Raw genomic sequence first — 55,175 nt, forward strand, 5'->3', positions numbered from 1 at the left:
CTGGCCGGCGCGGGCGATCAGCTCGCCATAGCTGATGCGCGTGCCATCGAGCATCTCGATCGCAAGCCGGTTCGGATCGTCGAGCGTGTCGAACAGGCGGGAAAACAGGTTGGCGTTGGCGGTCGTGTTCATGCAAACTTCCCCTGGAGGGCGCTGGCCTGCGAATTTCGCAGGCTGGAATAGCAAGAACGCCCTTCAAAAAGCAACGGAGACAGTTTGCATGACAAATGGCGGGAAACGCGTGGCCTGGGTGACGGGCGGTGGCAGCGGGATTGGCGAGGCCGGCGCCGACGCGCTGGCAGCCGATGGCTGGACGGTGGTGGTCTCGGGGCGGCGGAAAGATGCCCTCGACAAGGTCGTGGCCAATATCACCCAAAAGGGCGGCAAAGCCGAGGCGATCGCGCTCGATGTCAGCAACAAGGCGGATGTAGACAAGGCGGCCGACCAGATCCTCAGCCGACACGGCCGGATCGACCTCTTGGTCAACAGCGCCGGCATCAACGTGCCCAAACGAAGCTGGGCCGACATGGAACTGGAGGGCTGGGACAAGGTCGTCGATATCAACCTCAACGGCGTGCTCTACTGCATGCGCGCGGTGCTGCCGGCGATGCGCAAACAGAAGGACGGCTGCATCATCAACGTCGCGTCCTGGGCCGGCCGTCACGTGTCAAAGATGCCGGGCCCGGCCTACACCACGACCAAGCATGCGGTATTGGCGCTGACCCACTCCTTCAACATGGACGAGTGCGTCAATGGGCTGCGCGCCTGCTGCCTGTCGCCGGGCGAGGTCGCGACCCCGATCCTGAAGCTGCGTCCGGTGGTACCCTCGGACGAAGAGCAAGCCAAAATGCTGCAGCCGGAGGATTGCGGCCGCACCATCGCCTTCGTCGCCAGCCTGCCGCCGCGGGTCTGCGTCAACGAGATCCTGATCAGCCCGACGCATAATCGCGGCTTCATCCAGACGCCGGCGAATAGGGATTGAATTCGGCGCCGCTGCTGCCCCGTCATTGCGAGCGCAGCGAAGCAATCCAGCGCGCCGCAAGGGGAGATATGGATTGCTTCGTCGCTAACGCTCCTCGCAATGACGGGCGGCAAGGATTGCGCGCCGCTCCATCCAGCCCGCGCCCGACCGCCACACGGATCACGCCCGCAAAAGTTTCAGAGATCACGATAAATTATTCCCCGAAACTGGCCGCAAAACCTCCCGTAGCTCGGCCCAACGACGACGAAATCAACCGGTCCATCGACCAGCGTCGTTGTTTTCATCACCGGCGATACCCGCCGGCCACAGCAATCCTCGGGAGAAGATTCCATGTCGAAGCGTATTGCACTTCTGTCCGCCGCCGTGTTCAGCGCGCTGGCTTTCACCGCCACCATCACCGCGCCAGTTAGCGCAGAAGAAAAGACCGTGATGGTCGGAGGTGCGGCGATGTTCCCATCCAAGAACATCATCCAGAACGCCGTCAATTCGAAGGACCACACCACGCTGGTTGCCGCGGTGAAGGCCGCCGGCCTGGTCGCGACCCTCGAAGGCAAGGGCCCGTTCACGGTGTTCGCGCCGACCAACACGGCCTTCGGCAAGCTGCCGGCCGGCACGGTCGAGACGCTGGTGAAGCCGGAGAACAAGGCGACGCTGACCAAGATCCTCACCTACCATGTCGTGCCGGGCAAGCTCGCCGCGTCCGACCTGAAGGATGGCATGAAGCTCAAGACCGCCGAAGGCGAACAGCTCTCGGTTAAGCTCCAGGAGGGCAAGGTCTGGATCGTCGACGCGAAGGGTGGAACCTCCATGGTCACGATCTCGAACGTCAATCAGTCGAACGGCGTGATCCATGTGGTCGACACCGTGCTGATGCCGGCGTCCTGAGCTCCCCGCGCGCCCCTGACTGGTCCCAACAGGGGCGTGTGGATTGGCGGGCCGGGGCAACCCGGCTCGCTTTTTCGTGAAGGTCGATACACGCCATGCATCGTTCTGATAGAATCATGGCAGTAACGAAACCCGGTTCCGGGCGTATATTCGATACGAATTGCAAGCGGGGATGAGCCATGTCGGCCGTAACAGTCAGCGACCAACACGCCGCGTCAACCAAGGCAAAAGTCATTCAGCCGGCCTGGGTGCGGGCGCTGCATTGGACCAACGCGTTTGCGATGGTCCTGATGATCATGTCGGGATGGCAGATCTATAACGCCTCGCCGCTATTCGGCTTTACGTTTCCCCGTTCGGTCACGCTGGGTGGCTGGCTCGCCGGAGGGCTGCTCTGGCATTTCGCCGCGATGTGGCTGTTGATGGTCAACGGGCTGATCTACCTGGTGATGGGCTTTGTTACCGGCCGCTTCCGCAAGAAGCTGCTGCCAATCACGCCGGAGGGCGTGATTTCAGATACGAAAGCTGCGCTGACCGGCAAGCTGTCGCACGACGACCTCAGCCGATACAATTATGTGCAGAAGCTGCTCTACGCCGGCATCATCGTCGTCGGCATCCTCATCGTGCTGTCAGGTCTGGCGCTCTGGAAGCCGGTGCAACTGCAATACCTGGCGGCGTTGTTCGGCGGCTACGAGGGCGCCCGTTATGTCCATTTCTTCTGCATGGCGGCGATCGTCGCCTTCATGGTGGTTCATGTCGCGCTCGCCCTCCTGGTGCCGAAGAGCCTGCGCGCCATGATCATCGGCCGCTAGTTCAAGGGAGTACGACCATGGGCCGCATGCGCAAGCTTCTGATCCCCGGCGTCGACAAGACGCTTCTCGTCAGAGACGCCGTCAAGTCCATGCCGGATCTCACCCGCCGGCGCTTCATCTCGGGCGGTGCCAGCCTCGGCGCGCTGACGCTTCTGACCGGCTGCGACGTGACGGACAGTTTCTCGGCCGAGGAGATGCTGAAGCAGGTCTCAAAGTTCAATGACGGCGTGCAGGCATTGATGTTCAATCCCAATGCGATGGCGCCGACTTTCCCGGAAAGCGCAATCACAAAGCCGTTCCCGTTCAACGCCTATTACGACCTCGACGAGGCGCCGGAAGTCGACGGCAAGACGTGGAAGCTCGAGGTGCGCGGCCTCGTCGAGAACAAGAAGTCCTGGACGCTGGACGAGCTCTATCAACTGCCGCAGGTCAAGCAGGTGACGCGCCACATCTGCGTCGAAGGCTGGAGCGCGATCGGAAGCTGGACCGGTACGCCGTTGCGCGATTTCCTCAAACTGGTCGGCGCGGATACACGGGCGAAATATGTCTGGTTCCAGTGCGCCGACAAGGACGGCTACAATTCGCCGCTCGACATGCCGAGCGCGCTGCATGCGCAGACCCAGATGACGTTCAAATTCGGCGACGAAATCCTGCCGCGCGCCTATGGTTTCCCGATGAAGATCAGGGTGCCGACCAAGCTCGGCTTCAAGAACCCGAAATACGTGATCTCGATGGAAGTCACCAACGACTACAAGGGCGGCTTCTGGGAAGATCAGGGGTATAATTCTTTCAGCGGAAGTTAGTCGCCCTCAGGACGATCCAGCCTCTTGATGCAGCTCGCCACCCCGCATCAAGCGGCGAGCTATGTCGGCTGTCTGCAGTGAGGCGCGTTCTGTCGGTGAATGGGCGGCCAGATAGCGGGCAACCGCGATCAGGATGTGCCGGCCCTCGTTCGTATCGCCCCGCGTGCCGAACTGCCGGACTCCGGCCTCCAGCATCTGATAGGCATGGAAGCCTGCATCTTCTCGCAGGACCGCATGCGCGAGCGTGGCGATCAGCGCCTGCGGCGAATGGCCGAGCGTGAGATGCCGTGCCACCAGGCTTGCGGCGAGATCGACCTGCCGCTGCCGGTCGAAGGCATCGAGCAAGGCGGCTCTGATCGTCTCTGGATCCGCGGGCAGATCATCGAGCTGCTCGCCGCCGTCGCCCGGGATGCGCGCCGGCGGCACATTGAGATAGCGAGCAAGGTAGAGCGCCATCGCTCCGTGCAACACGCCGCGCACCGCCGTGACGTGAGTGTCGATGTTGGCAATCCCGATGCGGATCAGCATCTGGTGGACTGCGTTGGCGTAGGTGAAAACGTGATGCGCCGTCTCCCAGTCGGCGTGCTCATTGGCATTGCCGAAGCGCGCCACCCTGAGCGCTGCCGCGTAGGCGAGGGATTGGCCAAGGTCGGCAGGAGCGGCACCGGCGCGGATCGCCCCCTTGAGCGCGTCGACGATCCTGGTCGGATCGTCACCGAGCAGCTCGTGAGCAAGTGCGGCGTGGCCCGACCAGTCACGCGAGCCGCGTCCGGCAGCGAACAGGTCCGCGAGCTCGCCGGTTGATTCTTCACACAATGCAACAAGGTCAATGGGCTGGCGCCAGGCAGTCGATTCCTCGGCGCCACGGGCCGCTACCATCTGACCGACGACAGTCGGCAGCAGAGCCGCCGCGTGTTGCCAGCCGATCAGGTCGAGGCACTCGAACGCCTTGTTGATGAAGTCGAGCGAGTGCCCAGTGTCGGCGAACGCTCGCTCGGTCTCGGCAGCGAACAGCGCATCGGCGAGTTCAGCCGGGGAGAAGTCGGCAGCAATCGCCGTGAGCAGGGTGCGCTCGGCCGCCTCGCGATGGCGCACGTTTGTCCAGCGCCGCAGCCAGCGTTTGAGCGCGGCCGGATCCGGCCGGCTTCCAAGCGGCGCGCGTTCCCGCCGCGGCGCCTCGCCGTCGCAGTCCGCCGCCACGCGGCGTGCGCCGTGGAATAGAGCGAGATAGGCTTCCTGCTCCGGCAGCAAAGGCAGGATATTGGCGAGTGCCGTAAGGATCGTAAGGCCGACGCCCCAGCCGTCGCGATTTTGCGCCCCGAACAGCGCCACCTCCCGTACGATTTCGGTTTGCGGTACGCCGGCCGCGAGCTGACCATGTATGGCCTTGGCAATGACGAGGCCAAGATTGTGGGCAAGGCCGTTCGCAAGCCGCTGATGCCAGTGCGCGGCGAGATCGGCATGTGTGAACGTGGTCTTCACCCAGACGTCACCATTGCGCACCTCGACCGGGCAGATCGGCACGTCGTCCGCCCACAGGTCGAAGGTGCAGCCGCTTTCGAGATCGAAGCGCGCGTGGTGCCAGTGACAGGTTAGGATGCCGTCCTCGACGCTGCCGCGCTCGAGCGGGAAGCCCATATGCGGGCACCGATTGTCGAGGGCGAAGGCACGTCCGCGGTCGTAGATGACAAGGATCGGACGATGGTCACCGCGCACAACGAGCCGCCCCTTGAGCTTCAGCTCCTCAAGGCTGCCCGCCAGCGCAAATTCCTTGCTCGGCGCGTCCATGAGCATACCTCCCATTGTCGCTTTGGGGGCGCTGCAGGTACTCCGCAACATAGACGTCCTCTCGCGCAAAGGCGAGAGGATGCGGTGGTGTTGGGGCTGCGCGAAAGGAACCGCACTGGATCACGCGTTACCTCAACGCGCGCTGAAGGTGAGGCCGGCGCGCTCCGCCAGACGCTTGCGCAACGCCGGACCCATCAGCGCGCCCGGCGTCCAGATGCCGCCCTCGCCCTGCACGTCGCGCACGACGCAGAGAGCGCTCTCGACGATCATCTTGCTGGTCGAGCCGTAGCCCGGATCGCGGTCGCCCCTGACGACCGTCTCGACCCGTCCGCCATCCGGCAGCTCGCCCAGGAAAAGGATGTCGTAGAAGCCCTTCTCGCGCGCTTCCCGGGTCGGGCCCGCGCCGGGTTTGAGACCGCCGGTTCTGACCAAGGAAAACACCGTGGCGAACGTCTCCGTCGTCACGCCGGCGATTTCCCCCAATCCCGGCGCGACCATCATCTCGTCGTAGACGAAATCCCTGCCGTAGAGATGACCCAACAGGAAATTCGTGCGGTGCACGTTCTTGGTGTTGACCGGCGCCATGGGGAACGGCACGAGCCACGCGTTCATGTGCGGATCGTATTCGGGGATGAGGCCCGACGGCTGAGACGGCCCGGTGAACCCCGGCGTCAATGCGAAGGGGTCGGTCAGCAGCCCGATCAGGGCCGGGTCGCGCGCGGCGGCGGCCAATGTCGCCTGGGCGCTCGCCGCGGTGCCGCCAGACATGCCGCCTTTCACCTTGCGCAGGCGGGCTTTGACCCGCCGCGCCGGGCGTCCGAATTTCTCGCGCGCCTTCTCCTGCACCGTGAGCACGCCGAGGTCGAACGGGATGGAATCGAAGCCGCAGGAGAAGACGATGCGCGCGCCGGTCCGTTTCGCCTCTTCGTGATAGGCGTCGATCATGCGCCGCATCCAAACCGGTTCGCCGCAGAGATCAACATAGGCCGTTCCCGTGGCCGCGCAGGCCGCCACCAGCCCGGGACCGTGCAGCTGATAGGGCCCGACAGTCGTGATGATCACGGCCGCACGCTCGCACATCGAACGCAGGCTGGCCGGCTCGTCGGCATCCGCCTTGACCAACGGCAAATCATCCGGTGCGCCGATGTCGACACGCACCTTCCGGAGCTTGTCGATCGAGCGTCCCGCGATCGCCCAGGACGGAGCATCGTCGCTGCGATAGGACGTCGCCAGATATTCGGCGATGAGGCGCCCGGTGTAACCCGTCGCGCCATAGACGATGACGTCGAACTCCCGCTTCACGACGTTGGTCCTCCTCGAGTTCCCGCTGCCGAGCTGACACCTTACCATCAGGCGACGTCATTTCACGCCGCAAACTGCTACAATCCCGTCGTCCCTCGCAGGACGACCCGCCGATGGAGAACGCATCACGTCGAGGGTTTCCGCACTACCTTCCTCTGAAATGCCGACAGCACCGCACCCAGCGCCAGCATCGCCGCGGAAACGTTCAGCGCGAACGACAGGCTGCCCAGCGCATCCGTGATCGCGCCGACCACGATCGGGCCCAGCGTCTGGCCGATGCCGAATGAAATCGTCATCGCCGCAATTGCGGTGGGCCAGGCTTGCGGCGGGTAGTTGAAGCGGACGAAGGCGGTGGTGGATCCGACCACCGCGAAGAATGCTACGCCGAACACCAGCGCCGATGTGGCGAGCAGCCACACCGAATGCCCAAAGATCGGCATCCCCGCACCGATGGCGTTGACGCCGAGAATGATCGTGGTGGCGAGGCCGCCGCGGTCGAGCGCCAGCACGCGCCGCCATACCCAGGGCGTGATGAAAGCGCTGACACCGATCAGGCTCCAGAACGCGCTCTGCGCCGCGGCACCGCCACCGGCGTCGCGGATATAGGCGATCATGAAGGTCATGTAGGCGATGTAGCCGGCGCCAAACAGAAAGTAGCCGGTGAGATAGATCACGACCGGCGCGACGGCGAATTTGACTGCCGTCGTTTCGGTCAGGGCTGCACCGGCATGAAACGGTGCGAGCAGGACCGGGATCGTCATGACGACCGCCAGCGCGGTCATCGCCCACCAGACCATCCACCACGAGCCCGGCCCGAAGCCCTGCAGCACGAACGGCGCCGCCAGTCCCGACGCCAGGATGCCGATCCCGGGGCCGGCATAGAACAGGCTGAGCAGAAAATTCGCCCGCTCGGGGCGCGACTGCGCAATCGTCGCCGCCAGCGCGCCGCCGCCGACGAATCCGGCCGCGGCGCCGACGCCCGCCAGAAGCCGCGCAAAACTCAGGACGTAGAAATTGCCTGTGGTGGCGCAGAGCGCCAGCGATAGCACGCAGGCCAGCGTGCCCCATCGAACCGAAGCGGCCAATCCAAAACGCCGGATCATGCGCGAGGCGAGCAGGGCGCCCGCGAGATAGCCGGCGGCATTGACGGTGTTCATGAAACCGGCCGCGGAATAGCTCCAGGCCAGGGTGTCGCGCATGTCAGGCAGCACCAGCGCATAGGCAAAGCGGCCAATGCCGAGACCGACGGTCGGCGCCAGCGACAGAATGAGGATCAGCCGTGCGGGATGCGCGTAACTCGCGGGACGGTCGGGGGCGTGCAAGGATTTGCTCCGGCGGGACGGCATTGTGGCAGGCCGCCAGGGGCATGCACAGGCCCTGCGGCCGCAATGGTGTCTTGCCAATCGCGCAATGCCGCTCTAGCACTCCCGCCGACCCGTCATTCCGGGCGCGGCAAAGCCGCGAACCTCAGATGCGCAATTGCGCATCGGGGAATCGCGCTGCATCCAATCTCGGGATTCCGGGTCCGGCGCGTTGCGCCGTCCCGGAATGACGAACATAGCAAGGATCTTCCATGGCGACCCATAAACTGCTGCTTCTCCCCGGCGACGGTATCGGCCCCGAAGTGATGGGGGAGGTGCAGCGCCTGATCGACTGGCTGAACGCGGCAGGCATCGCGTCATTCGAGACCGAGCAGGGACTGGTCGGCGGCTCCGCCTATGACGCGCACAAGGTGTCGATCTCGGAAGGCGACATGGCCAAGGCAACGGCCGCGGACGCCATTATCTTCGGCGCGGTCGGCGGTCCCAAATGGGACAGCGTTCCCTACGAGGTGCGCCCCGAGGCAGGTCTCCTGCGGCTGCGCAAGGATCTCGGCCTGTTCGCCAATCTCCGTCCCGCCGTCTGCTACCCGGCGCTCGCGGATGCCTCCAGCCTGAAGCGCGAGGCCGTCGAAGGCCTTGACATCATGATCGTGCGCGAACTGACCGGCGGCGTCTATTTCGGCGAGCCGAAAACCATCACCGATCTCGGCAACGGCCAAAAGCGCGCCATCGATACCCAGGTCTACGACACCTATGAGATCGAGCGCATCGGTCGCGTCGCCTTCGATTTGGCGCGCAAGCGCCGCAACAAGGTGACGTCGATGGAAAAGCGCAACGTCATGAAGTCGGGCGTGCTCTGGAACGAGGTCATGACGGCCGTCCACGCGCGCGAATACACCGACGTGACGCTGGAGCATCAGCTCGCCGATTCCGGCGGCATGATGCTGGTGAAGGCGCCAAAGCAATTCGACGTCATCGTGACCGACAATCTGTTCGGCGACATGCTGTCCGATATCGCGGCGATGCTCACGGGATCGCTCGGCATGCTGCCCTCGGCCTCGCTCGGCGAGATCGACGCCAAGACCAAAAAGCGCCGCTCGCTGTTCGAGCCGGTGCACGGCTCGGCGCCCGATATTGCCGGCAAGGGCCTCGCTAATCCGATCGCAATGATTTCGTCGTTCGGGATGGCGCTGCGCTATTCCTTCGATATGGGCGCGCTGGCCGACAAGGTCGACGCGGCGATCGCGGCGGTGCTGGCGAGTGGATTGCGTACGGCGGATATCAAGTCCGAGGGCACGACGGCAGCCTCAACCACGCAGATGGGCGAAGCGATTTTGAAGGAATTGCAGAAGCTGCACGCGTAAGCGCTGTTCGTCATGCCCGGGCTTGTCCCGGGCATCCACGTCTTTCTATCGTGCGGCCCAAAAAACGTGGATGGCCGGGACGAGCCCGGCCATGACGACGTCAATTGATCGATGCCGCTATCAATACAGCGGGAAGCGCTGCGGATAGCCACCCATATCCGACGGCGGGTTGAGCGGCTGGCGGTCGATCGGCCGGTTGAGGTTCTCGCGCGCGAACGACGGATACCCCAGATCCGGCGGGAAGGCGTAGTCCTGGAACTTGCGGTCGCCCGGCAGCACTTCGGTGCCGGCATCGAGCCAGGAGCGGGTGGTGACGTAAACGCGGGTGCGCGGGCCCTGCTGGTAGGAACGGTTGGGACCGCTCGGGCCGTAATAGGGGCGGCCGTCGCGGTCGTATTGCGGCCTGGACTGGGCGTCGGCCGAGGTCGTGCCAATAGCGACGAGGGCAGCCGCGGCAAGCAACATCGCGAGCTTGCTCGCAGCAGGGAATTTTCGGGTCATTGCATCCTCGTCATTAGCTGCCCCCGCGGGGCCTGGCGGATCGCCAAATCTGTCTGGTTGCATTGTAGCCTCGGCGGGACCATCGTCACTAGGTCAATTGCGCCACACCGCGGCGGAATAATGCGGTGTGAAGCGAGAAAGTTTCATGAAAACCAGTGTCTTGGTCGCTTGTTGCCACAATTGTAAGGGGCAGCCGAAAACCAGCGGCGCGAACGATGGATTAAAGAGCGCCGCGCAGCCGCGGGTTATCGGCGCGCGTCACCCAATCGGCCGATAGCGGCGGCGCGCCTGATACGCAATCGCTGCGCCGAAGCTCGGCCCGGGCGAACAATTCGGCGAGTTTGGTATCATTGCCGGCTGTCAGCAGGATCAGCCGGTTCAGCATGCAGCCGATCTCGGCGCGGCGGGCCGGCACATCCTCGCCCAGGCATGACCAGCCGGAGAGACGGAATTTCGGCTCGTCAACGTGCTTGAAAAACCGGAGGCAGGCGTGGGTGGCCTCCGAGCCACCGATCCGGCGAAACAGGGTCACGGCGCCGAATTTGCTGTCGATGATTCCGGCCGCCTCCAATTCACGGACCCCAGCCGGGTCCAGCCTGGCGGCAAGGTAGCCAGCGGCCGAGCCGACCTGATCGATCTCTTCGCCCGGACGATAGATTTCGAGTTCGGCGACCGGCGTGCCGCCGAGCCCGCTCCAGCGGAACACGTCCTTGCGACCACCCTCGGGATGCCGAAAGGCCTCGTAAGTCTCTATCTTGCCTGGAAAAATGAACTGGCCTACGGCGAACGCCGGTGCCATGCGCCCGGCCTCGCTCCAGGCCTTCGGCGCCGTTTCCATCGCCGTGATATCGGGCAAATGCTGCCATAGCGCGATACCGCCCATGGCCATCAGCGCCAGCGTCATCAGATAGGCGCAGAGCCGTGCCAGCGTGCCGCAGACCTCGTCCACGAAGCTTACCAGCGCCGGGTGAATTGTCGTCCTATAATGGGAATCGGCCGAACCGGCCGGAAACGAATGCATCAAACGCCCAAACGCAACCGCCACACGTTGTCATATCGGCGTTTCTCGCATAGAAGCGCTGCCTTCTCCCTTTCCGCTTGACGCGGCAGGGCGGCATTTTTCCTCGGAGAGTGAACGATGGGTTACAAAGTCGCTGTCGTCGGTGCGACCGGCAATGTCGGGCGCGAAATGCTCAATATTCTCGACGAGCGCAAGTTCCCCGCCGACGAGGTCGTGGTGCTGGCCTCGCGCCGCAGCGTCGGCGTCGAAGTGTCCTATGGCGACCGCACCCTGAAGGTCAAAGCGCTCGAGCACTACGACTTCTCCGACGTCGATATCTGCCTGATGTCGGCAGGCGGCTCGGTGTCGAAGGAATGGTCGCCCAGGATCGGCGCGGCGGGTGCGGTCGTGATCGACAATTCGTCGGCCTGGCGGATGGACCCGGATGTGCCGCTGATTGTGCCGGAAGTGAACGCCGATGCGGCCGCGGGCTTTGCCAAGAAGAACATCATCGCCAACCCGAACTGCTCGACCGCGCAGCTCGTGGTGGCGCTGAAGCCGCTGCATGACAAGGCCACCATCAAGCGGGTCGTGGTCGCGACCTATCAATCGGTCTCCGGCGCCGGCAAGGACGCGATGGACGAACTGTTCTCGCAGACCAAGGCCGTCTACACCAATGACGAGCTGATCAACAAGAAATTCCCCAAGCGTATCGCCTTCAACGTCATCCCCGAGATCGACGTGTTCATGGAGGACGGCTACACCAAGGAAGAATGGAAGATGATGGCGGAGACCAAGAAGATTCTTGATCCCAAGATCAAGCTTTCCGCCACCTGCGTGCGGGTGCCCGTGTTCGTCGGCCATTCGGAGGCCGTCAACATCGAATTCGAGAATCCGATCACGGCCGATGAAGCGCGCAACATCCTGCGCAACGCGCCGGGTTGCCTCGTGATCGACAAGCACGAGCCCGGCGGCTACGTCACGCCCTACGAGGCGGCCGGCGAGGACGCCACCTATATCAGCCGCATCCGCGAGGACGCGACGGTGGAGAACGGCCTCGCATTGTGGTGCGTCTCCGACAATCTGCGCAAGGGCGCAGCCCTGAACGCGGTGCAGATCGCCGAATCCTTGATCAACCGCAAGCTGATCACCGCGAAGAAGAAGGCGGCGTAGGATTTGTAGGGTGGGCAAAGGCGCCTTGGCGCCGTGCCCACCGATCCTGTTCATTGCGTTGAGGGATGGTGGGCACGCTTCCGCCTTCGCTCGTTGAGCTACGGCGGACAAGTCGCTTTGCCCACCCTACGACTACGCCGCGTCCTGCACGCTGCGAAACTCCTTCGCCTTCTGATCGAGCACGAACAGCGAACCCTCGGCGACGCCGAAATAGGCGCCGTGCAATTCCATCTCGCCGCGCTCGACGCGGGCGCGCACGAACGGGAACGTCATCAGATTTTCCAGTGAGCGGAAGATCGCGGCTTTCTCGATCCTGATCGTGAACTCCTGCATCGTCTCGCGCTCGCGCTGTTCGACGACCTCGCCCGGCTTGATGAACATCGCCATCCAGCGGCCGATGAAGTCGCCCGGGGACAGCGGGTCGATCTTGTCGATGAAGGCGCGAATGCCGCCGCACTGGGCATGGCCGAGCACGACGATATGCTTGATGCGCAGCACATTGATCGCATATTCCAGCGCCGCGGAGACGCCATGGGCGCCGCCGTCCGGCTGATACACCGGCACCAGGTTGGCGACGTTGCGCACCACGAAGAGCTCGCCGGGGCCGGCATCGAAAATCACTTCCGGTGAGACGCGGGAATCGCAGCAGCCGATCACCATCACGGCGGGCGACTGGCCGCGCTCGGAGAGTTCCCGGTAGCGCGTCTGTTCGGTCGGCAGCCGTTGCGAGGTGAAGGACCTATAACCGTCGAGCAGATGTTGCGGGAAAGAGGTCATGGTGCCATGCCTAACCATAAGCCGATGACGGGAACAAGGCTTTCAGGCGAACGCGCGAGATGATATCGCGGAGGCCTCAAGATCACCCAAGGAAACCAGCCCATGATCCGTCCGCGCCGCAGCCTGTTGTTCATGCCCGGATCTAACGCGCGGGCGCTGGAAAAGGCGCGCAACCTGCCGGCCGACGGAATCATCCTCGACCTCGAGGATTCGGTGGCGCCGGACGCCAAGGCAATGGCCCGCGACCAGATCGCCAAAGCGATTGCTGCGGGCGGGTTCGGCAAGCGCGAGGTGCTGATCCGGGTCAACAGCCTCGATACGCCGTGGTGGGTCGAGGACGTCACCATGGCCGGCAAGGCGCGGCCCGACGGCATTCTGGTTCCCAAGATCTCCACCGTCGACGATCTCAACGCGATCGCCAATCGCCTCAGCGATATCAATGCGCCCACCTCGATCCGGGTCTGGGCCATGATCGAAACCGCGCGCGCGGTGCTGGACGCCGACAAGCTCGCCGCGGCATCGCGGGATTCTGAAACCAGGCTTACCGGATTCGTGTTCGGGCCGAACGATATTTCGCGGGAAACGCGGATCCGCATGCAGCCGGGCCGCGCCACGATGATTCCGATGATCACGCACTGCATCCTGGCGACGCGCGCGCACGGGCTGGAAATTCTCGACGGTCCCTATAGCGACATCAGCAATATCGACGGCTTTGCGACCGAATGCGCGCAAGGCCGCGATCTCGGCTTCGACGGCAAAACGCTGATCCATCCGAGCCACATCGAGGCCTGCAACGCCATCTTCACGCCGCCGGCCGAGGAGGTCGAGCAGGCGCGCAAGATCATTGCTGCTTTCGAAAAACCGGAAAACGCCTCGCGCGGGGCGATCCAGCTCGACGGGCGGATGGTGGAACGACTGCACGCCGACATGGCGCGGCGCACGATTGCGATTGCCGACGCAATCGCGGCCATGGGGCATTGATCTTCCCTTCTCTCACAAGCGAGAAGGGAACCGGGCGCCTACGAGTCGATCCGCTTGCCGAGGCCGTCGATCGTGTCGGCGTTGCCGCAATATTCCTGGTAATGCGCAGCGGCGGTGCCGGCGGCGAGATCGCGGTCGCATCGGCGCTTCTGGATGCACATGGAGCAGACGCGCTCCATGTCGCGCAGCACAAGCGGTTCGGTACGCGCCAGATCGGCCTGATCGACGCCGAGCGCGGTCAGCATTTTCGGCAATTCATCGGCGGCATGCGGTCCCTGGCGGACCAGCGCCTCCAAATCGGCGGAAGACATCCGTAAATCGCTCGCGATCTGGCCGAAATTGGCGGCGTCCAGCTCGCGCATTTCCCGCAGCTCGCGCCGGTGTTTCAGCCATTCGCCGAAGATATCGACCATGCGGCTGACGGTGGGATAGGGCTTGTCCTGAACGGTCATGGCACGGCTCCCATGGTGGCTGGAATGGCCGAGGATGGGAGCAAATCTGTGCTGCGTCGTTGCGCTGGATCAAAATGGGGCGCGAGGGGCCGCTGATCTTACCCTCCCCCTCCAGGGGAGGGTAAGCTATCGCGAGCCAAACTTTTCCGCCGCCCAGGCATACAGGCTGCCGGGGATCGGCTTTTCACCGCCGCGGCCCTTTGGCGAGATGTGCAGGCCGACAATCTCGGGATTGTTGAGCAGGCCCGAAAAATCCGTCGGCTCGAAGAACAGCTTCGGCTCGGCGTGCACCGCGTAGAACGATTGCTTGGGCAGCGCGTGCTGCAACTCGTTCGCGCGGCGCGCCAGTGCGGTGAGCGCGGCGGGGCCGTAGATGGCGACGCGGATGTCGGAGAGACGGCTCGATCGGCGACGTAACCGGCGCAGCATGAAGGTGAGGCGATGACGCAGCGCCAGCCAGTCCGGCGTCAGATCCTCCTGCTCCATCAGGCCTTCGAACGCCCGCACGATCGGATCGTTTGCAGGCAGGTACAACACCGAGTTGCCGAGTTGGCGCCGGCGCTCCCACGCGAAGTAAGGCTTTGCCGGATCGATCTCGATCGGTTTGAGCAGCAGCACGTCGGCGTCGAGCCACAGTCCGGCGTTTTCTGCCATCAGCCGCATGCGGAAGAAATCGCTGAACTGCAAAATGGTCCAGTCGCGCCAGCTTCCGTCAGCCTCGGGCGGGCGCAGCCGCTCGGCAAAGGAATGCGGCAGGATCGCTTCGGCTTCGGCGTTGCCGATGCCGTCAGGCAGGCCGGGCAGTGGATCGAAACTGTAGACGGTGACCTTGTGGCCTGCGGCAACCTGCGATCTGAGGCAGGTCAGTCGCAGCCCGTCGAGGCGGCCGTGCCAGAAGGTGACGACGTCAGGCCGCATTCGCGCCGCCTCCTTACACAAAAGAGCCCCGATTTTTGTCGGGGCTCTCGTAGCACGATCAGGCCCAGGCGCGCTCTTTCTTAAGCTTGGCCTCGTAATCGTCGATCGACGATTTCTTTTCCATGGTGAGACCGATGTCGTCGAGGCCGTTCATCAGGCAGTGCTTGCGGAACGGATCGATCTCAAACTTCACCTTGCCGCCGTCAGGGCCGCGGATCTCCTGGTTGGCGAGATCGATGGTCAGCGTGGCGTTGGCGCCGCGCTCGGCGTCGTCGAACAGCTTGTCGAGGTCTTCCTGCGAGACGCGGATCGGCAAAATGCCATTCTTGAAGCAGTTGTTGTAAAAGATGTCGCCGAATGAGGTCGAGATCACGCAGCGGATGCCGAAGTCGAGCAGCGCCCACGGCGCGTGCTCGCGGCTGGAGCCGCAGCCGAAATTGTCGCCGGCGACCAGCACCTTGGCGTTGCGATAGGCCGGCTGGTTGAGGACGAAGTCCGGGTTCTCGCTGCCGTCGTCCTTGTAGCGTTGCTCCGAGAAAAGGCCCTTGCCAAGGCCGGTGCGCTTGATGGTCTTCAGGTACTGCTTCGGAATGATCATGTCGGTGTCGACATTGATGATCTTCAGCGGGGCAGCTACGCCTTCCAGTGTGGTGAACTTTTCCATCGATCGCACTTCCCGGTTGAAAAGGTGGGACGGCCGGTGATTTATCGCGAATATGGCCCCGGCAAAAGGCCAATTTGCGCATAGGCCGCCTGTTTTGGCAGAAGCGGCCTAGTCTGCGGCGGCCTCGATCGCCTCCATATCGGCGTCCGACAGCCCGAAATGGTGCCCGATTTCGTGAATGAGCACGTGGCGGACGATATGGCCGAGCGTTTCCTCATGCTCGGCCCAGTAGTCGAGGATCGGGCGGCGGTAGAGCCAAATCATGTTGGGAAGGCGGGCGATGTCCTGGTTGCTCTGCTGCGGCAGGCCGACGCCCTGGAACAGGCCGAGCAGGTCGAACTCGCTCTGCGCCTGCATCTCGTCCAGGACCTCGTCGGTCGGAAAATCGTCCACGCGGATGATCACGCCCTCGCACAGGGTACGAAATCCCTTGGGCAGGCGCTCGAACACCTCATGCGCCATGGCTTCCATTTCGGCGAGCGAGGGGGCTTTTGCTTCGGTCCACATCACGTCGTATTTAGCGTGTGTTATGCCCAGGCGCATACTAGTTTTGCGAGTTGATTTTGACGCGCCAATCGGTGACCGTACCGGGGGATCAGTTTTGGGTGGACTTCAATGAAGCGGATTGTGACGGTCGCCATATCGGCTGCCTTCTCGGCTGTCCTGGCCGGGCTTTTGCTCCCTGACGTGGCGGCTGCGCAGGCGCAGACGGCATCATCAGCGCTACGGATCGCGCAGGCGCCGCAGTCGATCGTCACGGATGTTTCCGCCCAGCGCCGGCGCCCACTGCGGCGCGTGCCGATCTATCGCAGCGAGCCGTGGGCTCCCAGTGTCTATCCGCGCTACAACCCCGGCCCCAACGCCGTGCGCGATTGCACCGCACATTACGTGCAGGAGTACCGGCCGAGCGGCACGGTGATCACCCCGCGCATGAATTGCTGGTGGCGGCCGGGCTAGATTCGTCCCCTCTCTATTTTCTGTCGAGCATTTTCTGACAGGCGCCGAGTCGGGCTCTGTGGGCAAACGCTGTTGCTGACGATGGTCTGCAGCAAACTGCGTGCGCGCGCTTGCGGCAAGCAGCATCCGTTCATGTTCGTGGCGCATTCTTCATGTTCATGGCGCACTCATTCACACCTCATTCAAGTCACTTGCTTCAGTCTGTGCACGTGTCGCGGCGATGCCGTTAGTTGATGCAAGCCATTCGGCGCAGACGTGCATCCGACGACCCGAGGAGACTGGATATGCAGGTAATGAAGGTTTTTGGGCTTGCGGCCGTTGGTGCCTTGCTGGCGTTTGCCGCTCCGGCCGAGCGCGCCAATGCGCTGTCGCTCAGCAATCCCGGCGCCGCCGCAGCGGTTCAGGAGGATGCCAGGTTGGCGACGACGGAAGTGCATTGGCGACATCACCATCACCGCTACCACCACCACCATCATCGGTGGCATCGCTGGCACCACCACCATCATCGCCATCACCACCATCATCATCGTCACTGGTACCGCTGGTGATTGCGGCAGCTTGGCGCAGATGCCGACAGGCCCGCTTGATCGCGGGCCTGTTTCGATTTCAGCGCTCGCCTTGAAACTGGCGAGATTACCGCCCGTTATCTCTGACATCAGCATCAGCAAGAGGAGTCCATCATGAGGAGCTTGATCTCTGCAGCCCTTGTCGTCGGCGCGCTCGCGGTCGCCGGGCCGGCGGCGGCGATTGATAGGGCCGCCGCGGCGCCGCAGGCGAAGGCGCATAGCGCCGGCACATCCAACGCCACCGATTTAAGCGCGCAACGGCGCTATTATCGTCACTATGGCTATTATCGTCCGTACTACCGTCCGTATTATCGCCACTACTACCGGCCCTATTACGCGCGGCCCGTCTACTATCGGCCGTATCCTTACTACGCGCCCGCGCCGTTCACCTTCGGCATCGGGTTCGGGCCGTTCTGGTAGTATGCGTGCACAACTTCTGCAGCCGCAGAAATCTCTTCAACGCACTTTCCTGCGCATTCATCGCTGAGGTCGGCGCATTCATGGCGCGTTCACGTGTCTGTCTCTAACGTCATGTTGGGAGCGATCGCAGAGGACGCGACGCGAGCCAGCCGCAGAGCAGCGCGCGTCGCCGGTTAGGGAGGATAAATCCATGACAACATCCGATCCTGGACGCGGCCTGGTCCGCCGTCTGGGTGTTACGGCTGCGGCAGTATTCGCGCTCGCAGCGGCATCACAACAGCGCGCCGAGGCGCTTTCGCTAGCGACCCCCGGAACGGCGCCGTCAGCGAAATATGCAACCGACGGACTGACGACCGAGGTTCAACACCGCGGCGGGATGGGCGGCGGTGGCTTCCGCGGCGGTGGCGGCGGTGGCGGTTTCGGCGGCGGCGGCTTTCGCGGCGGTGGCGGCGGCGGTTTCCATGGCGGTGGCTTCCGCGGCGGCGGAGCGGCCTTTCATGGTGGCGGCTTCCGCGGTGGCGGCGCGGCCTTTCACGGCGGTGGGTTCAGAGGTGGTGGGATGGCGATCCACCGTGGCGGTTTTCGTGCGGGTCCCGCCTTCCATGGCGGCGGACCCCGCTTCGTACATCGTCACGCCTTTCATCGCCCACACTTCCATCATCGGCCGCACTTCCACCACCGGCGTCACTTCCACAGCCGCTTCTACTTCGCGCCAGCCTATTATTCGTATCCGGCCTACTATTATCCGCGGCGCTGCCGCGTGATCTGGACTTACTATGGGCCGCGCAGGGTTTGCAGGCCGCCCTGGTGGTGGCGCCACCGCTACTACGCTTATTGGTAAGACAGGTTGAAATGAAACAGGCGCCCGATGGGCGCCTGTTCTCAGACAATTCTACTGGCTCAGTCCCAATCCTTGCCGCGCCACGGCTTGAGCTTCCACGGCGTCAGCGTCTCCATTCGCCATTGCTGCCAATGCTCCGGCGGCCAGTGGCTGAGGCGCGAGGCTTCCTTGGTGGAGACAGGCTGGAGGTCGACGATGCGCGGCGGCGTGCGCCGCCGCACCTGCCGCGTCGCCTCGCTGATCATATCGACAAATTCAGACTTGTCGGTCATGGCCAAAGTCCCTCGCGAAAGCGCTTCGCAAGGAACCAGTGTGCGCTTTGCCTGTTAACGGGCCGTTTCCGGAACGTCTCGCTATCTAGACAAAGGAAGCGTTATCGCCAGTCCCGGACGTCGACGAAGTGTCCGGCAATCGCCGCCGCCGCAGCCATCGCGGGCGACACCAGGTGGGTGCGGCCCTTGAAACCCTGGCGGCCCTCGAAATTGCGGTTGGAGGTCGAGGCGCAGCGCTCCTCCGGCCTCAGCTTGTCCGGGTTCATCGCAAGGCACATCGAGCAGCCCGGCTCGCGCCACTCGAAGCCGGCCTTGATGAAGATCTTGTCGAGGCCTTCGGCTTCCGCCTGCTCCTTCACGATGCCGGAGCCGGGCACGATCATCGCATTGACGCCGGCGTTGACGGTCTTGCCCTCGGCGATCTTTGCGGCGGCGCGCAGATCCTCGATGCGGCCGTTGGTGCAGGAGCCGATGAAGACGCGATCGAGCTTGATGTCGGTGATCTTCGTTCCCGCCGTCAGGCCCATATACTTCAGCGCGCGGTGCTTTGAGAGCCGCTTGGCCTCGTCCTCGATCTTGTCGGGATCGGGCACGAAGCCCGAGATCGACACCACGTCCTCGGGCGAGGTGCCCCAGGTTACGATCGGCGGCAGTTTTGCCGCGTCCAGCCGGATCTCGTGATCGAAATGCGCGCCCTCGTCGGAACGCAGCTTTTCCCAATAGCGCATCGCGGCGTCCCAATCGGCGCCCTTCGGCGATTTCGGGCGGCCTTTCAGGAATTCGAACGCCTTTTCATCTGGCGCGACCAGGCCGGCGCGGGCGCCGCCTTCGATCGACATGTTGCAGACGGTCATGCGGCCTTCCATCGTCAGCGCACGGATGGCATCGCCGGCATATTCCAGCACGTAGCCGGTGCCGCCCGCGGTGCCGATCTCGCCGATGATCGCGAGGATGATGTCCTTGCCGGTGACGCCGTCGGGCAACTTGCCGTCGACCACCGCGCGCATGTTCTTCGCCTTCTTCTGGATCAGCGTCTGCGTCGCCAGCACGTGCTCGACTTCGGACGTGCCGATGCCATGCGCCAGCGCGCCGAACGCGCCGTGGGTGGAGGTGTGGCTGTCACCGCAGACGATGGTAGTGCCGGGCAGGGTAAAGCCCTGCTCGGGGCCGATCACGTGCACGATGCCCTGGCGCTTGTCGAACTCGTTGTAATATTCGATGCCGAATTCCTTCGCGTTCTCCGCCAGCGCCTTGATCTGCTCGGCGCTCTCAGGGTCGGGATTGGGCATTGTGCGATCGGTCGTCGGCACGTTGTGGTCGACGACGGCGAGTGTCTTCTCCGGCGCGCGAACCTTGCGCCCCGTCGCGCGCAGGCCTTCGAACGCCTGCGGCGAAGTCACTTCATGCACCAGATGGCGGTCGATATAGAGCAGACAGGTGCCGTCTTCGGCTTCGTGCACCAGATGGTCATTCCAGATCTTGTCGTACAGCGTGGTCGGTTTGGACATGAGCGTAAGCTCCAAAGGAAATTCTGTGTGAGCGGTTAAGCGCGAAAGGCGCAAGCAACGGACGTCGCAGCGTCAAGCTGCGCGCGTAAGCTCGGACGTGGCCGACGTCGTGAACCGCCCGAAGAAGCGGCCAGGCAGCCGCGACCGGTCGTCGATGACGACGAGCTGAGCGGTGCCGAAGGCGGCGCTGGTGCGATCTAGAACCATTCCAGTCTCATATCACATGGCACATCTAAGTGCGATATGCGTTTGTTGCCACCGTCACTGCGAGCCAACGGCGCGCATTCGCGCGACCCGTTGGATCGCAATGACGTGGAGGCGCAACAAAAAAGCGCGGGGCAAGACCCCGCGCTTTTGTCACATCCCGTTCGGGAAAAGTTACTCGCCGACGGCGGCGGCGCGGTCCTGCTTCTCGACGATGCGGGCCGACTTGCCGCGCAGGCTGCGCAGGTAATACAGCTTGGCACGGCGCACCTTGCCGCGGCGCACCACCTTGATCGAGTCGATCATCGGCGACATCACCGGGAACACGCGCTCCACGCCTTCGCCATAGGAAATCTTGCGGACGGTGAAACTCTCGTTGAGCCCGCCGCCGGAACGGCCGATGCAGACGCCTTCATAGGCCTGCACGCGGGTGCGCTCGCCTTCGACCACCTTGACGTTGACGATCACGGTATCGCCGGGGCCGAATTCCGGGATCGACTTGGTCGCCGACAGTTTTTCGAATTGCTCTTTTTCGAGCTGTTGAATGAGGTTCATTGAAATCTCCATCGGCGGCGCGCCCAGCCTTTCGGGGGCTGCGCAAACGTCCATCTATCCTGCGCGTGTGCGGATTTGGCGCCCGTATAAGGCATCGGGCCACGCTTGTCACCCGTCTGTCGTGCTTTTTGTGCCTTTTTGGCCGCCCCGCGCGGCCCATAAATCCGGCCGCCGCGTCCGGGTCAAGGCCTCGGCCTCGGCCCTTCGCCACGCCGCCACCTTGGCGTGATCGCCCGAGATGAGGACTTCCGGGATGCCGCGGCCCTCGAACTCCTGCGGGCGGGTGTATTGGGGGTATTCGAGTAGTCCTTCGGAAAAGCTTTCGTCTACCCCCGAGGCCTGCTTGCCCATCACCCCCGGCAAAAGCCGTACGCAGGCGTCGACCAGGGCCATCGCGGCGATCTCACCGCCCGACAGGACGTAATCCCCGATCGAGACCTCCTCGAGGTTCCGTGCCTCGATCACCCGCTGATCGACCCCTTCGAACCGGCCGCAGATGATCAGCGGCCCGGCCCCCGCCGCAAATTTGGCAACCATGGACTGGGTCAATGGCCGACCCCTTGGGCTCATCAGGAGGCGCGGTCGATTCTGGTCGATGGCCGCAGCGTCGATCGCCGCGGCCAGCACGTCGGCCCGCAGCACCATGCCGGGGCCGCCGCCGGCCGGCGTATCGTCGACGCTGCGGTGGCGATCGGTCGCTGAATCCCTGATGTCGCGCGCCTCCAGCTCCCACAGGCCAGAGGCCAGCGCCCTGCCAGCCAGGCTGACGCCGAGCGGACCGGGAAACATCTCGGGGAAGAGGGTGAGAACCGTGGCGCGCCAGGTCATATAAAACCCATCACGTAAGCGTCGGGGCGTCGTCGCCCTCGATTTCCTGCGGCAGTTCGATCACCACGCGGCCACTAGCCAGATCGACCGTCGGCACGACTGCATTGGTGAACGGCAGCAGCATAGTGGCGCCTTGCAGAGGCGCGATCTCGATAATGTCGCCGGCCCCGAAATTGTGAATCGCGATCACGCGGCCGAGCGGCTCGCCCGCGGCGTTGACGGCGGCAAGTCCGATCAGGTCGGCGTGGTAATACTCGCCCTCGTCGGTCTCAGGCAATTTGTCGCGGGCGACATAGAGCTCAAGGCCATTGAGCCGCTCGGCGTCCTCGCGGGTGGCGATGCCCTTCAGCGTCGCCACCAGATGGTCTTTGGCCTCGCGGACATGCGTCACCTCGAACTGGCGCGCGCCGTCTTTGGTCGTCAGCGGGCCGTATTGCTTTACGGCCAGCGGATCCTCGGTGAACGTCCACAGTTTCACCGCGCCGCGCACGCCATGCGCGGCGCCGATACGGGCGACGCAAATCGGCGTTTTCACCGTCGCGCGCCGCTAAGCCTTACGCCTTCGCGGCGGCTTCGGCGCGAGCCTTGCGCTCCTTGCGCGGCACGGCCTTTTCCGGGTTGTTGCGGGCGGCGCGCTTGACGACACCGGCCGCATCCAGGAAGCGCGTCACGCGATCCGACGGCTGCGCGCCCTTGGCGAGCCAGGACTTCACCTTGTCCATGTCGAGCTTCAGCCGCGATTCATTGTCCTTCGGCAGCAGCGGATTGAAGTGGCCGAGACGCTCGATGAAGCGGCCATCGCGGGGAAAGCGCGAGTCGGCGACGACGACGTGATAGACCGGACGCTTCTTGGTGCCTGCGCGAGCGAGGCGGATAACGACTGACATTTAGTTCTCCTGAGTGCGGGTTTAATTGAAAGCCTGGTGGTTGTTAGTTCGTCATTGCGAGGAGCGAAGCGACGCGGCAATCCATTCTTTCTTTTCGCGGATCGATGGATTGCTTCGCGGAGCCTGTCATCGGGCGCGCATTCGCGCGACCCGTTGGCTCGCAATGACGGTGTCCTCATTTCTTCTTCCCCGGAAAGCCGCCGAGGCCCGGAAGCGTCGGCTTGCCGCTCAGCCCGGTAAGTCCCGGCAGATTCGGCAATCCCTGGCGCAGGCCGGTGGGAAGATCCTTCGGCAAATTCGGCAGGCCGCCTGGACCGGCGCCGCCCTGCATCTTATCCGCCAGCGCCTTCATCTCTTCCGGCGAGGGCGGCTTCATGCCACCGCCAAAACCCATCGCCTGCGCGATGCCTGCGAGCGGGCCGCGCTTGCCTGAGCCCATCGCCTTCATCATGTCGGCCATGTTCCGGTGCATCTTCAGGAGCTTGTTGACCTGCTCGACGTTCTGGCCGGCGCCGGCGGCGATGCGCTTCTTGCGGCTGGCTTTCAAAATGTCCGGGTTCTTGCGCTCAGCCCGCGTCATCGAATCGATGATCGCGACCTGGCGCTTCAAAATCTTGTCGTCGATGCCGGCTGCCGCAATCTGGTTCTTCATCTTGGCAATGCCCGGCATCATGCCCATCAAGCCGCTGATGCCGCCCATGTTCGCCATCTGCAGCAACTGCTCGCGCATGTCGTTGAGGTCGAACTGGCCTTTACGCATCCGCTCGGCGGTGCGCGCAGCCTTTTCGGCGTCGATATTTGCCGCCGCGCGTTCGACCAGCGACACCACGTCGCCCATGCCGAGGATGCGGCCGGCGATGCGGCTGGGGTGAAAGTCTTCCAGCGCGTCGGTCTTTTCGCCGGTGCCGATCAGCTTGATCGGCTTTCCCGTGACCGCACGCATCGACAACGCGGCGCCGCCGCGGCCGTCGCCGTCAACGCGCGTCAGCACGATGCCGGTGAGGCCGACGCGCTGATCGAAGGCGCGCGCGAGGTTGACCGCGTCCTGGCCGGTAAGCGAATCCGCGACCAGCAGCACTTCATGCGGGCTGGCGGTAGCTTTGATCTCGGCCGCCTCGCTCATCATCTCTTCGTCGAGCGTGGTGCGGCCGGCGGTGTCGAGCAGCACCACGTCGTAGCCGCCGAGCTTGCCGGCTTCGAGTGCGCGTTTGGCAATTTGCGCCGGCTTTTGCCCCGTCACGATCGGCAGCGTCGGAATGTCGAGGTCGCGCCCCAGCACGGCCAGTTGCTCCATCGCCGCCGGGCGGTAGATGTCGAGCGAGGCCATCAGCACCTTGCGCTTGTCGCGCTGGGTCATGCGGCGAGCGAGTTTTGCGGTGGTGGTGGTCTTGCCGGAGCCTTGCAGGCCGACCATCATGATCGCGACCGGCGGCACCGCATTGAGGTCGATGGTCTGGCCGTCCGCGCCGAGGGTGGCGACCAGCTCGTCGTGGACGATCTTGACCACCATCTGGCCGGGCGTGACCGACTTGACGACGGTGGCGCCGACCGCCTGCTCGCGGACGCGCTCGGTGAAGCTTCGGACCACCTCAAGCGCAACGTCGGCTTCCAGCAGCGCGCGACGCACCTCGCGCATCGCGGCGTCGACGTCGGCCTCCGACAGCGAGCCGCGGCCCGTCAGCCGATCGAGTATCCCACCAAGCTTTTCCGACAGATTGTCGAACAATGCCGTTGTCCTGTTGCTGCCCTTACGGGCGCTGCGTCGATCCACTCACTTCTGTCGTCACCCGCCTTGTGCGCAATTGCGCACTGGGGCGGGTGATCCAGTATTCCAGCGCAGCTCGTTTTGACCGAGAAGCCGCGGCGTACTGGATACCCCGCCTTCGCGGGGTATGACGTCCTAGATATGTCCCGGCGCAAAACGCCAAAACGATATTCCAAACACTTTCGCGCCCGAGGGCGCATCGCGCTGTCGGGCGTTGGCCTCCGGTCTCATGGGCCGGGCGGCGGGTCGAAAAGAACGTCTTTCCGAGAAAGTGGGCGGGTTAAACCCTCGGATGGGGTGAAAGTCAAGGAGAAACTGGGGCGCAATGCCCTGCGATTGAGGCGTAAGGCTTTGACATGGTTGTGTTTTTGAGATGAAGGAGGTTGGCGATCAGGCTTCCTTTCGTCGCATGTTCCAAGTTGAACCCGCGCACGCCATATAACGCCCCATGTCTCCTGTTCTCTCCCTTCTGTCGTGATGCCCATCACCCGCCGCCGCGTCTTTGCAGTGCTCGCCGGAGCCGCCACGGCCATCGGCGTGCCGTCTGTCTGGATCAGCAATATGAAAACCTATGAGGGTCCTGTCTCCGATCATTTCGACGGCATGCGCTTCTTCGATCCCGACGGCGCGCCGCCCAAGTCATTGGCGGAAGTGCTGCGCTGGCAGTTCGGCACCGACCGCAAGCGCGCGAGCTGGCCGGATTGGGTGCCGAATGGGCACAGCGATACGCCGCCGCCGCGCGTTTCCGGCGACAAGGTGCGGCTGTCCTTTGTCGGCCATGTCTCCTGGCTGATCCAGACGCGGGATCTCAATATTCTCGTCGATCCCGTGTGGTCGCTGCGGGCCTCGCCGGTTTCATGGGCCGGGCCGCACCGGCACAACGATCCCGGCATTGCATTCGACGCGCTGCCCAAGATCGACGTGGTGCTGGTCTCACATGGCCATTACGATCATCTCGATATCGCGACGCTGTCAAAACTCGCCGAAAAGTTTTCGCCGCGCATGATCACGCCGCTCGGCAACGACGTCACCATGCGCGATGCGGATGCGGCGATCAAAGCCGAGGGGTTCGACTGGCAGGATCGCGTCGAGCTCGGCAATGGCATCGCGGTGACGCTGGTGCCGACGCGGCACTGGTCGGCGCGCGGCCTGTTCGACCGCAACAAGGCGCTGTGGGCGAGTTTTGTGCTGGAGACGCCGGCCGGCAAACTCTACATCGTCTGCGATTCCGGCTATGGCGAAGGCAAGCATTTCCGCCGCGTGGCCGAGCAGCACGGCCCGCTGCGGCTGGCGATACTACCGATCGGTGCCTATGAACCGCGCTGGTTCATGAAGGATCAGCACATGAATCCGGCTGATGCGGTGAAGGCGCTGGCCGATTGCGGTGCTAAGGAAGCGCTGGCGCATCATCACGGCACGTTCCAGCTCACCGATGAGGCGATCGACGCGCCGGTCAATGCATTGGCCGATGCGCTGAAGGAGGCGAAGATTCCGCCGGAGCGGTTCGCGGCGCTGAAGCCGGGGCAGGTTTACGAGATCTAACCGTCTCGTCCCTGCGTTCGCAGGGACGACGGCAATTCTCGCAAGGACGACGGAAACTACTGTTCCTTCGGCTTGATGGCCCAGGAGACGAGCACCATCACCGAGAGCGTCTCCTCGCCTTGCGCCACCGGTGCGCCGGCGGCCATCGGGGCTGCCATCTTGCCGCGATGTAGCGGCACGGCCGCGCCTTCCTCGGTAATGCTGATGGGTTCGCCGAGCGTCACGCCGGCAGTCTTGGCGTAAATCTCGGCCTTGCGGCGGGCGTCCGCGACTGCCTTCTCGCGGGCCTCGTCGAGATATTTGGATGCCTGCGTCACGCTGAAGTGGATGCCGCCGATGTCATTGGCGCCAGCGGCGACCAGCACGTCGATCACGTTCGCAACTTTGGTCACGTCGCGGATCTTGACCGTGACGCGGTTGCTGGCGCGATAGCCGACGATGGGCGAGGGGCCGGCGCGATTTGGCGCAGATTGTGGCTGCAGCGACAGCCGCGAGGTCTGGTAGTCCTTCTCTTCGATGCCGGCGCCCTTCAACGCCAGCAGCACCTTGCCCATCGCCGCGTTGTTGGCGTCCGACGCCTCGCGCGCGGTCTTGGCGTCCGACGTCACGCCGCCGTCGATCTGGGCCTGGTCGGGCGCCACCGATACGTTCGCCTCGCCGGTTACGGAGATCGCGGGCGGCGGCACCGTCTGCGCCAATGCCGGCGCGGCGAGGCACGTAGCGGCAACGACGGCAAGGGCAAGCGGATGTTTCATCCCGATCACCTCAGCGGCACATAGACGTTGATCACCAGCTTGTCCTCCGCCGTCTTCAGGGGATCGGTGATGTATTCCTCGATGAAGGTGTCTTTGGCTTCCAGTTTCTTGTCGTCGAGGTGGTTGGTGATCGCCTCATAGGTGTTGTCCATGTTGTCGTAGGAGCCGCGATGGACGAACTTCAGCGCCTTGCCCTCGGGCGACTTGCCCATGCTGAGGTCCTTGGTCAGGTTCTTGACGTCCTGGTCGACCGGAATCTGCGCCAGGAACGTAAAGCCGGTATCGTCGGTCGAGGTGTAGACGATCATCGAATTGCCCGTGGCCTTGATGCCCTGCTTGTCGAGCAGTGCGGTCAGCGCCTTGAACGAATCGATCAGGGTGTCGAACGCCGCATCCCAGTTGGCGGTGCCCTTCATCACCAAGACTTTCTTGGGCTCCAGCGTGAACTCCTCGCCGAAGGGGTCGGCGTTCTGGACGCTGGCGGCCGGCGGCGGGGGTACGGGCGTCGGGGCTTTCTCTGCGGTCGGGGCATCCGCCGGGGACTTGGTTTCGGCCGGCGGCGGGACCGGCACCACCGATGGTGCGGGGCTGGGCGTCGCCGCCGGGCTTGTGGCCGGAGGGGCTGAGGGCGCCGGCGATTGCGCCAGTGCGGCCCCGCCAAGCGCAACCATGGCGAGCGCGGCCATGGCCGCACGGAAAGTGCTGATACGGTTCATCTCAGGTATTCTCCATCCACCCCACCTGGCGGCGGCATGTCCCGGGTCCGCGCCCGCCAGGATGGGCGTATTCCTAACACGCGAGGGCCGTTTTCGTCCCATGACAGATGCGTCATAGGCCCTTGCACTGGTCAACGCGCCATCATTCGCCATATAAGGCAGGCATAAATTGGGAAATTCCATGAGCGCGCTGGCCAACCACGCATTTGCCAAAATGAACGGCATCGGCAACGAAATCGTCGTGGTCGACCTGCGTGACTCCAATGCCGGTTCGAAGGCCGCCGTGACGCCGGAAGACGCCCGCGCCGTGGCTTCGCCCGCGGGCGTGCCCTATGACCAGTTGATGGTATTGCAGCCGCCGCGGCTCGCCGGCACCGAGGCCTTCATCCGCATCTACAACAATGACGGCTCGGAAGCGGGCGCCTGCGGCAACGGCATGCGCTGCGTGGTGCGCCGCCTGTTCGAGAAGACCGGCCAGACCTCGGTGACGTTTGAGACCCGCGCCGGGCTGTTGAATTGCTGGCAGGGCCCGGCGCCTGATCTCTACACCGTCGACATGGGGGCGCCGAAGTTCGGCTGGCAGGATATTCCGCTGGCCGAGGAATTTCGCGACACCCGCTACATCGAGTTGCAGGTCGGGCCGATCGATGCGCCGGTGCTGCATTCGCCGTCGGTGGTCTCGATGGGCAATCCGCATGCGATCTTCTGGGTCGACGATGTGAATGCGCATGACCTCGAGCGCTTCGGGCCGCTATTGGAAAACCACCCGATCTTTCCGGAGCGCGCCAACATCACGCTCGCCCATATCGTCGATCGCGATCACATCACGATCCGCACCTGGGAGCGCGGCGTCGGCTTGACCAAGGCCTGCGGCTCGGCCGCTTGCGCGACCGCGGTCGCCGCCGCCCGGCTGAAGCGCGCCAATCGGTCGGTCGAGATCACGCTGCCCGGCGGCAAGCTTGCGATCGAATGGCGCGAGCGCGACGACCATGTGCTGATGACCGGCACTGCCGATTTCGAATATGAAGGCCGCTTCGATCCGGCGCTGTTCGCCAACGTCGCCTGAGCGCCATGAGCGTCGACGTCCTCACGTTCGGCTGCCGCCTCAACGCCTTCGAATCCGAGGTGATCGCCCGCGAGGCGGAGCGCGCCGGGCTTTCCGATACCGTCGTTATCAATAGCTGCGCGGTCACCAATGAGGCCGTGGCGCAGGCGCGGCAATCGATCCGCCGGCTGAAGCGCGAACGGCCGGATGTGCGCATCGTCGTCACCGGCTGCGCGGCGCAGACGCAAGCAGAAATGTTCGCTGAAATGGCCGAGGTCGATCGCGTTGTCGGCAATGACGACAAGATGCGGGGCGAAGCCTGGCGCGATGCGCGCGCGGCGTTCGACCTGGGCCTTGGCGTCGGGACAAGCGAAAAGATCGCGGTCGCCGACATCATGGCTGTCAAGGAAATGGCGCCGCATCTGCTTGACGGGTTCAAGGCCGGCCTGCCGCGCGTCTTCGTGCAGGTGCAGAACGGCTGCGACCATCGCTGCACCTTCTGCATCATTCCCTACGGCCGCGGCAATTCGCGCTCGGTGCCGATGGGGGCGGTGGTGGATCAGGTGCGGGCGCTCGCCGAGCGCGGCCATGCCGAAATCGTGCTGACCGGTGTGGACTTGACGAGCTACGGCGCCGATCTGCCGGGTGATCCGAAGCTCGGGCAACTGACAAAACAGATTTTGCGCCACGTGCCGGAGTTGAAGCGCCTGCGGATTTCGTCGATCGACTCCATCGAGGCCGACCGCGATCTGCTCGACGTCATTGCCGAGGACGAGCGGCTGATGCCGCATCTGCACCTGTCGCTGCAATCCGGCGACGACCTCATTTTGAAGCGGATGAAGCGGCGGCATTCGCGGCAGGATGCGATCGAATTCTGCGCGCAGGTGCGGCGATTGCGCCCGGACATTACGCTCGGCGCCGACATCATCGCGGGTTTTCCGACCGAGACGGAAGAAATGTTCGCACGTTCGCAGGGCCTGGTGGAGGAATGCGATCTCACCTTCCTGCACGTGTTTCCCTATTCCAAGCGCCCGGGGACCCCGGCCGCGCGGATGCCGCAGGTGGCGGGTGAGGTTATCAAGACGCGTGCGAAGCGGTTGCGCACGGTGGGCGAGGCCGCATTGCAGCGACGCCTGACGGCAGAGGTCGGCGCGATGCGTCAGGTCTTGATCGAAAGCGACAAACAGGGTCGCACCGAGCATTTTCTGCCGGTTGCGATATCAGGCGAAAAGCCGGGTGCCGTGATGCCGATTGCGATCAAGGGGCATGATGGCGCGCGGCTGACGGTGTGAATCGCACATCCCGCTGTCATCGCCCGGCTCGACCGGGCGACCCAGTACGCCGCGGCCTCTCAGTTCATCACAGATGTCTCTGGAATACTGGATCATCCGCCTTCGCGGATGATGACAGCCGTAGTTGGGGCGCCGCGCTCGCGAGCGTCTACTCCCCATTCCACCCACATTTCCGCAACCGCTCGCGCATATGCTCCGGCGCCGGGGCTACCACGCGGACCGGCTCCTTGTTCTTCGAAATTGGAACCACGATCTCGCGGGAATGCAGGTGCAGGATCGGCTCGCCGAACCTTGGGCCATTACCATAGATATTGTCGCCGACGATCGGCCAGCCCATCGCTGAGGTGTGCACGCGCAGTTGGTGGGTGCGGCCGGTGAGGGGTTCCAGCGCCAGCCAGGCGAGGCCGTCGCCGCGGCCGAGCACTTTCCAGGTGGTGATGGCTTTCTGGCCCTCCGGGTCCGGCTTCTGCCACCAGCCGCGCTCGGCGTTCAGCCGTCCGAGCGGCATGTCGATGGTGCCTTCATCTTCGGCAGGTCCGCCTTCGACCACGGCCCAATAGGTCTTTCCGACCTTGCCGTGCTTGAACAAAAGGCCGAGCGAGGCGGTGGCCTTGCGGTGGCGTCCCAGTACGAGACAGCCTGAGGTGTCCTTGTCGAGCCGGTGGGCCAACACCGGCGGGCGCGGCAGGCCGAATCGCAAGGCATCGAAGGAAGCTTCCAGATTGGCGCCGCCCTTGGGGCCGCGATGCACCGGCAGGCCGGCCGGTTTGTCGATGACCAGCATCAGCCCGTCGCGATGGAGCACGCGGGCCAGGATTTCGTCCGCCGTTAATCCCTGGACATCAATCGATGTCCTGGGCACATCAAAGGATGCCCCGGGCAAACCGAAGGATAACCCGGGAACATCGATAGGTTTGTTGTGACTTCCGCTCATGGCGCGAAACCGCTAACACGTCCCCGACATGAGCGATACCACTCCTGGAACTCCCAAACTGAGCTGGTGGCGGCGGCTTTCGAGCGGCCTGAAGCGGACTTCGAGTTCGCTCGGCACGGCGGTCGCCGACCTCGTCACCAAGCGCAAGCTCGACCGCGCCATGCTCGACGATATCGAGGATGTGCTGCTGCGCGCCGATCTCGGCACCGCGGTCGCGGTGCGGATCGCGGATGCCGTCGGCGCCGGCCGCTATGACAAGGCGATTTCCGCCGACGAAGTGAAGACGGTCGTCGCGACCGAGGTCGAGAAGGTGTTGGCGCCGGTGGCGAAGCCGCTGGAGATCGACGTGGTGCAAAAGCCGTTCGTCATCCTCGTGGTCGGCGTCAACGGCTCCGGCAAGACCACCACCATCGGCAAGCTTGCCGCGAAACTGAGCGCCGAGGGCCGCAAGGTAATGCTGGCGGCGGGCGATACGTTTCGTGCCGCCGCAATCGAACAGCTCAAGGTCTGGGGTGAGCGCACCAAATCGCCGGTCGTTGCGGGTGCGCAGGGTTCGGATTCAGCGAGCCTCGCCTTCAACGCGCTGAGCGCGGCGAAGGAACAAAAGCTCGATGTGCTGCTGGTCGATACGGCGGGACGGCTGCAGAACAAGGCCGAACTGATGAACGAGCTGGAAAAGGTCGTTCGCGTCCTCAAGAAGGTCGACGCGTCGGCGCCGCATGCGGTCCTGCTCGTGCTCGATGCGACGGTGGGACAAAATGCGCTGTCGCAGGTCGAAGCGTTTCATCGTACCGCTGGCGTCACCGGGCTTGTGATGACGAAACTCGACGGCACCGCGCGCGGCGGCATTCTGGTGGCGCTGGCGGAGAAATTCAAACTGCCGGTGCACTTCATCGGCGTCGGCGAAGGCATCGACGATCTCGCGCCGTTCACGGCGCGGGACTTTGCGAACGCGATTGCAGGAATCGAGTAATGGACAAGAAAGTACCGCATCCGCTGTTCAAGCTTGCGACCGAACTCGGTCCCTTGCTCATCTTCTTCGTCGCCAATGCCAAGTCCAACCTGTTCGTCGCCACCGGCGCATTCATGGTGGCGGTGGTGGCTGCGATGGTCGCGTCTTACATGGTGACGCGGCATGTGCCCATGATGGCGATCGTCACTGCGGTCGTGGTCGTCGTGTTCGGCGCGCTGACGCTGATCCTGCATGACGAGACCTTCATCAAGATGAAGCCGACGATCGTCTACACGCTGTTCGCCGCCATTCTCGGTGGCGGCTTGCTGTTCGGCCGCTCCTTCATCGCCATCATGTTCGACCAGATGTTCAATCTCACCCCGCACGGCTGGCGCATCCTGACCGCGCGCTGGGCGTTATGGTTCTTCGCGATGGCGGTTCTGAACGAGATCATCTGGCGCACGCAAAGCACCGACTTCTGGGTTACCTTCAAGGTCTTCGGCATGGTGCCGCTGACGATGCTGTTTGCCGTAACACAGATGCCGCTGATCAAGCGCTATCATCTGGAACCGGCTTCGCTGGAGGTCAGCGAAGCGGAAGCCGGGGATGTAAGCAAGGGCTAGGTAGCGTGTCCCGGACGCGGTGCAGCCTAGGCGATGCGAAGCATCGTCCGGCTTTACGATGCACCGCAGAGCCGGGACCCATATCTCCGCTCGAGCGTGGGCCCCGGCTCTGCAGCGCACCGCTATCGCGCTGCGCCGCGTCCGGGACACGAGATCAGCTCTTCTGCTTGGCGATGATCTTGTCCTTGATCTTGTCGTAGGTCGCCTGCGGGACGATGCTCTTCTGCACCAGCTCGTCCTTGCCCTTGTACGGGCGGCCCTTGATGATCTTCTCCGAGTAGGCCTTCCCGACGCCCGGCAGCGCATCGAGCTGCTCGGCGGTCGCCGAATTGATGTCCAGCAGCTCGGCCTTCGGCGCCGGTGCCATCTTCGACTCCGAGGCCTTTGGCGCGGGAGCCATCTTGCTGTCGGACTTGGCCGCGGGCTGCGCGGTCTGGGCCATCGACGGCGTCGCCGTCAGCATGCCCAGCGTGAGCGCGGTGGCGAGAAGAGAAGCGAGCGTGAAATGACGCATATGGGTGTCCCTCCCAAGGACGGTTTTGGTAACACCCTGAAGCTAGCTGCGAATTAGTGGCGGCGCCATGGCTGCGAAATGAACGATAGATAAAAGCGGGAGATTATTTGACCCTCATGGTGAGGAGCGCGTCTTCGCGCGTCTCGAACCATGAGGCCCGTGGCCATCCTTCGAGACGCCGCTTCGCGGCTCCTCAGGATGAGGACCGTGTTCAATTTCCCGCTTTCAGCGCCTTCTCGATTTCGACTTTCAGCACGCTATGGAGATTGGCCGGCGTCACCGGCCCGACCAGCTTGTAGCGGATGGTGCCGTCGCGGCCGACCACGAAGGTTTCGGGCACGCCATAGACGCCCCATTCGATCGAGCCGCGGCCGTTGCCGTCGACGCCGACGACGGTGAACGGATTGCCGTAGCGGCCGAGGAAGCGGCGGGCGTTATCAGGGGAATCCTTGTAGTTGATGCCGACGATCTGCAGCCGCGTGTCCTTCGCCAGCGCGGTAAACAGCGGCGCCTCGTCATGGCAGGGCACGCACCAGGATGCCCAGACATTGACGACGGAGACCTTGCCCTTGAACACGGCCGGGTCGAGCCCGGGCACAGGGTTCCCATTATGGACGAGTCCCTCCAGCGCCGGCAGCGTGGTTTGCGGCGCTGGCCGGCCGATCAGGGCGGAAGGGATCCTGGAGGGGTCACCGCCGTAAAGCCGCAACAGGAACAGTCCGGCGACCGCCAGAAAGCCGATCAGCGGCAGCGCCACCACCCAGCGCCGGCTGCGCGGTCGATCCGATGTTGCGGGCGCGCTCATCAAATGTCCGTCGCCTGACGGCCGGAGCGCCGGGTCACGCCGGAGGCCTCGAGTTCGCGCAGGCGCTCCTTCTGATGACGATAGTCGAGCGCGATCCAGCCGATCAGGATCAGCACGATCGCCGCGACCAGCGCGTAGGAGGTCACGATAAACGAGGCATAGGGGCCGAGCGACATCGTCATGCCGCCTGTTGGCTGGCTTGCATCATCTGCAAGCTGCGCACGCGGCGGCGCAGGATTTCGTTGCGCATCGCCGCCACATGCAGCGTCACGAACAGCAGCGAGAAACCGAACGCCATCACGAGCAATGGAATCAGGAACGCGTTGTCGAGCGAAGGTCCGCCCATCCGCATCACCGATGCCGGCTGATGCAGCGTGTTCCACCAGTCGACCGAGAACTTGATGATCGGCAGGTTGATCGCGCCGACCAGCGTCAGCACGGCGGCGGCCCGTGCCGCCCGCGACGGGTCCTCCACTGCACGCCATAGCGCCATCAGGCCGAGATACATCAGGAACAGGACCAGCACCGATGTGAGTCGCGCATCCCATTCCCAATAGGTGCCCCACATCGGCCGCCCCCACAGTGAACCCGTGACCAGCGCCAGAAAGGTGAACGCCGCGCCGATCGGAGCGGCGGCCTTGGCCGCGACGTCGGCGAGCGGATGCCGCCATACCAGCGTGCCCAGCGCGGCAATGCTCATAACGCCCCAGACGAACATCGAAAGCCACGCGTTCGGCACGTGGATGAACATGATCTTCACGGTGGCGCCCTGCTGGTAATCGTCGGGGGCCATCGCCGCCTGATAGAAACCGACCAGCAAAAGGATCGCGGTCGCGCCCGCAAGCCACGGCAGCACGCGCGCCGTCAGCGCGAGAAATTTCGAGGGATTGGCGAGGTCGATCAGCGTCATGGGATCCTGATAGTCGTCAGCGGCGGAGCAGGCAATGCGGCATGGTTTGTTTCGCATCCCCTCCGCCAGAGTTGATCGGTGTCAACAAGTTCAGTCCAGACCGTGCCGCAGGCTGGTCGCAGCGGCAAACGGTCCGACCACGAAACTGACCAGCGAGAGCGCGCAAAGGATCGAAAACGGAGTTCCAAACGATAGCGGGCCGGTAATGGCCGCCTGTGACGCCGCAACGCCGAAGATCAGCACCGGGATCGACAGCGGCAGCACCAGCACCGCGAGCAGGAGGCCCCCGCGATGCAATGTCACGGCGAGCGCCGCGCCGATCATGCCCGTGAACGTCAGTGCCGGCGTCCCCACCAGCAGGGTCAGCGCCACCGCCGAGGTCGCCGCGGCGTCGAGGTTGAGCAACAGCCCGAGGACGGGCGTGGCCGCGATCAGCGGCACACCGGCAGCGAGCCAATGCGCCAGCGCTTTCGCGGCACACGCGAGTTCCAGCGGCGTCCGGCCCATCACGATCAGGTCGAGCGAGCCGTCCTCATGATCGGCCGTGAACAGCCGGTCGAGCGTGAGCAGGCTGGCCAACAGCGCGCCGAGCCAGAGGATTGCGGGGCCGAGCCGGGCCAACAGTGGCAGGTCCGGTCCGATCGCGAACGGCATCAGCACCGTGACGGTGAGGAAGAACAGCACGCCGATCAGCGCGCCGCCGCCGACGCGGAGTGCGATTTTGATGTCCCGGCGAATCAGTGCGGCGAGCGCGGTCATGAGGGGCGCCCCGCTGAATGGCTGCTGGGAGCCGACGGCCATTGCCGCGCAGACGGTGCGCTCCCTCCCCCCTTGCGGGGGAGGGCGGGGGAGAGGGGTGGCCACGTAAAAGGTGTTTGGGAAAGGCGCTTGTCGTTAGAGACCCAACCGAGAGAGCACGTCGTGTGGCACCCCTCTCCCTGACCCTCCCCCGCAAGGGGGGAGGGAACGGAGAGAGTCTTGGCGTGGCGCAGGACGGCTCGCGGCAGCATCAACTGCAAAGTCACTTCCCGCCCCCCATCCGCAGTTCCCTCGCTTTGATCCCGAGCGGAGTATGTGTCGCCGCAACAATGATGCCGCCGCTGGCGAGATGCTCGCGCATCACGCCCACGAATAGTTCCTGTCCGGCGGTGTCGAGCGCCGAGGTCGGCTCGTCCAATAGCCAGAGCGGCCGCCGCACCACGAGCAGCCGCGCGATCGACAGTCGGCGCCGCTGACCAGCCGAGAGAAAGGCCGCCGGCAGATAAGTGGCGTGGCCGAGCCCCACGGCGGTGAGGCACTCTTTGACGTCGCCGGTCGCCCCACCCAGAAAATCCCGCCAGAACGACAGGTTTTCCGCAACGCTCAGCGCAGGCTTCAATGCATCGCGGTGGCCCAGATAGTGGGATTGCTCCGGCAAGGTCAGCTCCGCCTCGCCGCCTTCCAGGCCGATCGATCCGCCCCCCGGCACCAGGAGACCCGCGATCAGGCGCAGCAGCGAGGTCTTGCCCGAGCCGTTCGGGCCGACCACGGCCAGCACTTCGCCGGAAGCGGCCTCGAAATCGAGGCCCGAGAACACCTCTCGGCCGCCTCTGACACAACTGATTTGGCGTCCCGAGAGCCGCATTTTGCTTCGTCACAGCCCTCTGAAATTGATGGGTACCGCGTCAGAATTTGTGGGTACCGCATTGCTGCAGCACGTTTGTCGCTGTGGCGGCGCTTCTAGAAAGATTCTATAAGCCCGGAACTTGATGCAGCACACAATCGGCGGCTGCAAGCCAAGAAGCCAGCCTTCCGCTGACGGTGTTTAAATACCCTTGCCGGGTATAACTAGAATTTGGGATTTCCTGACATGACCTCGCTCGACAGCTTCAAATGCCGCAAGACCCTCAAGGTTGGCAGCAAGACCTATGTTTATTACAGCCTGCCCGCCGCCGAGAAGAACGGTCTGAAGGGAATTTCCAAGCTGCCTTATTCGATGAAGGTGCTGCTCGAAAACCTGCTGCGCAACGAGGACGACCGCACGGTCAAGAAGGCTGACATCGTCGCGGTTTCGAAGTGGCTCCGGAAGCGCAAGCTCGAGCACGAGGTCGCGTTCCGCCCGGCGCGCGTATTGATGCAGGATTTCACCGGCGTGCCGGCGGTGGTCGATCTCGCCGCGATGCGTAACGCGATGCAGGCGCTCGGCGGCGATGCCGAGAAGATCAACCCGCTGGTGCCGGTCGATCTCGTCATCGACCACTCCGTCATCGTCAACTTCTTCGGTGACAACAAGGCGTTCGGCAAGAACGTCGTCGAGGAATACAAGCAGAACCAGGAACGCTACGAATTCCTGAAGTGGGGCCAGAAGGCGTTCTCGAATTTCTCCGTCGTGCCGCCCGGCACCGGCATTTGCCACCAGGTCAATCTCGAATATCTCGCGCAGACGGTGTGGACCAAGAAGGAGAAGATGACGGTCGGCAAAAAGACCGGCACCTTCGAGGTCGCCTACCCGGATTCGCTTGTCGGTACCGATTCGCACACCACCATGGTCAACGGCCTCGCCGTGCTCGGCTGGGGCGTCGGCGGTATCGAGGCAGAAGCCTGCATGCTCGGCCAGCCGCTGTCGATGCTGCTGCCGGAAGTCGTCGGTTTCAAGCTCAAGGGCCAGCTCAAGGAAGGCGTAACCGCGACCGACCTGGTGCTGACCGTGACGCAGATGCTGCGCAAGCAGGGCGTGGTCGGCAAATTCGTCGAATTCTTCGGCCCCGGCCTCGACTATCTCTCGGTGGCGGACAAGGCGACGATCGGCAACATGGCGCCGGAATACGGCGCGACCTGCGGCTTCTTCCCAGTCGATGCCGCGACCATCGATTATCTCAAGACCTCGGGCCGCAAGGCCGACCGCGTCGCGCTGGTGGCGGCCTACGCCAAGGCGCAGGGCCTGTTCCGCACGGCGAAATCGGCCGATCCGGTGTTCACGGAAACCCTGACGCTTGACCTCAAGGACGTCGTGCCGTCGATGGCGGGCCCGAAACGCCCCGAAGGCCGTGTTGCACTGCCGGCGGTTTCCACTGGCTTCGCGACCGCACTTACCAGCGAGTACAAGAAGCCCGACGCGGCTGCGAGCCGCTATCCGGTCGAGGGCCGGGATTTCGATCTCGGCCATGGCGACGTGGTGATCGCCGCGATCACCTCCTGCACCAACACCTCCAACCCGAGCGTGTTGATCGGCGCAGGCCTGCTGGCGCGCAACGCCGCCGCCAAGGGGTTGACGGCCAAGCCGTGGGTGAAGACCTCGCTCGCGCCGGGCAGCCAGGTGGTTGCGGAATATCTGGCCAATTCCGGCCTGCAGAAGGATCTCGACAAGGTCGGCTTCAACCTGGTCGGCTTCGGCTGCACCACCTGCATCGGCAATTCCGGACCGCTGCCGGAGGACATTTCGAAGTCGATCAACGACAACGGCATCGTTGCTGCGGCCGTGCTGTCCGGTAACCGCAATTTTGAGGGCCGCGTCAGCCCGGACGTGCAGGCAAACTATCTGGCGTCGCCGCCGCTGGTCGTCGCCTATGCGCTGGCGGGCACGGTGACCAAGGACCTCGCGGTCGAGCCGATCGGCACCGGCAAGGACGGCAAGCCGGTGTATCTGAAGGACATCTGGCCGACCGCGAAGGAGATCAATGCTTTCATGAAGAAGTTCGTGACAGCCACGATCTTCAAGAAGCGCTACGCCGACGTGTTCAAGGGCGACACCAACTGGCGCAAGATCAAGACGGTCGAGAGCGAGACCTATCGCTGGAACATGAGCTCGACCTATGTGCAGAACCCGCCCTATTTCGAAGGCATGAAGAAGCAGCCCGATCCGATCTCAGACGTGGTCGACGCGCGGATCCTGGCGATGTTCGGCGACAAGATCACCACCGACCACATCTCGCCGGCCGGCTCGATCAAGCTGACTTCGCCGGCTGGAAAATTCCTCAGCGAGCACCAGGTCCGGCCCGCCGACTTCAACCAGTACGGCACGCGGCGCGGCAACCACGAGATCATGATGCGCGGCACCTTCGCCAACATCCGCATCAAGAACTTCATGCTGAAGGGCGCTGACGGCAATATTCCGGAGGGCGGATTAACCAAGCACTGGCCCGACGGCGAGCAGATGTCGATCTACGACGCGGCGATGAAGTATCAGCAGGAAAGCGTGCCGCTGGTGGTGTTCGCGGGCGCCGAATACGGCAATGGCTCCTCGCGCGACTGGGCCGCGAAGGGCACCCGCCTGCTCGGCGTCCGCGCCGTGATCTGCCAGAGCTTCGAGCGCATCCATCGCTCCAACCTGGTCGGCATGGGCGTGTTGCCGCTGACCTTCGAAGACGGCACGTCGTGGACATCGCTCGGCCTCAAGGGCGACGAGACGGTGACGATTCGCGGGCTCCAGGGTGATTTGAAGCCGCGCCAGACCCTGACGGCCGAGGTCGTGTCCGGCGACGGTTCGCTGCAGCGCGTGCCGCTGCTCTGTCGCATCGATACCCTCGATGAGCTCGAGTACTACCGAAACGGCGGCATTCTGCATTACGTGCTGCGCAGACTCGCGGCTTAACGCGGATTTGTGATCGGTGCCTCACTTCGAAGTGAGTAGCGAGCAAGGAGAAGGCGGCCTATGACAGGGCCGCTTTCGTGCGTCTGGGGCACGCCTTTGGGATATCAAATCATGCCCCGTACAATTACGGATGGAAAACGCTACGCCTGGTTCGCACGATGACAGCGATGATGGCCTACAACTTCATATCGCGATGGTCCGGCGCGCTCGGCGTTTGCGCGATCATCGCCATCATCCGTCCGGCTCATGCCGATCCGCGCACCGTGGTCGAATTGTTCACCTCGCAAGGCTGTTCGTCGTGCCCGCCGGCCGACCAGATCGTCGGCGAGCTCGCCCAGGATCCGTCCATCATCGCGCTGAGCATGCCGATCGACTACTGGGACTATCTTGGCTGGAAGGACACGCTGGCGGACTCGCGTTTCAGCGCGCGTCAGAAGGCCTATTCGCATGTGCGTGGCGATCGTAACCTCTACACGCCACAGATGATCGTCAACGGCTCGGCGCAGGTGATCGGCAGCGATCGCGCCGCTATCGAAAGCGCCATCAAGAATACCAGCAAGACTGAAGGCGTGATGTCGGTGCCGGTAAAGATGAAGTTGTCGGGCAAGCTGCTCAATATCTCGGTAGAGGCGAGCAAGGTGCCGACGGCGGGCCGGGGCGAAGTCTGGATCTGCTCGGTCTCGAAGGCGGTGCCGATCTCGATCGGGCGCGGTGAGAATCGCGGCCAGCAACTCACCTACTACAACGTGGTACGCAACCTCGTGAAGGTCGGCGACTGGAACGGCGGCTCGGGAAGCTGGACTATTCCGCTTGAAAATATTTCCCGCGACGGCGTGGACGCCGCGGTCGTCTACGTCCAGGACGGCAGTCGCGACAAGCCGGGCGCGATGCTCGGCGCCGCCATGACGGCGCTGCGCTAGTTCTGTTCTCGAAATTTTCTTGGATGGATGCGCTTGGGCGCCGGCGAAGCCTGTGGCGAGCAGACGCGCATCCCGCGCAGCTCGCGACCCCCAAACGAAACTCGCGGCCCCAAACGAAAAAGGACCAACTTTCGTTGGCCCAGTATCGGGATTAACTCCCTCCTGCGAACAGGCCCGATCCCGACGGCCCCGGGGGGCTGGGGGCTGAGGAATCCGGAACCGAAAGGACCGGGCCAACGCAGGATTTTCTTTTCGCAATTTAGCGGGGCGGACGGTTGGCGGAAGTAGGGCAGCAATAAGATTCCGCTAACGATCCCGTGAATCGATATTTCCTGGGATATCGGGGCATCCGCCGCAGTTTCCTTCGTATTTACACCCCCTTGCGGCGCCCCGTGGTTAGCGCGATCATGTAAATTGGATGACAGGAGGCGCTCCATGACCCTGATATCGGAGGACACCGATCCGAGCGACAGCCGCGCAGTGGCGCGCGTCGCCACTGCGAGCACGCCGCCGAATCGCATCACGTTCAATCGTCTCGAACTCAACCGTATCCTCAATCTCTATGGGCGCATGGTCGCCGACGGCGAGTGGCGCGACTATGCCATCGACTTTCTGAAAGACCGCGCGGTGTTCTCCGTATTCCGCCGCGCTTCCGAAGTTCCGATCTACCGCATCGAGAAAGATCCGCGGCTCGCGCGCAAGCAGGGCATGTACAGCGTGATCTCGGCGACCGGACTGATCCTGCGCCGCGGCCATGAACTCGAGCGCGTGCTGCTGGTGATCGACCGCAAGTTGGCGGTGGTTTAGGCGGGCCGCTGTAGGGTGGGCAAACCCTACTGCGTCATAAGTTCCTCATGGTGAGGAGCGCGAAGCGCGTCTCGAACCATGAGGCCCCGTCTGTGGCCTACATCCTTCGAGACGCCCGCTCTGCGGGCTCCTCAGGATGAGGGTTTGAACGGGTGTGACGCAGTAGAACAAAGGCGCGATCGCGCCGTGCCCACCATCCCTCCCTGGACTGCTACCCCAGTGGTGGGCACGCTTCGCTTCGCCCACCCTACAGAGCTACTTTGCATGGGGTTGTTTTCGCGATTCTGAGTGTGGGCCTGCCGGTGTACCGCGAAAGAGGCGCCACGCGTTATCCAGACTACGAAGTGGGGACCGTCGTGCTGCCTTCGCCCAGCGCACGCTGCATCATGACCGTGTCAAGCCAGCGTCCAAATTTGAAGCCGACGCTCGGATGGGTTCCGATCATCTGGAAGCCAGTCTTGGTGTGAACCCCGATCGAACCGGCATTGGCGGAATCGCCGATCACCGCGATCATCTGCCGGTAGCCGCGCGCCTCGCATTCGGCGATCAGCCGCTGCATCAACTGCAGGCCAATGCCGCGCCGGTGAGTCGATGGTTTCAGGTAAACCGAGTTCTCTACGGTGAAGCGATAGGCCGGCCGCGGCCGGTATGGCCCGGCATAGGCGTATCCGATCACCTGGCCTTCGATGGCTGCGACGAAATAGGGAAAGCCGCCATCCGACAGCGCCCTGAACCGCCGGGTCATCTCAGTGAGATCGGGTGGGATCAGCTCGAACGTCGCGGTGCCGTAGCGTACCGCGTGCTCGTAGATTTCGGTGATGGCGGGGAGGTCGGCCTCGGTGGCGGGCCGGATTTCGGGAGCGGACATGCGGGTAGAATATTTTTGTCGCGGGCAAAAGAAAAGCCCCGGCCGCGAGGCCGGGGCTTTAGCTCTTGAACCTGGTCGGCAGCGGCTAGTCGCGCTGGCCGAGGAGCTGCAGGAGCAGCGTGAACAGGTTGATGAAGTTCAGGTAGAGCGACAGTGCACCGGTAATCGCCGCGCGCTCTTCAACGTCAGCGCCTCCCGAAGCGTAGCCGTAGATGTACTCGTTCTTCAGCCGCTGGGTATCCCAGGCGGTGAGGCCCGCGAACACCAGCACGCCGACCACCGACACGATGAACTGCAGCATCGAGCTCGCCAGGAACAGGTTGACCAGGCTCGCGATGATGACGCCGATCAGGCCCATGAACAGGAACGACCCCATGCCGCTCATGTCACGCTTGGTGGTGTAGCCGTAGAGGCTCAGCGCACCGAAGGTCGCAGCGGTGATGAAGAACACCCGAACGATCGAGGTGTGCGTATACACCAGGAAGATCGACGACAGCGAAATGCCCATCAGCGCCGAGAACACCCAGAACAGCATCTGGGCGGTCGCGGGCCGCAGCCGGTTGATGCCGGCCGAGATCGCGAACACCATCGCCAGCGGCGCGAGGATGAACAGCCACTTCAGCGGGCTGACATACATCGCGTAGCCGAACTGCGTCAGGTAGGCGTTGCCGAACCTGGCGGCGGCCCCGGCCTGGTCGGTCGTCACCGCGGCCATGTAGACGCCGAGCGCCGCAAGGCCGGTGATCGCCAGGCCGATGCTCATGTAGTTGTAGATGCGCAGCATGTAGGCGCGCAGACCGGCATCGACGGCCGCGGCGTCAACGCGTCCGGCAGCCCGGCCGAAAGGAGATACGTAGTTACGGTCTAGGTCCGACATGGTCGAATTCCCGTTGGTTGCCCGGCGGAGCGCAAGGGGTTTGCGGCGCCGGTTGGATTTCTATCTCAGATGTCCCGATCTGCCGACGTTTATCTGTTTATCTAACGTCATCAACCCGGCCACTGATCTTGGCTGGTATGTGGGAAACTAACACATTCGACGCAAGCTTCCACGCGCGGCTGAATGTCGCTTCTGCCGGCTATTTCCGGGTAAAAGCAGTGTTAACCCCTGCCTTCCGCCGCTACAAATTGTCACAAATTCCGTAACACGGTGGCCGGCTTTTGGTTCAGGGCCAACAACGTTCCGGCGAGCCCCAGCCCCACCGTGACGATCAGGGCGGCTGCGACCACCCCGGCCGCGCTGCCGGCCTGCCAGATGAAGCTGAGCGTCATCAGCCTGGTTACGATCAGCCACGCGGCGATCGATCCCGCGATCACGCCGAATATGGCGGTCGCGAGGCCGATCATGAGGTACTCGAGCGCATAGGCCCCGAGCAGACGCACCCGGGTTGCGCCGAGCGTCTTCAGGATGACCGCGTCATAGACCCGGTGGCGATGGCCGGCGGCGAGCGCGCCGCCGAGCACCAGGATCGCCGAGATCAGCGTCACCGCGCTGGCGCCGCGGATGGCGAGCACGAGGTTGGTAACGACGGTGCCGACGGTCTCGAGCGCCTCGCGGACCCGGACGCTGGTCACCATCGGAAAGGCGTCCGCCACCTGCTTGATGATTCGGGCGTCGCCTGCCGGGTCGGGGTGGACCTCGGATAGGGTGGCGACATGGCTGTGCGGCGCGCCCTTGAACGCGTTGGGTGAGAACACCAGCACGAAATTGATGCCGAGCCCCTGCCAGTCGACGTTGCGCAGATTGCTGATTTTGGCCGAAATGTCGCGGCCGAGTACGTTGACGACGATCTCGTCGCCGATCTTGAGCTTCAGCCCGTCGGCGATCTTCTTCTCCAGCGAGACCAGCGGCGGCCCCTTGTAGTCCGCGCTCCACCATTCGCCTTCGACCACCTTCGAGCCTTTTGGAACTTCGCCGGTATAGGTCAGGCCGCGGTCACTCTGCAGCACCCATTCGGTATCCTGCGAAGGCTTGAGTTCGTCCGCCTTGACGCTGCGGGCGGCAACGATGCGCCCGCGCAGCATCGGCACGTCGTCGACGGTGGATTGCGGCGCGATCTGCTCGAGGAAGGCGCCGAAGCGGTCGGCGTCGGCGGTCGGAATGTCGATGAAGTAGAACGAGGGCGCGCGCTCCGGCAGGGCGGCCAGGAACTGCCGGCGCAGATTGCCGTCGATCTGGGTAATGGTGACGAGGACCGCGAGCCCAAGCCCGAGCGACATCACAACCGACGGCGTCAGTGCGCCGGGCCGGTAGATATTGGCAATCGCCAGCCGCAGCATGGTGATGCTGGACCGCGGCAGGCGCCGCGCCAGCGCCATCAGGCCGGCGGCGACGCCGCGCAACAGCGCAAACACCGCAACCGAAGCGACGACGAACACGGCGGCGACCCGCTTGTCATAGGCCAGCCCGATCGCGACCGCGACAAGGAGTATGATCACCACGGCCATCAGCGCGAGATAGCTCCAGCGCGGGCGGTGCCATTCGCGGGCGACCTCTTCGCGGAACAATGCCGCGACCGGGACATCATGGACCCGGCCGAGCGGCCATAGCCCGAAGGCGAGCGCGGTGAGCAAGCCGTAGAGGAACGACAGCGCCAGTTCGTCGGCGTGCAGGGCAGGGATCACCGGCAGCGGCAACAGCTTGCCGAACAGGCCGACGATGACAAACGGCAAGGCCGCGCCGGCGACAAGCCCGATTATCGAGCCGATCCCGGCGAGCACGATCACCTGAGTCAGGTAGATGGTGAAGACGTCGCGCCCGGTGGCGCCAAGCGCCTTGAACGAGGCGATGACGTCGCGTCGGCGATCGATATGGCTCTTGACGGCGTTGGCGACGCCGACGCCGCCGACCAGAAGGGCCGCGAGGCCAACCAGCGTCAGGAATTGGGTGAAGCGGTTGATGGTGCGTTCGAGCTGCGGCGAGGCATTGTCGCGGCTGCGGATCCACCAGCCGGCTTCCGGCAAGGCGCTCCGGGCGCTGTTGACCAACTGGGCCGCGGCGCGTTCGTCGGCCGCATTGTCCGGCAATTTTACCCGGTACATCCAGCGCACCAGGCTGCCCGGCTGCAGCAATCCGCTGGCGCGCAGGCTCTGCTCGCTGACCAGAACCCGCGGGCCCAGGCCGACATTGCCGGCGAGCTTGTCCGGCTCGGCGCCAACCACGCTGCGAATCTGGATCGTGGCATTGCCAATGCCGATGCGGTCGCCAACTTTGAGGTCGAGTCGCGCCAGCAGGGTGGAATCGACCGCCGCGCCGAACGCGCCATCGCGTTCGGCCAGCAGATCCGACATCGGCATTTGGGGATCAAGCGTCAACTGTCCGAGCATCGGATAATTGCCGTCGACCGCCTTGAGCTCGACCAGCGCCAGCTTGCCGTCGCTGGCGCGGGCCATCACCCGCAGCGCGGCCGCAACCGACACTTGGCCGCGCGCGCGTAGGAAAGCCAGTTCCTCCGGCTTGGCTTCGCGCTGGATCAGCGAGAATGCGACATCGCCGCCGAGCAATGTTCGGCCCTCGCGGGTCAGACCTTCGCTAAGGCTTGCCGCCACCGAGCCGACGCCGGCAATTGCCATGACGCCGAGCGCAATGCAGGCGATAAAGACGTAAAAGCCACGCAGGCCGCCGCGCAATTCGCGAAGCGCGTAACGCAGCGCCAGCGAGGATGCGCGGCTCTTGTAGACCGGCTCGGAAATCGCGGTCATGAGTGCCCGTCGATCCGGCCGGAGCGCAGCCGCACCACGCGGTCGCAGCGCTGCGCCAGCGAGCTGTCGTGCGTCACCAGCACCAGCGTCATGCCGCGCTCGGCATGTTTGGTGAAGAGCATGTCGACGATCTGCTTGCCGGTGGTTTCATCGAGATTGCCGGTCGGCTCGTCCGCGACGAGAATGGCGGGATCAGGCGCCAGGGCGCGAGCCAGCGCTACGCGCTGCTGTTCGCCACCGGACAATTGGGTCGGGTAATGATGCAGGCGCTCGCCGAGGCCGACCGACGCCAGTTCCTTCGCCGCGCGCTCCGCCGCGTCGGGACTACCGGCAAGCTCCAGCGGCACGGCTACGTTTTCCAGCGCCGTCATGGTCGGGATCAGATGAAACGACTGGAATACGATGCCGACCTGGCGGCCGCGGAAGCGGGCGAGGGCGTCCTCGTCGAGGGCATTGAACGGGGTGCCGTTGACCACCACCTCTCCGCTGTCAGGACGTTCCAACCCCGCCATCACCATCAGCAAGGTCGATTTGCCCGAACCTGACGGCCCGATCAGGCCGATCGCCTCGCCGGATGCCACACGAAGGCTGATATCTTTCAGGATATGAACGCGGGCGGCGCCTGTGCCGAGCGAGAGGTTGACGTTGGAGATGGAAATGGTGTCCGGCCCGACGCCGGTCAGTGAAGAGGGTTCGATGAGACTGTCCATGGCTCGGTCATATGGCACTTCCACCGCTCGGGTCGAGGGCTTGAAACGGATGTTTGCGCACATACGCGTGTTGATTGTGGCTTTGATGACGGCCGGGCCGGTTTTGGCTCAGACTCAAGCCCCGGCCACGGCGCCCGCCAAACCGGTCAAAATGGTCGTCCTCGGTGATTCCTTGAGCGCTGGCCTCGGCCTGTCTGCGCCGGCGGCGTTCCCCGCCCGCCTGCAAAAAGCGTTAAGCGACAAGGGGATAAAGGTCGATATGGTCAACGCGGGGGTGTCCGGCGATACCACGTCCGGCGGCCGCGACCGGCTGGACTGGTCGATCCCGGAGGGAACCGAGGCGGTGATTCTCGAGCTCGGCGCCAACGATGCGCTCCGCGGGATCGATCCCGCCGTCACCCGTGCGGCGCTGAGCGACATCCTGACCCGGCTGAAGGCACGCAAGATCGCGGTTCTGTTGTGCGGGATGCTGGCGCCGCCCAATTACGGCAGCGAATATGCGGCGCGCTTCAACGCCATCTATCCGGAGCTGTCCAAATCGTTCGGGGTGCCGCTCTACCCATTTTTCCTGGAGGGGGTTGCGAGTGAGGCCAAGCTCAACCAGGCCGACGGAATTCATCCGACCGCCGAGGGTGTCGATATCATCGTGAAGAATATTCTGCCCATGGTAGAGGCATTTATCGGCACGATCTCCGGGCAGCGGAGTTGAAAAAGCAGCAACGAATGAGGTTACCCCAAGGTTTTCCCGTAGCATTGCGGAGTGCTCGCCCCGCGCGCTTCGCAGAGTCACATAAGTCGGATAGAAAATAACTATCGGTGATTCGTCACCGGGCGCTGTTACAGGACATGGTCCTTTTCAAGGTCATGCCCAAGCATCGGGAGTCATGCGATGCCGCGTTTGTTTGCTGGACTGGAAATTCCGGCCGAGATCGGCCAGAGCCTTTCCAATTTGCGTGGCGGCCTTCCCGGCGCACGCTGGATCGATCCCGAAAATTATCACGTCACCTTGCGCTTCATCGGCGACATCGACGGCATGTCGGCGAATGAAATCGCCTCGATGCTGTTTCGGGTCAACCGCAAGCCGTTCGAGGTCAAGGTGCAGGGCCTGCAGAGCTTTGGCGGCAAGAAACCGCGCGCAGTGGTCGCCTCCGTCGAGCCGAGTCGACCGCTGATCGAGCTGCAGGCCGAACTCGAACGGCTGATGCAGCGGCTCGGGCTCGATCCGGAGGGGCGCAAATTCATTCCCCATGTGACGCTGGCGCGGCTGCATGACGCTTCCAGCCAGGACGTTGCCGATTATCTCTCGGTGCGCGGCTATTTCCCGAGCCGCACGTTCTGGGCTTCGCGCTTCGTGCTGTTCTCGTCCCGCGCGTCCACCGGCGGCGGGCCTTATGTGGTCGAGGATTCCTATGCGCTGAGCGCGTAGAGCTAGGCTCTTGCCGCGCCTCCGCTGTCATCATCCGCGAAAGCGGATGATCCAGTATACCAGAGACATCTCGGATCAAACCGAGGAGCCGCGGCGTACTGGATACCCGCCTTCGCGGGTATGACAGATTGTGTTACCTCCAGACCTAATTAGCGGCTTGCAATTTCCGCACGCTTGAGGCCGAAAGGGGCCATGCTGTCGACTGACCCCACCTCGTTCCGCGCACAGTATCAGGCCCTGGTTTCCTCCGGCGCGATCGAGGCCGATCCCGCGCAGGCGGATGCTGCCGAGGCGTTTGCCGCACTTGAGGAGCGGCTGTCGAGCTACAAGCCGGCGCGCAAGTTGAGCCTGCTCGGCCGGTTGTTCGGCGACAAAAGCGAGCCGCCGCCGCGCGGGCTTTACATTCACGGCGAGGTCGGCCGCGGCAAGACCATGCTGATGGACCTGTTCTTTCAGTACAGCCCGGTCCAGCGCAAGCGCCGCGCCCATTTCCACGAATTCATGGCCGAGGCGCATGAGAAGATCTACGCCTACCGCCAGAACATCGCGCGCGGTGAAATCGAAGATAGCGACGTGATCGAGCTCACGGCCAACGCGATCTTCGACGAGGCGTGGCTGCTGTGCTTCGACGAATTCCACGTCACCGACATCGCCGATGCCATGATCCTGGGCCGGCTGTTCTCAAAACTGTTCGAACTCGGCACCGTCGTGGTCGCGACGTCGAACGTCGCCCCCGAGGACCTCTACAAGGGTGGGCTCAACCGCGCGCTGTTCCTGCCGTTCATTTCGCAGATCGAAGACCGCATGGATGTGCTGCGGCTCGATGCCCGCACCGATTTCCGGCTGGAAAAACTGACCGGCGTGAAGATGTGGCTGGTGCCGCCGGATGATGAAGCTGGCGCCGCGCTCGACCGCGCCTGGGGCAAGATGACCGGCAACGCGCCGTGCAAGCCGCGCGACATTGCGATCAAGGGCCGCGTCCTGCGCGTGCCCTGTTCGGCGCACGGCGTGGCGCGATTTTCCTTTGCCGATATCTGCGAAAAGCCGTTGGCCGCGTCGGACTATCTGCGGCTGGCGCACGACTATCACACCATCCTGATCGATCGCATTCCAGTGATGGATTACGCCGAGCGCAACGCCGCCAAGCGCTTTATCTCGCTGATCGACACGCTCTACGATAATGCCGTGAAGCTGATGGCCTCGGCCGAGGCCGATCCGGTGTCGCTGTATGTCGCTGCCGAGGGCGTTGAAGCCAACGAGTTCAAGCGGACCGCGTCGCGTCTGATCGAAATGAGCTCTGAGTCCTACCTCGCGCTGCCGCACGGACGGAAGGATTCCGCGGCCAGCGGATCGAGCACGGGGCTGGTGGAGACGTAGTCTCTTCCGTCATTGGTCTTTCCCCGTCATTGCGAGGAGCCAACGGGTCGCGCGAATGCGCGCCCGATGACAGGCTCCGCGACGAAGCAATCCATCTATCCCCGAGTGGAGAGGTGGATTGCTTCGCTTCGCTCGCAATGACGGGGATGACGGTCGTGGCATACCTGATCGAAATCCAGGCGCGGCCTTAGAATCGGGCATGCCCCGGCTTGAACCGGCCATTCGAAAGGGATAACCAGCCATCCGACTGATTATCCACCCCTCACTCTTCGTCTCAGAAGGACAAATTTCCCATGGCGCGCGACAAGATTGCTTTGATTGGCTCCGGTCAGATCGGCGGAACGCTGGCTCACCTCGTCGGCCTGAAGGAGCTTGGCGACGTCGTGATGTTCGACATCGCCGAGGGCGTCCCCCAGGGTAAAGCGCTCGATATCGCGCAATCTTCGCCGGTCGACGGTTTCGACGCTCATCTCACAGGCGCCAATTCCTATGAGGCGCTCGATGGCGCCAAGGTCTGCATCGTCACCGCCGGTGTGCCGCGCAAGCCCGGCATGAGCCGCGACGATCTCCTGAGCATCAATCTCAAGGTCATGGAGCAGGTCGGCGCCGGCATCAAGAAGTATGCGCCCGATGCGTTCGTCATCTGCATCACCAACCCGCTGGATGCGATGGTATGGGCGCTGCAGAAGGCTTCCGGTCTGCCGCACAAGAAGGTGGTCGGCATGGCTGGTGTGCTCGACTCCGCGCGGTTCCGCTATTTCCTGGCCGACGAATTCCACGTCTCGGTCGAGGACGTTACCGCTTTCGTGCTCGGCGGCCATGGCGACACCATGGTGCCGCTGACGCGCTACTCCACGGTCGCTGGCATTCCGCTGCCTGACCTCGTCAAGATGGGCTGGACCTCGCAGACGCGCATCGACGAGATCGTCGACCGCACCCGCAACGGCGGCGCCGAGATCGTCAATCTCCTGAAAACCGGTTCGGCGTTCTACGCGCCGGCCGCTTCGGCAATCGCGATGGCCGAGAGCTATCTGAAGGACAAGAAGCGCGTGCTGCCCTGCGCCGCCTATCTCAACGGCGAGTACAGCGTGAAGGACATGTATGTCGGCGTCCCCGTCGTGATCGGCTCGAAGGGCGTCGAGCGCATCGTCGAGATCGAGCTGGCCGGCAAGGATCGCGAAGCCTTCGACAAGTCGGTCGGCGCGGTTCAGGGACTGGTCGATGCCTGCAAGAAGATCGCGCCCGACCTGCTCGGTCGTTGATTTTACTCGGCTTTCGCCCCTTGCCGGGGCGAAAGCTTTTTCAGGGTTGCAGTTATCTTGGTATATGGTATGCCAACTACCAATGCCGGTGAACTGTAGAACTCGCCGCTAGGGATTTTGGGGAGCGTCCAAATGAATATCCACGAATACCAGGCCAAGGCTCTGCTGCATGAATTCGGCGTGCCGATTTCGCGTGGCGTGCCTGTCTTGAAGGCCTCGGATTCGGAAGCCGCCGCCAAACAGCTTCCCGGCCCGATTTGGGTGGTGAAGAGCCAGATCCATGCCGGCGGCCGCGGCAAGGGCAAATTCAAGGAAGCTTCCGCCGGCGACAAGGGCGGCGTCCGCATCGCGAAATCAGTCGCCGAGGTCAACGAATTCGCCAAGCAGATGCTGGGGGCGACGCTGGTCACGGTGCAGACCGGCCCGCAGGGCAAGCAGGTCAATCGCCTCTACATCGAGGAAGGCTCCGACATCGACAAGGAGTTCTATCTCTCAATCCTGGTCGATCGTGAAACTTCTAAAGTCGCGTTCGTGGTCTCGACCGAAGGCGGCGTCAATATCGAGGACGTCGCCCACAACACGCCTGAGAAGATCGTGACCTTCTCCGTCGATCCGGCAACCGGCATCATGGCTCATCACGGCCGCACGGTCGCGAAAGCCCTGAAGCTCACCGGCGATCTCGCCAAGCAGGCGGAGAAGCTGGTGACGCAGCTCTACACGGCCTTCGTTGCCAAGGACATGGCGATGCTGGAGATCAATCCGCTCGTCGTCACCAAGCAGGGCGAACTGCGCGTGCTCGATGCCAAGGTGTCGTTCGATGACAACGCGCTGTTCCGCCATCCCGAAGTGGCGGTGGCGTTGCGCGATTTGACCGAGGAAGACGCCAAGGAAGTCGAGGCGTCGAAGTACGATCTCAACTACGTCACGCTCGACGGCACCATCGGCTGCATGGTCAACGGCGCCGGCCTTGCCATGGCGACCATGGACATCATCAAGCTCTACGGCATGGAGCCCGCCAACTTCCTCGACGTCGGCGGCGGCGCCAGCAAGGAAAAGGTCGCGGCGGCGTTCAAGATCATCACCGCGGACCCGAACGTGAAGGGCATCCTGGTCAATATCTTCGGCGGCATCATGAAATGCGATATCATCGCCGAAGGCGTGGTCGCCGCGGTGAAGGAAGTCGGCCTGAAAGTGCCGCTGGTGGTGCGGCTCGAAGGCACCAATGTCGACGCTGGCAAGCAGATCATCCGCGAATCCGGCCTCAACGTGGTGCCGGCCGACAATCTCGACGATGCCGCACAGAAAATCGTGAAAGCCGTCAAGGGAGGCTAGCGATGCCTGACCGTCTCGCCGCTCCGACACCGCTGGAAGAACACCGCAAGCTCGCGGTTTTTGCGGGCGAGTGGGCCGGCGAGGAAATGGTCTACCCGTCGCGCTGGACCGCGGGCGGTCCGGCGACCTCGCATGTGGTCGCGCGGATGGATCTCAACGGCTTCTACCTGATCCAGGATGCCCGCCAGATGCGCGACGGCAAGGAGACTTTCGCCACCCACGGCGTGTTCACCTATGACCGTGACGACCGGACCTACAAATTATTCTGGCACGATTCGCTCGGCTACTATTCGCCGGCACCTGCCTCCGGCACCTGGGTCGGCAACAAGCTGACCTTGGTGCGCGGCTCGCTGCGCGGCAATGCGCGCCACGTATATGAAGTCCTCGATGACAGCAACTACACCATGAAGATCCAGTTCTCGCCTGATGCCGAAGGATGGGCCGACGTGCTCACCGGGTCGTACCGGCGCATTCATTAACCCCTCGTTCACGGTCACCGAAGAAAGCGTTCGCAACCATGTCCGTTCTGATCGACAGCAACACCAAAGTCATCTGCCAGGGTTTTACGGGCAAGAACGGCACGTTCCATTCGGAAGCCGCGATCGCTTACGGCACCAAGATGGTCGGCGGCACCTCGCCGGGCAAAGGCGGCTCGACCCATCTCGGCTTGCCCGTCTTCGACACCGTTCGTGAGGCGCGTGAGAAGACCGGCGCTGACGCCAGCGTGATCTATGTCCCGCCGCCGGGTGCGGCAGACGCGATCTGCGAAGCGATCGACGCGGAAATTCCGCTGATCGTCTGCATCACCGAGGGCATTCCGGTGCTCGACATGGTGCGCGTCAAGCGTTCGCTGTCGGGATCGAAGTCGCGGCTGATCGGGCCGAACTGCCCGGGCGTGATGACCGCGGGCGAATGCAAGATCGGCATCATGCCGGCCAACATCTTCAAGCCGGGCAGCGTCGGGATCGTTTCCCGATCCGGCACGTTGACCTATGAGGCCGTGTTCCAGACCACCCAGGAGGGCCTCGGCCAGACCACCGCGGTCGGCATCGGCGGCGACCCGGTCAAAGGGACCGAATTCATCGACGTGCTGGAGATGTTCCTCAAGGACGAGAAAACCACCTCGATCATCATGATCGGTGAAATCGGCGGCTCGGCCGAGGAAGACGCCGCCCAGTTCATCAAGGACGAGGCCAAGCGCGGCCGGAAAAAGCCGATGGTTGGCTTCATCGCTGGCGTCACCGCCCCTCCCGGCCGCCGCATGGGCCATGCCGGCGCCATCATTTCCGGCGGCAAGGGCGACGCCGGATCCAAGACGGCGGCCATGGAAGCGGCCGGAATTACGGTATCTCCGTCGCCGGCACGGCTTGGACATACCCTTGCCGAAAAATTGAAGTCTTAATTCAGTCCTTGGTCCTTTTAGGCGGGAATATCCGTCTTAAATAGGGTAAAGCTTCTTACCGAGCTGGTTCGGGCCTCCCGGACCGGCTACAGCGCCGTTTTCCACGCGCAAAGCGAAACTCACCAGGACGCCATCATGTCTCGCCAGGACGCGAACGCAGCATTTGCCCTTTCCTCATTTTTGCAAGGCACCAACGCCACCTATATCGACGAGCTCTACGCCCGCTACGAGCAGGACCCCGGCTCGGTCGACAGCGACTGGCAGGAATTCTTCAAGAGCCTGAAAGACACCCCGGCCGACGTCCAGAAGAACGCCGAGGGTCCGTCCTGGGGCCGCGACAACTGGCCGATCACGCCGCAGGACGAACTGACCTCGGCGCTGGACGGTAACTGGGTCACCGTCGAGAAGGCCGTCGGTGCCAAGCTGGCCGCCAAGGCGCAGGCCAGGGGCGCCGAACTATCCCCTGCTGACGTCAACCAGGCGACGCGCGATTCGGTTCGCGCCCTGATGCTGATCCGCGCCTACCGCATGCGCGGTCATTTCCACGCCAAGCTCGATCCGCTCGGCATCGAGGCGCCGCGTGATCGCGAGGAGCTTGATCCGCGGACCTATGGCTTCACCGAGGCCGATTTCGACCGCAAGATCTTCCTCGACCATGTGCTCGGCCTCGAATACGGCACCTTGCGCGAGATCGTCGCGATCTGTGAACGCACCTACTGCCAGACGCTCGGCGTCGAGTTCATGCACATCAGCAACGCGGCGCAGAAGGCCTGGATCCAGGAACGCATCGAGGGTCCGGACAAGGAAATCAGTTTTACGCGAGAGGGACGCCGCGCGATCCTGAACAAGCTGGTCGAGGCCGAGGGTTTTGAAAAGTTCTGCGATCTCAAGTTTACGGGCACCAAGCGCTTCGGCCTCGACGGCGCTGAATCGCTGATCCCCGCGCTGGAGCAGATCATCAAGCGCGGCGGCAATCTCGGCGTGAAGGAAATCGTTTTGGGCATGCCGCATCGCGGCCGGCTCAATGTGCTGACCCAAGTGATGGGTAAGCCGCATCGCGCGCTGTTTCACGAATTCAAGGGCGGCTCCGCCAATCCGGACGCGGTCGAAGGCTCTGGCGACGTCAAGTACCATCTGGGCGCGTCGTCCGACCGCGAATTCGACGGCAACAAGATCCATCTGTCGCTGACCGCCAACCCGTCGCATCTGGAAATCGTCGATCCCGTGGTGCTCGGCAAGGTGCGCGCCAAGCAGGACCAGCATGGCGATCCGCCGGACATGCGCATTTCCGTGCTGCCGATGCTGATGCATGGCGACGCGGCGTTCGCCGGCCAGGGCGTGGTGGCGGAATGCTTCAGCCTGTCCGACCTGAAGGGCTACCGCACCGGCGGCTCGCTGCATTTCATCGTCAACAACCAGATCGGTTTCACCACCTATCCGCGCTATTCGCGCTCCTCGCCCTATCCGTCCGACGTGGCGAAGATGATCGACGCGCCGATCTTTCATGTGAACGGCGACGATCCGGAAGCGGTGGTGTTCGCCGCCAAGGTCGCGATCGAGTTCCGGCAGAAATTCCACAAGCCGGTCGTGATCGACATGTTTTGCTATCGCCGCCACGGCCACAACGAGGGCGACGAGCCGGCGTTCACCCAGCCCGTGATGTACAAGCGGATCGGCTCGCATCCGTCCACGCTGGAAATCTACGCCAAGCGATTGATCGCCGACGGCGTGATGACCGAGGGCGAGGTCGATAAGACCAAGGCCGACTGGCGCGCTCGGCTCGATGCCGAGCTTGAGGCGGGCTCCGGCTACAAGCCCAACAAGGCCGACTGGCTCGACGGCAAATGGGCCGGCTTCAAATCCGCCGACCAGGAAGAAGATGCCCGCCGCGGCGTCACCGGCGTCGATGTCGGCATCCTCAAGGATATCGGGCGCAAGATCACCAAGGTGCCGGACGGTTTCCGGGTTCACCGCACGATCCAGCGTTTCCTGGAAAACCGCGCCAAGGCCATCGACAACGGTGTCGGCATCGACTGGGCGACCGGCGAAGCGCTGGCATTCTGCACGCTGATGCAGGAAGGCCACCACGTCCGGCTATCCGGCCAGGATTCCGAACGCGGCACCTTCTCGCAGCGCCATTCGGTGCTGATCGACCAGGAAGACGAGAGCCGCTACACGCCGTTCAATCAC

At 63.6% G+C, this 55,175-nt stretch carries 59 protein-coding genes (2 of these 59 cut by a window edge); 25 read left to right on the forward strand and 34 right to left on the reverse strand.

The genetic code is table 11. The annotated features are described in order from the left end of the window. Positions 1-132, reverse strand: the beginning of a protein-coding gene (locus V1292_RS08880) for a malonate--CoA ligase (protein ID WP_334371871.1). It extends 1,395 nt beyond the left edge of the window; the window shows 132 of its 1,527 coding nt (coding positions 1-132); its start codon is at positions 130-132; its stop codon lies off the left edge, out of view. A gap of 88 nt (positions 133-220) precedes the next feature. On the opposite strand from V1292_RS08880, the gene V1292_RS08885 reads away from it, so the two are divergent. The 4 genes from V1292_RS08885 to V1292_RS08900 all read left to right on the forward strand — a co-directional run bounded on the left by V1292_RS08885 (position 221) and on the right by V1292_RS08900 (position 3,479). Then, the gene (locus V1292_RS08885; protein ID WP_334371872.1) at positions 221-982 is read left to right on the forward strand and encodes an SDR family oxidoreductase; all 762 of its coding nucleotides are present in this window, start codon (positions 221-223) and stop codon (positions 980-982) included. Positions 983-1,312: 330 nt separating this feature from the next. Then, entirely contained in the window at positions 1,313-1,867 is a 555-nt protein-coding gene (locus V1292_RS08890; RefSeq protein ID WP_334371873.1) for a fasciclin domain-containing protein, read from the forward strand. 179 nt (positions 1,868-2,046) lie between these two features. After that, entirely contained in the window at positions 2,047-2,676 is a 630-nt protein-coding gene (locus V1292_RS08895; RefSeq protein WP_334371874.1) for a cytochrome b/b6 domain-containing protein, read from the forward strand. Positions 2,677-2,693: 17 nt separating this feature from the next. After that, on the forward strand, positions 2,694-3,479 hold the full coding sequence (locus V1292_RS08900; RefSeq protein ID WP_334371875.1) for a molybdopterin-dependent oxidoreductase: 786 nt from the start codon (positions 2,694-2,696) through the stop codon (positions 3,477-3,479). A gap of 6 nt (positions 3,480-3,485) precedes the next feature. On the opposite strand, the gene V1292_RS08905 is transcribed toward V1292_RS08900, so the two are convergent. The 3 genes from V1292_RS08905 to V1292_RS08915 form a co-directional block, all read right to left on the reverse strand. Further along, positions 3,486-5,267 (reverse strand): Rieske (2Fe-2S) protein, encoded by a 1,782-nt coding sequence (locus V1292_RS08905; protein ID WP_334371876.1) that lies wholly within the window; start codon positions 5,265-5,267, stop codon positions 3,486-3,488. A gap of 132 nt (positions 5,268-5,399) precedes the next feature. After that, positions 5,400-6,569: a saccharopine dehydrogenase family protein gene (locus V1292_RS08910; RefSeq protein ID WP_334371877.1), complete on the reverse strand. Its 1,170-nt coding sequence runs from the start codon at positions 6,567-6,569 to the stop codon at positions 5,400-5,402. A 125-nt stretch (positions 6,570-6,694) separates the two neighbouring features. Further along, the gene (locus tag V1292_RS08915; RefSeq protein WP_334371879.1) at positions 6,695-7,891 is read right to left on the reverse strand and encodes a YbfB/YjiJ family MFS transporter; all 1,197 of its coding nucleotides are present in this window, start codon (positions 7,889-7,891) and stop codon (positions 6,695-6,697) included. Between the two features lie 251 nt (positions 7,892-8,142). Here V1292_RS08915 and leuB point away from each other — a divergent pair, with 251 nt between their 5' ends. After that, positions 8,143-9,255: a 3-isopropylmalate dehydrogenase gene (leuB, locus tag V1292_RS08920; protein WP_334371881.1), complete on the forward strand. Its 1,113-nt coding sequence runs from the start codon at positions 8,143-8,145 to the stop codon at positions 9,253-9,255. Positions 9,256-9,375: 120 nt separating this feature from the next. On the opposite strand, the gene V1292_RS08925 is transcribed toward leuB, so the two are convergent. Together V1292_RS08925 and V1292_RS08930 are read right to left on the reverse strand one after the other, a co-directional pair. After that, positions 9,376-9,756: a hypothetical protein gene (locus tag V1292_RS08925; RefSeq protein WP_334371882.1), complete on the reverse strand. Its 381-nt coding sequence runs from the start codon at positions 9,754-9,756 to the stop codon at positions 9,376-9,378. Between the two features lie 220 nt (positions 9,757-9,976). Further along, on the reverse strand, positions 9,977-10,705 hold the full coding sequence (locus V1292_RS08930; RefSeq protein WP_334371884.1) for a hypothetical protein: 729 nt from the start codon (positions 10,703-10,705) through the stop codon (positions 9,977-9,979). A 189-nt stretch (positions 10,706-10,894) separates the two neighbouring features. On the opposite strand from V1292_RS08930, the gene V1292_RS08935 reads away from it, so the two are divergent. Further along, complete coding sequence (locus V1292_RS08935) at positions 10,895-11,929, forward strand: aspartate-semialdehyde dehydrogenase (RefSeq protein ID WP_334371886.1); 1,035 nt, start codon at positions 10,895-10,897, stop codon at positions 11,927-11,929. 132 nt (positions 11,930-12,061) lie between these two features. Here the strand turns inward: V1292_RS08935 and V1292_RS08940 are convergent, their stop codons facing one another. Continuing rightward, a complete protein-coding gene (locus V1292_RS08940; RefSeq protein WP_334371889.1) occupies positions 12,062-12,706 on the reverse strand; it encodes a carbonic anhydrase in 645 nt (214 codons plus the stop codon). A gap of 102 nt (positions 12,707-12,808) precedes the next feature. On the opposite strand from V1292_RS08940, the gene V1292_RS08945 reads away from it, so the two are divergent. Further along, on the forward strand, positions 12,809-13,687 hold the full coding sequence (locus V1292_RS08945; protein ID WP_334371890.1) for an HpcH/HpaI aldolase/citrate lyase family protein: 879 nt from the start codon (positions 12,809-12,811) through the stop codon (positions 13,685-13,687). 38 nt (positions 13,688-13,725) lie between these two features. Here the strand turns inward: V1292_RS08945 and V1292_RS08950 are convergent, their stop codons facing one another. From V1292_RS08950 to V1292_RS08965, 4 genes are all read right to left on the reverse strand, one after another. Then, on the reverse strand, positions 13,726-14,139 hold the full coding sequence (locus V1292_RS08950; RefSeq protein ID WP_334371892.1) for a DUF6455 family protein: 414 nt from the start codon (positions 14,137-14,139) through the stop codon (positions 13,726-13,728). Between the two features lie 126 nt (positions 14,140-14,265). Beyond that, the gene (locus V1292_RS08955; RefSeq protein WP_334371893.1) at positions 14,266-15,057 is read right to left on the reverse strand and encodes a hypothetical protein; all 792 of its coding nucleotides are present in this window, start codon (positions 15,055-15,057) and stop codon (positions 14,266-14,268) included. A gap of 58 nt (positions 15,058-15,115) precedes the next feature. Then, the gene (gene leuD, locus V1292_RS08960) at positions 15,116-15,721 is read right to left on the reverse strand and encodes a 3-isopropylmalate dehydratase small subunit (RefSeq protein WP_065744777.1); all 606 of its coding nucleotides are present in this window, start codon (positions 15,719-15,721) and stop codon (positions 15,116-15,118) included. 108 nt (positions 15,722-15,829) lie between these two features. Further along, positions 15,830-16,228: a metallopeptidase family protein gene (locus tag V1292_RS08965; protein ID WP_028348460.1), complete on the reverse strand. Its 399-nt coding sequence runs from the start codon at positions 16,226-16,228 to the stop codon at positions 15,830-15,832. 108 nt (positions 16,229-16,336) lie between these two features. On the opposite strand from V1292_RS08965, the gene V1292_RS08970 reads away from it, so the two are divergent. Next, positions 16,337-16,678, forward strand: coding sequence for a hypothetical protein (locus tag V1292_RS08970; RefSeq protein ID WP_334371896.1), 342 nt, complete (start codon positions 16,337-16,339; stop codon positions 16,676-16,678). Between the two features lie 182 nt (positions 16,679-16,860). On the opposite strand, the gene V1292_RS08975 is transcribed toward V1292_RS08970, so the two are convergent. Beyond that, complete coding sequence (locus V1292_RS08975) at positions 16,861-17,346, reverse strand: hypothetical protein (protein ID WP_334371898.1); 486 nt, start codon at positions 17,344-17,346, stop codon at positions 16,861-16,863. Between the two features lie 12 nt (positions 17,347-17,358). Here V1292_RS08975 and V1292_RS08980 point away from each other — a divergent pair, with 12 nt between their 5' ends. After that, on the forward strand, positions 17,359-17,664 hold the full coding sequence (locus tag V1292_RS08980; protein ID WP_334371899.1) for a hypothetical protein: 306 nt from the start codon (positions 17,359-17,361) through the stop codon (positions 17,662-17,664). A 322-nt stretch (positions 17,665-17,986) separates the two neighbouring features. Here the strand turns inward: V1292_RS08980 and V1292_RS08985 are convergent, their stop codons facing one another. The 9 genes from V1292_RS08985 to ffh all read right to left on the reverse strand — a co-directional run bounded on the left by V1292_RS08985 (position 17,987) and on the right by ffh (position 24,485). Beyond that, on the reverse strand, positions 17,987-18,358 hold the full coding sequence (locus V1292_RS08985) for a hypothetical protein (RefSeq protein ID WP_334371901.1): 372 nt from the start codon (positions 18,356-18,358) through the stop codon (positions 17,987-17,989). Between the two features lie 206 nt (positions 18,359-18,564). Further along, positions 18,565-18,777, reverse strand: coding sequence for a hypothetical protein (locus V1292_RS08990; RefSeq protein ID WP_334371903.1), 213 nt, complete (start codon positions 18,775-18,777; stop codon positions 18,565-18,567). Positions 18,778-18,878: 101 nt separating this feature from the next. After that, positions 18,879-20,285, reverse strand: coding sequence for a 3-isopropylmalate dehydratase large subunit (gene leuC / locus V1292_RS08995; protein WP_334371904.1), 1,407 nt, complete (start codon positions 20,283-20,285; stop codon positions 18,879-18,881). 72 nt (positions 20,286-20,357) lie between these two features. Next, positions 20,358-20,492, reverse strand: a complete 135-nt coding sequence (locus V1292_RS09000) for a hypothetical protein (protein WP_256441681.1) — start codon at positions 20,490-20,492, stop codon at positions 20,358-20,360. 171 nt (positions 20,493-20,663) lie between these two features. Beyond that, positions 20,664-21,044, reverse strand: coding sequence for a 50S ribosomal protein L19 (gene rplS, locus V1292_RS09005; RefSeq protein ID WP_028348467.1), 381 nt, complete (start codon positions 21,042-21,044; stop codon positions 20,664-20,666). Positions 21,045-21,152: 108 nt separating this feature from the next. Beyond that, on the reverse strand, positions 21,153-21,872 hold the full coding sequence (trmD, locus tag V1292_RS09010) for a tRNA (guanosine(37)-N1)-methyltransferase TrmD (RefSeq protein WP_334371906.1): 720 nt from the start codon (positions 21,870-21,872) through the stop codon (positions 21,153-21,155). A 10-nt stretch (positions 21,873-21,882) separates the two neighbouring features. Continuing rightward, the gene (gene rimM, locus V1292_RS09015) at positions 21,883-22,407 is read right to left on the reverse strand and encodes a ribosome maturation factor RimM (protein WP_334371908.1); all 525 of its coding nucleotides are present in this window, start codon (positions 22,405-22,407) and stop codon (positions 21,883-21,885) included. A 19-nt stretch (positions 22,408-22,426) separates the two neighbouring features. Beyond that, positions 22,427-22,759 carry a 30S ribosomal protein S16 gene (rpsP, locus tag V1292_RS09020; RefSeq protein WP_334365619.1) on the reverse strand — a complete coding sequence of 111 codons (333 nt, stop codon included), beginning with the start codon at positions 22,757-22,759 and terminating at the stop codon, positions 22,427-22,429. Positions 22,760-22,934: 175 nt separating this feature from the next. Next, positions 22,935-24,485 (reverse strand): signal recognition particle protein, encoded by a 1,551-nt coding sequence (gene ffh / locus V1292_RS09025; RefSeq protein WP_334371910.1) that lies wholly within the window; start codon positions 24,483-24,485, stop codon positions 22,935-22,937. 516 nt (positions 24,486-25,001) lie between these two features. On the opposite strand from ffh, the gene V1292_RS09030 reads away from it, so the two are divergent. Then, positions 25,002-26,066: an MBL fold metallo-hydrolase gene (locus tag V1292_RS09030; protein WP_334371913.1), complete on the forward strand. Its 1,065-nt coding sequence runs from the start codon at positions 25,002-25,004 to the stop codon at positions 26,064-26,066. Positions 26,067-26,122: 56 nt separating this feature from the next. Here V1292_RS09030 and V1292_RS09035 read toward each other — a convergent pair whose 3' ends face one another. Together V1292_RS09035 and V1292_RS09040 are read right to left on the reverse strand one after the other, a co-directional pair. Continuing rightward, positions 26,123-26,821 (reverse strand): SIMPL domain-containing protein, encoded by a 699-nt coding sequence (locus V1292_RS09035; protein ID WP_334371915.1) that lies wholly within the window; start codon positions 26,819-26,821, stop codon positions 26,123-26,125. Positions 26,822-26,826: 5 nt separating this feature from the next. Then, positions 26,827-27,537, reverse strand: coding sequence for a GyrI-like domain-containing protein (locus V1292_RS09040; protein WP_334371917.1), 711 nt, complete (start codon positions 27,535-27,537; stop codon positions 26,827-26,829). Between the two features lie 181 nt (positions 27,538-27,718). On the opposite strand from V1292_RS09040, the gene dapF reads away from it, so the two are divergent. Continuing rightward, positions 27,719-28,603: a diaminopimelate epimerase gene (gene dapF, locus V1292_RS09045; protein ID WP_334371919.1), complete on the forward strand. Its 885-nt coding sequence runs from the start codon at positions 27,719-27,721 to the stop codon at positions 28,601-28,603. Positions 28,604-28,608: 5 nt separating this feature from the next. Next, positions 28,609-29,874, forward strand: coding sequence for a tRNA (N(6)-L-threonylcarbamoyladenosine(37)-C(2))-methylthiotransferase MtaB (gene mtaB, locus V1292_RS09050; protein WP_334371920.1), 1,266 nt, complete (start codon positions 28,609-28,611; stop codon positions 29,872-29,874). Positions 29,875-30,022: 148 nt separating this feature from the next. On the opposite strand, the gene V1292_RS09055 is transcribed toward mtaB, so the two are convergent. Then, a complete protein-coding gene (locus tag V1292_RS09055) occupies positions 30,023-30,658 on the reverse strand; it encodes an RluA family pseudouridine synthase (protein ID WP_334376974.1) in 636 nt (211 codons plus the stop codon). A gap of 178 nt (positions 30,659-30,836) precedes the next feature. Here V1292_RS09055 and ftsY point away from each other — a divergent pair, with 178 nt between their 5' ends. Both ftsY and V1292_RS09065 read left to right on the forward strand, forming a co-directional pair. Then, positions 30,837-31,781: a signal recognition particle-docking protein FtsY gene (gene ftsY, locus V1292_RS09060; protein ID WP_334371922.1), complete on the forward strand. Its 945-nt coding sequence runs from the start codon at positions 30,837-30,839 to the stop codon at positions 31,779-31,781. Next, positions 31,781-32,383, forward strand: coding sequence for a septation protein A (locus V1292_RS09065; protein ID WP_028348479.1), 603 nt, complete (start codon positions 31,781-31,783; stop codon positions 32,381-32,383). Before ftsY ends, V1292_RS09065 begins: the two co-directional genes overlap by 1 nt. Before the next feature lie 154 nt (positions 32,384-32,537). Here V1292_RS09065 and V1292_RS09070 read toward each other — a convergent pair whose 3' ends face one another. From V1292_RS09070 to ccmA, 6 genes are all read right to left on the reverse strand, one after another. After that, complete coding sequence (locus tag V1292_RS09070; RefSeq protein ID WP_334371926.1) at positions 32,538-32,897, reverse strand: ComEA family DNA-binding protein; 360 nt, start codon at positions 32,895-32,897, stop codon at positions 32,538-32,540. Between the two features lie 211 nt (positions 32,898-33,108). Then, positions 33,109-33,702, reverse strand: a complete 594-nt coding sequence (locus tag V1292_RS09075) for a DsbE family thiol:disulfide interchange protein (RefSeq protein WP_334371929.1) — start codon at positions 33,700-33,702, stop codon at positions 33,109-33,111. Beyond that, complete coding sequence (ccmD, locus tag V1292_RS09080) at positions 33,702-33,884, reverse strand: heme exporter protein CcmD (RefSeq protein ID WP_334371932.1); 183 nt, start codon at positions 33,882-33,884, stop codon at positions 33,702-33,704. The genes V1292_RS09075 and ccmD overlap by 1 nt, the downstream gene beginning before the upstream one ends. Beyond that, entirely contained in the window at positions 33,881-34,612 is a 732-nt protein-coding gene (locus V1292_RS09085; protein WP_334376975.1) for a heme ABC transporter permease, read from the reverse strand. The genes ccmD and V1292_RS09085 overlap by 4 nt, the downstream gene beginning before the upstream one ends. 90 nt (positions 34,613-34,702) lie before the next feature. Next, complete coding sequence (ccmB, locus tag V1292_RS09090) at positions 34,703-35,371, reverse strand: heme exporter protein CcmB (protein WP_334371935.1); 669 nt, start codon at positions 35,369-35,371, stop codon at positions 34,703-34,705. A 262-nt stretch (positions 35,372-35,633) separates the two neighbouring features. Further along, positions 35,634-36,236, reverse strand: coding sequence for a heme ABC exporter ATP-binding protein CcmA (gene ccmA / locus V1292_RS09095; RefSeq protein ID WP_334371938.1), 603 nt, complete (start codon positions 36,234-36,236; stop codon positions 35,634-35,636). Positions 36,237-36,461: 225 nt separating this feature from the next. Here ccmA and acnA point away from each other — a divergent pair, with 225 nt between their 5' ends. From acnA to V1292_RS09110, 3 genes are all read left to right on the forward strand, one after another. Continuing rightward, entirely contained in the window at positions 36,462-39,182 is a 2,721-nt protein-coding gene (acnA, locus tag V1292_RS09100) for an aconitate hydratase AcnA (RefSeq protein ID WP_334371940.1), read from the forward strand. Positions 39,183-39,340: 158 nt separating this feature from the next. Next, positions 39,341-40,102 carry a DUF1223 domain-containing protein gene (locus V1292_RS09105; RefSeq protein WP_334371943.1) on the forward strand — a complete coding sequence of 254 codons (762 nt, stop codon included), beginning with the start codon at positions 39,341-39,343 and terminating at the stop codon, positions 40,100-40,102. Positions 40,103-40,537: 435 nt separating this feature from the next. Then, positions 40,538-40,909 (forward strand): DUF2794 domain-containing protein, encoded by a 372-nt coding sequence (locus tag V1292_RS09110; protein WP_028348488.1) that lies wholly within the window; start codon positions 40,538-40,540, stop codon positions 40,907-40,909. A 337-nt stretch (positions 40,910-41,246) separates the two neighbouring features. On the opposite strand, the gene V1292_RS09115 is transcribed toward V1292_RS09110, so the two are convergent. The 4 genes from V1292_RS09115 to V1292_RS09130 form a co-directional block, all read right to left on the reverse strand. Further along, positions 41,247-41,777, reverse strand: coding sequence for a GNAT family N-acetyltransferase (locus V1292_RS09115; RefSeq protein ID WP_334371946.1), 531 nt, complete (start codon positions 41,775-41,777; stop codon positions 41,247-41,249). 85 nt (positions 41,778-41,862) lie between these two features. Next, positions 41,863-42,654 carry a Bax inhibitor-1/YccA family protein gene (locus V1292_RS09120; protein ID WP_028348490.1) on the reverse strand — a complete coding sequence of 264 codons (792 nt, stop codon included), beginning with the start codon at positions 42,652-42,654 and terminating at the stop codon, positions 41,863-41,865. A 251-nt stretch (positions 42,655-42,905) separates the two neighbouring features. After that, positions 42,906-45,476, reverse strand: a complete 2,571-nt coding sequence (locus V1292_RS09125; RefSeq protein ID WP_334371951.1) for an ABC transporter permease — start codon at positions 45,474-45,476, stop codon at positions 42,906-42,908. Beyond that, positions 45,473-46,186 (reverse strand): ABC transporter ATP-binding protein, encoded by a 714-nt coding sequence (locus tag V1292_RS09130; protein ID WP_334371954.1) that lies wholly within the window; start codon positions 46,184-46,186, stop codon positions 45,473-45,475. Before V1292_RS09130 ends, V1292_RS09125 begins: the two co-directional genes overlap by 4 nt. 49 nt (positions 46,187-46,235) lie before the next feature. On the opposite strand from V1292_RS09130, the gene V1292_RS09135 reads away from it, so the two are divergent. The 8 genes from V1292_RS09135 to V1292_RS09170 all read left to right on the forward strand — a co-directional run. Next, positions 46,236-46,895, forward strand: coding sequence for an arylesterase (locus V1292_RS09135; RefSeq protein WP_334376976.1), 660 nt, complete (start codon positions 46,236-46,238; stop codon positions 46,893-46,895). A gap of 180 nt (positions 46,896-47,075) precedes the next feature. Further along, positions 47,076-47,612 carry an RNA 2',3'-cyclic phosphodiesterase gene (gene thpR, locus V1292_RS09140; RefSeq protein WP_028348494.1) on the forward strand — a complete coding sequence of 179 codons (537 nt, stop codon included), beginning with the start codon at positions 47,076-47,078 and terminating at the stop codon, positions 47,610-47,612. Positions 47,613-47,804: 192 nt separating this feature from the next. After that, a complete protein-coding gene (zapE, locus tag V1292_RS09145) occupies positions 47,805-48,989 on the forward strand; it encodes a cell division protein ZapE (protein WP_334371958.1) in 1,185 nt (394 codons plus the stop codon). 293 nt (positions 48,990-49,282) lie between these two features. Then, positions 49,283-50,251: a malate dehydrogenase gene (gene mdh, locus V1292_RS09150; RefSeq protein WP_065744744.1), complete on the forward strand. Its 969-nt coding sequence runs from the start codon at positions 49,283-49,285 to the stop codon at positions 50,249-50,251. 132 nt (positions 50,252-50,383) lie between these two features. Next, positions 50,384-51,583, forward strand: coding sequence for an ADP-forming succinate--CoA ligase subunit beta (gene sucC, locus V1292_RS09155; protein WP_334371961.1), 1,200 nt, complete (start codon positions 50,384-50,386; stop codon positions 51,581-51,583). Positions 51,584-51,585: 2 nt separating this feature from the next. After that, entirely contained in the window at positions 51,586-52,062 is a 477-nt protein-coding gene (locus V1292_RS09160) for a DUF1579 family protein (protein WP_334371963.1), read from the forward strand. A 38-nt stretch (positions 52,063-52,100) separates the two neighbouring features. Then, a complete protein-coding gene (gene sucD, locus V1292_RS09165; RefSeq protein ID WP_057842589.1) occupies positions 52,101-52,985 on the forward strand; it encodes a succinate--CoA ligase subunit alpha in 885 nt (294 codons plus the stop codon). A 135-nt stretch (positions 52,986-53,120) separates the two neighbouring features. Next, positions 53,121-55,175 carry the 5' portion of a 2-oxoglutarate dehydrogenase E1 component gene (locus V1292_RS09170; RefSeq protein ID WP_334371965.1) on the forward strand. 903 nt of this gene lie beyond the right edge of the window, so the window shows 2,055 of its 2,958 coding nt (coding positions 1-2,055); its start codon is at positions 53,121-53,123; its stop codon lies beyond the right edge, outside the window.

The sequence above is a fragment of the Bradyrhizobium sp. AZCC 1719 genome (assembly GCF_036924525.1).
Taxonomy (GTDB): domain Bacteria; phylum Pseudomonadota; class Alphaproteobacteria; order Rhizobiales; family Xanthobacteraceae; genus Bradyrhizobium.

Bases quoted from the DNA above. Each gene is read 5' to 3' on its own strand.
- leuD (WP_065744777.1), bottom strand. From the start codon at position 15,721: ATGGAAAAGTTCACCACACTGGAAGGCGTAGCTGCCCCGCTGAAGATC.
- zapE (WP_334371958.1), top strand. From the start codon at position 47,805: ATGCTGTCGACTGACCCCACCTCGTTCCGCGCACAGTATCAGGCCCTG.
- V1292_RS08895 (WP_334371874.1), top strand. From the start codon at position 2,047: ATGTCGGCCGTAACAGTCAGCGACCAACACGCCGCGTCAACCAAGGCA.
- V1292_RS08945 (WP_334371890.1), top strand. From the start codon at position 12,809: ATGATCCGTCCGCGCCGCAGCCTGTTGTTCATGCCCGGATCTAACGCG.
- ccmB (WP_334371935.1), bottom strand. From the start codon at position 35,371: ATGACCGCGCTCGCCGCACTGATTCGCCGGGACATCAAAATCGCACTC.
- sucC (WP_334371961.1), top strand. From the start codon at position 50,384: ATGAATATCCACGAATACCAGGCCAAGGCTCTGCTGCATGAATTCGGC.
- leuC (WP_334371904.1), bottom strand. From the start codon at position 20,285: ATGTCCAAACCGACCACGCTGTACGACAAGATCTGGAATGACCATCTG.
- V1292_RS09055 (WP_334376974.1), bottom strand. From the start codon at position 30,658: ATGCTGGTCATCGACAAACCGGCCGGCCTGCCGGTGCATCGCGGCCCC.
- rpsP (WP_334365619.1), bottom strand. From the start codon at position 22,759: ATGTCAGTCGTTATCCGCCTCGCTCGCGCAGGCACCAAGAAGCGTCCG.
- ftsY (WP_334371922.1), top strand. From the start codon at position 30,837: ATGAGCGATACCACTCCTGGAACTCCCAAACTGAGCTGGTGGCGGCGG.
- V1292_RS08905 (WP_334371876.1), bottom strand. From the start codon at position 5,267: ATGGACGCGCCGAGCAAGGAATTTGCGCTGGCGGGCAGCCTTGAGGAG.
- V1292_RS09065 (WP_028348479.1), top strand. From the start codon at position 31,781: ATGGACAAGAAAGTACCGCATCCGCTGTTCAAGCTTGCGACCGAACTC.
- V1292_RS08965 (WP_028348460.1), bottom strand. From the start codon at position 16,228: ATGTGGACCGAAGCAAAAGCCCCCTCGCTCGCCGAAATGGAAGCCATG.
- V1292_RS08970 (WP_334371896.1), top strand. From the start codon at position 16,337: ATGAAGCGGATTGTGACGGTCGCCATATCGGCTGCCTTCTCGGCTGTC.
- V1292_RS09030 (WP_334371913.1), top strand. From the start codon at position 25,002: ATGCCCATCACCCGCCGCCGCGTCTTTGCAGTGCTCGCCGGAGCCGCC.
- rplS (WP_028348467.1), bottom strand. From the start codon at position 21,044: ATGAACCTCATTCAACAGCTCGAAAAAGAGCAATTCGAAAAACTGTCG.
- V1292_RS08980 (WP_334371899.1), top strand. From the start codon at position 17,359: ATGAGGAGCTTGATCTCTGCAGCCCTTGTCGTCGGCGCGCTCGCGGTC.
- V1292_RS08950 (WP_334371892.1), bottom strand. From the start codon at position 14,139: ATGACCGTTCAGGACAAGCCCTATCCCACCGTCAGCCGCATGGTCGAT.
- V1292_RS08935 (WP_334371886.1), top strand. From the start codon at position 10,895: ATGGGTTACAAAGTCGCTGTCGTCGGTGCGACCGGCAATGTCGGGCGC.
- V1292_RS09130 (WP_334371954.1), bottom strand. From the start codon at position 46,186: ATGGACAGTCTCATCGAACCCTCTTCACTGACCGGCGTCGGGCCGGAC.
- V1292_RS08885 (WP_334371872.1), top strand. From the start codon at position 221: ATGACAAATGGCGGGAAACGCGTGGCCTGGGTGACGGGCGGTGGCAGC.
- sucD (WP_057842589.1), top strand. From the start codon at position 52,101: ATGTCCGTTCTGATCGACAGCAACACCAAAGTCATCTGCCAGGGTTTT.
- V1292_RS08990 (WP_334371903.1), bottom strand. From the start codon at position 18,777: ATGACCGACAAGTCTGAATTTGTCGATATGATCAGCGAGGCGACGCGG.
- V1292_RS09040 (WP_334371917.1), bottom strand. From the start codon at position 27,537: ATGAACCGTATCAGCACTTTCCGTGCGGCCATGGCCGCGCTCGCCATG.
- V1292_RS09110 (WP_028348488.1), top strand. From the start codon at position 40,538: ATGACCCTGATATCGGAGGACACCGATCCGAGCGACAGCCGCGCAGTG.
- V1292_RS08900 (WP_334371875.1), top strand. From the start codon at position 2,694: ATGGGCCGCATGCGCAAGCTTCTGATCCCCGGCGTCGACAAGACGCTT.
- mtaB (WP_334371920.1), top strand. From the start codon at position 28,609: ATGAGCGTCGACGTCCTCACGTTCGGCTGCCGCCTCAACGCCTTCGAA.
- trmD (WP_334371906.1), bottom strand. From the start codon at position 21,872: ATGACCTGGCGCGCCACGGTTCTCACCCTCTTCCCCGAGATGTTTCCC.
- V1292_RS09120 (WP_028348490.1), bottom strand. From the start codon at position 42,654: ATGTCGGACCTAGACCGTAACTACGTATCTCCTTTCGGCCGGGCTGCC.
- mdh (WP_065744744.1), top strand. From the start codon at position 49,283: ATGGCGCGCGACAAGATTGCTTTGATTGGCTCCGGTCAGATCGGCGGA.
- V1292_RS09125 (WP_334371951.1), bottom strand. From the start codon at position 45,476: ATGACCGCGATTTCCGAGCCGGTCTACAAGAGCCGCGCATCCTCGCTG.
- acnA (WP_334371940.1), top strand. From the start codon at position 36,462: ATGACCTCGCTCGACAGCTTCAAATGCCGCAAGACCCTCAAGGTTGGC.
- thpR (WP_028348494.1), top strand. From the start codon at position 47,076: ATGCCGCGTTTGTTTGCTGGACTGGAAATTCCGGCCGAGATCGGCCAG.
- V1292_RS09085 (WP_334376975.1), bottom strand. From the start codon at position 34,612: ATGACGCTGATCGACCTCGCCAATCCCTCGAAATTTCTCGCGCTGACG.
- V1292_RS09105 (WP_334371943.1), top strand. From the start codon at position 39,341: ATGACAGCGATGATGGCCTACAACTTCATATCGCGATGGTCCGGCGCG.
- V1292_RS08940 (WP_334371889.1), bottom strand. From the start codon at position 12,706: ATGACCTCTTTCCCGCAACATCTGCTCGACGGTTATAGGTCCTTCACC.
- ccmD (WP_334371932.1), bottom strand. From the start codon at position 33,884: ATGACGATGTCGCTCGGCCCCTATGCCTCGTTTATCGTGACCTCCTAC.
- leuB (WP_334371881.1), top strand. From the start codon at position 8,143: ATGGCGACCCATAAACTGCTGCTTCTCCCCGGCGACGGTATCGGCCCC.
- V1292_RS09035 (WP_334371915.1), bottom strand. From the start codon at position 26,821: ATGAAACATCCGCTTGCCCTTGCCGTCGTTGCCGCTACGTGCCTCGCC.
- V1292_RS09000 (WP_256441681.1), bottom strand. From the start codon at position 20,492: ATGGTTCTAGATCGCACCAGCGCCGCCTTCGGCACCGCTCAGCTCGTC.
- dapF (WP_334371919.1), top strand. From the start codon at position 27,719: ATGAGCGCGCTGGCCAACCACGCATTTGCCAAAATGAACGGCATCGGC.
- V1292_RS09070 (WP_334371926.1), bottom strand. From the start codon at position 32,897: ATGCGTCATTTCACGCTCGCTTCTCTTCTCGCCACCGCGCTCACGCTG.
- ccmA (WP_334371938.1), bottom strand. From the start codon at position 36,236: ATGCGGCTCTCGGGACGCCAAATCAGTTGTGTCAGAGGCGGCCGAGAG.
- V1292_RS09115 (WP_334371946.1), bottom strand. From the start codon at position 41,777: ATGTCCGCTCCCGAAATCCGGCCCGCCACCGAGGCCGACCTCCCCGCC.
- V1292_RS08890 (WP_334371873.1), top strand. From the start codon at position 1,313: ATGTCGAAGCGTATTGCACTTCTGTCCGCCGCCGTGTTCAGCGCGCTG.
- V1292_RS09075 (WP_334371929.1), bottom strand. From the start codon at position 33,702: ATGAGCGCGCCCGCAACATCGGATCGACCGCGCAGCCGGCGCTGGGTG.
- V1292_RS08925 (WP_334371882.1), bottom strand. From the start codon at position 9,756: ATGACCCGAAAATTCCCTGCTGCGAGCAAGCTCGCGATGTTGCTTGCC.
- V1292_RS09135 (WP_334376976.1), top strand. From the start codon at position 46,236: ATGTTTGCGCACATACGCGTGTTGATTGTGGCTTTGATGACGGCCGGG.
- V1292_RS09160 (WP_334371963.1), top strand. From the start codon at position 51,586: ATGCCTGACCGTCTCGCCGCTCCGACACCGCTGGAAGAACACCGCAAG.
- V1292_RS08955 (WP_334371893.1), bottom strand. From the start codon at position 15,057: ATGCGGCCTGACGTCGTCACCTTCTGGCACGGCCGCCTCGACGGGCTG.